We start from the raw sequence: 57157 nt of genomic DNA, 5'->3' as shown, positions 1-57157 counted from the left end.
GGCGGTCGGAGCCCGAGTACCACAGGTCTATCGTGTCCGGCGTGGTGTCGTTGGCCGGCACCGAGAACCGTACGACGTCGCTGCCGCCCTGCGTCACGCGTCCCGTCGCATGCACCCCGGCGTTCGCGGCGTTGCCCGCGGACTTCACCAGCGCCTGGCCCGCACCGCCGAGCAGGTTGTCGATGCCGACTTCCAGCAGGCTCGAACCGTCGTGCGGCCCCAGGTTGTCGCCCTGGCTGATGTTGATGACGGCCGGCCGCCCGAGGTCCTCGGCGACGTCGAAGACATAGCGCACGGCATCGAGGGTGCTGGCCGAGTCGCCCAGCGCCTCGGTCGTGACACGGTTGGCCACCACCACGAGCTCGGCCTCGGGGGCGACACCGATGAAGGTGAACTCCGGGCTGCCGTTGCCGGCTGACGAACCGTCGCCGGCGGCGATCCCCGCCACATGGGTGCCATGGCCGATGCGGTCGTCCATGTGCCGTACGCCGCCGGCCGGACCCGGCGCCGCGAGCGCGAGGTCGATGGCGGAACGCTGGTATTCGACTCCGTAGCCGAACGGTGCGGGTGAGGACTCCCCGGCGAGGGGAACGAGGCCCTGGTCCCAGATGCGCAGGATGCGGGTGTTCCCGGTCGGACCGCGGAAGCAGCCGTGGCGCCAGTCGATACCGCTGTCGATCACTCCCACGATCACCCCGGCGCCACGGAACGACGGCGGGCCCGCGTGCACCTTGTCGGCGTTGATCTCCGGTACGGACGCGTCCAGCTCGGGCAGCGTGGGGCGTGAGGCCTCGACGTAGTCGACGGCGTCCAGGTCGTCGAGCGCGGGGAGGGCGTCGACCCCGATCTCGCCGCTGACGACGTTCCCGGACCGGGTGAACACCGTCAGCCCGACGTCCGCGAGGCGCTCTCGCAGACCCTCCGGCTCGTCGCCGTGGCCCTCGGCGATGCGGGCGAGCACGCGCACCCGAGGCGTCCGCACTCCCTCGACGGTGAGCGCGAAACGGCCGGTGGACTCCAGATTGGCCAACTCCGCCTGACCCTCCTCGGCCTGCGTCATCAAGAACGTCAGCCGAGAGTCCAGGGTGAGGAATCTTCGCTCCGACATCGGAAACCTTCATCTCCTGCGAGAAATCGCTGCGAGGACGCCGGCCCGCACGGTGCGGGCCGGCGGTCACTTGTCCGGTGCCCCGGTGCCCTGCTCGGGGTGGAGCGGCTCGGCCAGCTCCACATACTCGACACAGTCGAGTTCCGTCAGGCGCCCGAGACCGGCAGGCGTGAGACTCGCGGTCAGCACGTTCCCTGCCGAGGTGTGGACCCGTGCGCCGGCCTCGGCGATATGTCGTCGCTGCTGGTCGTCGGGCTCGCGCTGCACCCGGATGAGCACCCTGACCGGAGCCGGGTCGACCGACTCGCCCGTCGCGTCGGCGGCGAACCACATCCGCCGCGCGGCGGAGCCGAGCTTCTCGGTGCGCATGTACTCCTCACCCTGCTCCGGTGAGTGACCCCGCCCATCCGGGTCCGCGCCTTCGCACCTCTTCTTCGTGCGTGGAGGGCTGTCTCAGATGGCTATATCAGTGGTATATGCCGTACTTCAACGGTAAGCAGTACCGGCCGCGCCCGCCACCCCGTCGACCCGCAGCGGCAGCGACTTCAGACCGTGGATGAAGTTCGAGACGAGCCGCCGCGGCGGAGCGGCGACCGCCAGGGCGGGCAGCAGACCGGCCGTCTCCTCGTACAGGACCCGCAGTTGCAGGCGGGCGAGGTGCGCGCCCAGGCAGACGTGCGGGCCGCCGCCGAAGGAGACATGGGGATTGGGGGTGCGGGCCAGGTCCAGCCGGTGCGGGCCGGTGTAGACCCGCTCGTCGTAGTTCGCCGACCCGTGGAAGACGACGACCTTGTCGCCGGCGCGGATCGGCCGGCCGGCCAGCTCGGTGTCCCGCGCCGCGGTCCGGCGGAACGTGAGCACCGGCGGGTGCCACCGCAGCAGCTCCTCCACGCATGTCGCCGCGTCCACCGCCCCGGTGCGCAGCGCACGGTAGGCGTCCGGTTGCCGGGCGAGTGCCAGCAGGCCGCCGGGGGCCGCGCTGCGTACCGTGTCGTTGCCCGCGATGGTCAGCAGGAAGAAGAACATCTCCAGTTCGGGCGTGGCCAGTTCGCGGTCCGAGGCCAGGACGGTCAGTACGTCGTCGCCCGGGTGCCGCCGCTTGTGCGCGGCCAGTTCCCGTGCGAAGGCGAACATGTCCTGCAGCATCGCCGGGGAGCGCGGATCGGCGGGCCGGCCGTCGGGACCGGACGCCGCGGGGCCCGCCTCGTCGGGGTCCTGGTAGCCGATGACGCGCCGGGTCCAGTCCAGGATCAGCCCGCGCTCACCGGGCGGCACACCGAGCAGATCGGCGAGGTTGAGCAGCGCGTAGTCGTCCGTGACGGAGGCGACCAGGTCGCAGACGCCGTCCCCCGCGCGCGCCGTGCCGACCGCCGCGGCCAGCAGCCGGCGGGCCCGGTCGCGTACCGCCGCCTCGAAGCGGTCGATCCGGCCGCGGGTGAAGGCCCGGCTGACCAGGCGGCGCAGCCGCCCGTGGTCCGGGGGATCCTGGTTGAGCATCATCCGGCGGATGAACGGCAGGTCGGCGGGGTCGGGGTCGCGGATCTGGGTGGCGCCCCGATGGGAGGAGAAGGTGCGCGCGTCCTTGAGGACCCGTACGACGTCCGCGTGCCGCGTCACCGCCCAGAAGCCGGGGCCGGCGGGCCAGCCCAGCACCTCGTGCTCCTCCTGCCAGGCCACCGGGTACCGGTCGCGCAGCAGCCGGTACGCGGCGTGCGGGAGGCCGTCCGCGTAGCCGCGGGGGTCGAAGACGTCCGGCACCGAGTCCGGCGCGTCCGGTGCGCAAGATATCGTCGGCGCGCCCTGAGGGGCGGCGGCGTCCGGATCCGCGGCCCCGGTCATCCCGCCGCCGTCCGCCCGCCGTTGCCGTCGCCGTCGGCCCGCAGGAAGTCCTCCACCGCCCGGATCAGCTCCAGCGGCGTCTCGTCCATGGCGTAGTGCCCGGCCGCCGGCAGCTCGACCAGCTCGGCGTCGGCGAACCACCGCAGCCAGGTCTGACGCATCAACTCGGCGCTCAGCGCGGGGTCCAGCGCCCCGGCCACCGCCAGCGCCGGCACCGCCGAGCCCTCGACCTCGTCGGCGAACCCCTCCCCGGCCCAGGAGTCCAGCCAGGTCCGGAACGCCTTCGCCTCGCTGCGTTCCAGCGACCGCCGCACCATCCGGTCCAGCCAGGCGGCCGGGCGCCGCCCGCCGGAGGTGAGGTCGATGATGGAGCGCCGGTTCTGCGGGGTGTGCGCCGCGGCGGAGAACAGCTCCCACTGCTCCGGCGGCATCGGGAATCCGGAGGCGGGGACCGGCGAGACGCCCACGATCCGGCGTACCCGGTGCGGTGCCGCGGCCAGCACCCGCTGGGCGACGCTGCCGCCCATCGAATGGCCGACGACCGAGAACCGGTCCCAGCCCAGCCGGTCGGCGAGCGCCAGCACATCGGCCGCGCCCTCCGCCGTGGTGTACGCGCCGTCCGCGCCCCGCGCCTCGCCGTAGCCGCGCAGATCGACCAGCGCGTACTGGAAGGCGTCCCGGTCGAGATCCGGCAGGACCGGGTCGAACGCGGACCGGTCGGCGAACCAGCCGTGCACGGCGAAGACCTTGTGCGAGCCCGAACCGTGCAGGGCATGGGGCAGTACGAAGGAAGCCACGCTCACTCCAGACGTGTGACGGAAACGCGTCGACGGCCCACCGCCACCACCGGGTGGCCACGGGCGATTCCGACCACATTGGCCGTAACCTCCCCGCCGTGCAAGACCCCGCCCCGGCGACACCGCGACGGGCTGATACGCCCCGCCCGGCACCGGGCAGGCATCCGGGGCATGACCGTCCTCGTCGGAACCTCTGGCTGGCAGTACAAGGACTGGCGCGAGGTCCTCTACCCACCGGACCGGCCGCAGCGGCTGTGGCTGGAGGAGTACGCGCGGCAGTTCGCCACCGTCGAGAGCAACGCCGCCTTCTACCGGCTGCCCGAGGAGAAGACCTTCGCCGACTGGCGGGAGCGGACCCCCAACGGCTTCGTGATGGCCGTCAAGGCCAGCCGCTATCTGACCCACATCAAGCGGCTGCGCGAGCCGGCGGAGCCGGTCGGGCGGCTGATGTCGCGAGCCGCGGCCCTCGGCCCGCGACTCGGCCCCGTCCTGCTCCAACTGCCGCCCACGCTGCACGCCGACGCCGCGCTGCTGGACGACTGCCTCGGCTGCTTCCCGGCCGGTACCCGGGTGGCCGTCGAGCCGCGTCACGACTCGTGGTGGACCGAGGAGATCCGCACCGTCCTGGAGCGCCGGGGTGCCGCGCTGTGCTGGGCGGACCGGGGCTCCCGGCCCGTGACACCGCTCTGGCGGACCGCCGGCTGGGGGTATCTGCGCTTCCACGAGGGCCGCGCACAGCCCTCTCCGCGCTACGGAGCGCAGGCGCTGGCCACCTGGGCGCGGCGGATCGCCGACACCTGGCCGGACCGGGCCGAGGTCTATGCGTACTTCAACAACGACGTCGGCGCGGCGGCCGTCCTGGACGCCGTCCGCTTCGCCCGCGCCGCCGAGGCCGCGGGCCGCTCGGTGAGCCGTACGCCGTCCGGGCGTGGCTCCGCCCGTTGAGCGCGGGCCGGGGATATATCTGCGCTCGTACCGCTGGGCGAGCTGACGAGGTGGCATACGGTGATCCGCAGACGGGTGGTGGTCTCCGGAGCAGTGCAGGGCGTGTTCTTCCGCGACACCTGCCGGCGCACGGCGGACGCGCACGAAGTGGCCGGCTGGGTGCGCAACCTCCCGGACGGAACGGTGGAGGCGGTGTTCGAGGGGGAGCCCGAGCGGGTCCGGGAACTGGTGGAGTGGGCGCACCAGGGCCCTCCCACGGCGCTGGTCGACGCGGTGTCCGTACATCAGGAAGCGCCGGAGGGCCTGCCCGGCTTCGAGATCCGGCCGACGCCCGGCGGCGGGTTCTAGGCTCTGGCCCCGGAGAGGCCCCGGGCGGCCCCTACACGGTGGCCTCGCGGGCGGTCGCGCCCGCGGCGACGAGGAGGGCCGCGGTCTCGGTGTGGGAGGCGTCGCTCGCCCAGTCCAGGGGGGTGCGGCCGGTGCCGTGGTCTTCGCGGAGGTTCGGATCGGCGCCGTGCGCCAGCAGCTCGCGCACGGTCGCGGTGTGCCCCCAGCACGCCGCCGCGCACAGGGGTGTGCCCTCCGAGCCGAGACCGCCGCTCTCGGTGTCAGGGGCCGCCCCGGCCACCAGGAGCAGGCGGGCGATCTGTGCCGACCCGTTCACGGAGGCCTGGTACAGCGGGGTGGTGCCTCCGTAGTCCCCTCGCTCCGGGTCGGCTCCGGCCCGCAGCAGTGCCGCCACGCGGGCGGTGTCACGCAGCCAGATCGCCCCGAAGAGACGCCGGGTGAGTTTCTTCCGCTTGCGCTGGTTCATGGGGGCCGAGGTTAGCGACCGGGTGCGCGGCGGGGCCAGCCGATATCCGCGCGCCGTAGGTGAGCCGGCCGGGGGCGTGCCGCGGAGTCTCAGAGGTACAGCCCCGCATCGGCTCCCGGGTCCTGGGCCGGGACCGACGCGGGCCCGGTGCCGCGCCGGAGCGCGTACAGCTCGGCCAGGGTGGCGCCGTCGCGGCCGATGCCGCGGTCCGCGCCGAGCCAGTTGACCGCTTCGGGGCGGGTCAGCGGGCCGACCTCGATACGGGCCAGACAGCGGCCGGGGCGCACCACCGCCGGGTGCATCCGCTCCAGGTCCTCGTTGGTGGTGACGCCGACCAGGACGTTGCGCCCCTGGCCCAGCAGCCCGTCCGTGAGGTTGAGCAGCCGCGACAGCGCCTGGCCGGCGGCGTGCTTGGCCTCGCCGCGGATCAGCTCGTCGCAGTCCTCCAGGAGCAGCAGCCGCCAGCGGCCCTTTCCGGCGGAGTCGTCCTCGCCGATCGCGATGTCCATCAGATAGCCGACGTCGTTGAACAGCCGCTCCGGGTCCAGGACGCAGTCCACCTGGCACCATTCGCGCCAGGAGCGGGCCAGGGTGCGCAGCGCGGAGGTCTTGCCGGTACCGGGCGGGCCGTGCAGCAGGAGCAGCCGGCCGGCGATCTCCGCGGGCACCACCTTCATCAGCCCGTCCATCGCCTCGGCCACCGGTGCGGTGTAGTTGGGCCGGATCTCCTGCCAGGTCCCGGCGGAGATCTGCCGGGAGGTGCGGTGCGGCCCGCGGCGCGGGGAGAAGTACCAAAAGCCCATCGGGACGTTCTCCGGCTGCGGCTCCGGTGCGTCCTCGGCGCCGTCCGCGGCCTGTCCCAGCACCTTCTCGGCCAGTTCGTCGGTGACGGCGGTGACCGTCACGTCGGCGCCGCGGTTCCAGCGGGAGACCAGCAGGGTGTAGCCGTCGCCCTCGGCGAGCGTGGCGCTGCGGTCCTCGTCCTTGGCCGAGCGCACGATCCGTGCGCCCGGCGGCAGCAGCGTCAGCCCGGACCTCACCCGGTCCACCGACCGGCTGCGGGAGTACGGCTGCTCGCCCGTGGCGAACCGGCCCAGGAGGAGCGCATCGATGACGTCGGACGGCGAATCGCTGTCGTCCAGGGTCAGACGGAGCGGAAGGGAGTCCTCCGCGGCGGACGGCTGGACGTGATCGGCACACATGACGCCATGATCCGCCACCGCCGCCCGCCGCGTACACGGATTATCGCCTCCGGTGTTTCTCGGTACGGAACGGGACCGGTAATCCGAAAACCGGGCTTACCGGGCGGTTGGCCCGCTAATCTCCCTTTATGCGACGTCATGGTGGGGAACGTCAGACAGCGGTCTTCGTCGTCGTGGCGGGGGTGGCCGCGCTGGCGATGGCGCTGGTCACGCTGGTCATGTGCACCGCTCCGGGGCAGCGGGACCGCGACGCCAAGGGGCGTTCGCCGGTGCGGGCCGCCGGGCCGGCCGTGGGCTGGGGGTTCACCCACACCCAGTTCAGCGCGGACCAGGGCGCCGGGCCGGCCCGGGACCGGGCCGCCCGGCTGCTGTCCGACCGCCCGATGCCGCAGAACCAGCACATCATGGGCTGGGGCGCACAGAACCCCGAACCGAGCCCGGGCCGCTACGACTTCGCCGACCTCGACCGCCGGATCGCGCTGATCCGGCGCACCGGCGGCACCCCCGTGGTGACCCTGTGCTGCGCGCCGGACTGGATGAAGGGCGGCGCGGCGGGCGGGACCGACTGGGACGCCCTGGAGAAGGCCCCCGACCCGGCGCACTACGCGGACTTCGCGGCCCTCGCCGGAAGGATCGCCCGGCGCTATCCGGACGTCCGCCACTTCGTCGTCTGGAACGAGTTCAAGGGCTTCTTCGACGATTCGAAGGGACGCTGGGACTACGAGGGATACACCCGCCTGTACAACCTCGTCCACAAGGAGCTGAAGGAGGCCGACGCCGGAAACCAGGTGGGCGGACCCTATCTGGTGATGGACAGCCATGTGCCGGGCGACGACACCTACGCGTCCCGCCTCAAGGGCCCGTGGGGCAGCATCGACCAGCGCACGCTCGACGCCTTCGACTACTGGAACCGGCACAAGGCCGGCGCGGACTTCGTGGTCGTCGACGGCTCCAGCTACAGCAAGGACGACCGCTACGCCCCGGGCCCGTTCACCGCCGCCCGGAAGTTCGCCGATGTGGGGCGGTGGCTGCGCGAGGAGACCGGGCTGCCGCTGTGGTGGGCCGAGTGGTACGTCGAGATCACCGACGACGGTGCGCGCGACGGCGGGGGAGAGCGGGCCGGGTGGAGCGAGCGGCGCCGCGTCGCCGCGCAGGCCACGGCGCTGGTCGAGATGGCGGCGGGCGGCGCCACCAGCGGCTTCTACTGGAACCCGGAGACCGAGGGCGCCCACTGCCCCGGCTGCCTGTGGACCAGCACCGAACAGGACGACGGGGGACGGGAGTTGCCGATGATGACGCTGCTGTCCCGCTTCTCCCGTGCCTTCCCGCCCACGGCCCGGCCGCGGGAGTTCGACGCCGGCGACACCAGGATCCTGGGGCTGGCCGACGACCGCACGGCGCTGCTGGTGAACACCGCCGACCGCCGCGGTACGGCGACGGTCGACGGGGAGGACCTCACGCTGGACGGGTACGAGGTGCGCTGGGTCGACCGCTCCTGAAAGCCGGGCGCGAGGAGAGCCGGCCACCCGCCCCGGCCCCGATTCCGGCCCCGGTCCCGGTCCTACGACAGCGTCATGAACCGCTGCACCAGCGACGCCAGGAACACCAGTAGCAACGGCATCGCGAACCAGAACATCCCCTGGACCCAGTGCCGTCGACGCGCACTCGGCGACATCGCGACCCGGAGCACCTCGCGGGCCGCCAGCACCACGACCAGTGCCGACAGCGCCAGCGCGCCGAACACCGTCCACGGCGTCCAGGTCACCTTCGGGCCGGCCGGGCCGGGACGGGGCGGTGCCACCTCGCCCGCCGGCCGCCGCGCCGGCTCGTACACCGCCGCATGCTCGTTGGACAGCACCCGCCGGAGGTCGTCCCGCCGGTCCAGCGCGGTGCGCAGCCGCCGCTCCCAGTCCGCCGGGTACCCCGAGTCCAGCCGCAGCGACTCCGACTGGCCGTGGTTGACGATCAGATACGACCGCGGTCCGGCGTCCCGCAGGGCGGTGACGAGGGGGCCGACCCGGGCCGGATCGCGCGGCGCCAGGACCGGTTCGTACTGCACCCGCTCCATGTCCCTGGCGCCCCAGGGCATCGCCGGGGTGACGCTGTCGACGGGGTCGTGGCTCGGCCACAGCAGCCGCACCGTCGGACGGTCGTGCGCGTAGACGTAGTCCATCGCCGCGACCTCGCCCGGCCGAATCCGCTCGAAGGGCTCGTTGCCCCAGCGCGCGACGAGGAAGCCGCCGGCCAGGAGCAGCCCCGTCAGCAGCGCGGCGAGCGGCCCGAGCCCCCCTCGGGCGTCCGTACCGCGCGGGAACAGCGCCAGCGCCGCCAGCACACAGGCACCGGGCAGCGCGAACAGAAAGACCCGCAGCGCCATTTCGCCGCCGTAGGACTGCATCGCGAACGCGAGGAAGGGCACGAACGCCAGGGTCAGCAGCGAGCGTTCGGTGAACCCCGCCGCCCGCCGCCGCAGCGCCCCGAGGCAGGCCAGCGCCAGCACCCCGCCCGCCAGCGCCACCCGGACGTACAGCACCAGCTTGTGGGTGGGCTCACCGCCCCCGATCCGGTCCGTCACCGACGAGGAGACATTGCCGCCGATGCCCCCGAGCCCGCCGAACAGCTCGTCGAAGTGGCCCGACCAGTAGGGCTCGGCCCAGAACCCCACCCACGCGGCGACCAGGACGCCCAGCAGCAGCGGCAGTCCGCGCAGGGTGGAGCGGCGGACGAGCACCAGCACGGTCAGCACGCCGAGCATCACGAACGGGGTGAGCTGGTGGGCCGCCACCGACGCCGCGAACAGCGCGATCAGCGTGCTGAGCAGCACCGCGAGCTGGGCGCGGGCCGCCGGCTGCGGCTCCGCCTCGCCCGGCCGCCGCCCGGACCCCGCCGCCGCGGCCGCCGGCCGGGTAAGGAACCACACCAGCAGGATCGCCACGAACGCCAGGTAGAGGAGGTAGGTGAACCCCTGCGGGGAGAAGTAGTCCTGGCCGACCCAGCCGCACAGCGCGAACAGCCAGGCCGCGCACCACTTCGCCCGCCAGCTCGCCCGTACCGCCTTCAGGAGCAGGAACAGCGGTGCCAGGTACAGCAGTTGGAGGGTCGGCGGCCACCAGCGCAGGACCTCGGTGAAGTCGGTGACGCCGCACGCCCCGGCGAGGAACTGCACGCCGGCGAAGAAGCCCGGCCAGCTCCAGCGGGCGTCCAGGTCCGGTACCGCGGTGCCGGTCCTGCCGAGGTGGTCGAGGAAACCCAGATGCTGCCAGGCGGTGGGGAAGCGCGGCTCGGTCTCCAGGACGGCCGGGAGCGCGTGCAGGGACACCACGGTCAGCACCAGTACGGCGGTGAGCAGGGCGCGGCGCGGGGTGGGCAGCCACAGCGCCCAGGCGTACGCCGCCACCAGCAGGACGACGCCGGCCAGTGTCGCCGCGGGCAGCACCGAGATCAGGCCCAGCCCCGTCATGCGGTCCAGGTCGGCGTCGCCCATGCCGCGCAGCGGCAGCCAGAACAGCGCCGGGGCGGCGGCGAGCAGCGCCCATCCGACCGCGGCGGGCCGCCGCCCCGAGCCGGGGGAGCGTGCGCCGCCGCCGGGAGCCTTGGCGACCGGGGCCGGGCCTGCGCCGGGGGCCGTCTCGAACGCCCCGGCGCCGTCGCCGAGATCCCCGTACACCGCCAGATCCGCCAGGTCGCCGTCCGGGGCCAGACCGTCCGCGGGGATCCGGGCCGGCGCTGCGGTCGCCACCCGCCCGCGCAGCACCCGGCGCAGCCGTCCGCTCGCGATCGCGACGATCACCGCCAGGCTGGCGATCTCGGCGACGCCGGCCCCGGTCAGCCCCATCCGCGGCAGCAGCACCAGCGTCAGCCCGAGCACCAGCACACACAGCAGGCCCTGCAGGGCGGCCAGTCCGGACGTCCGGCTCTGGGCGCGCAGCACCGCGAAGTGGACCTCCATCACCACGCGCAGCGCGGCGCCCACCGCGAAGCAGCGCAGCAGCGGCGTGGCCGCCTCCGCGTACCCCGGCCCGAACAAGCCGAGGAGGTGGGGCGCGCAGACGAACAGCGCGAGGCAGACCGGGACCATGATGCGGGCCATCCGCCGCAGCGCGGCCCGGGTGTGGGCGGCGAGCTGCGCCGGATCGTGCGCGCCCTCCACGGTCAGCGAGGCGCCCATGTTGAGGGCCAGCAGATTGACCGTGCCGCCGATGGTGGTGGCGATGTAGAAGTACGCGTTGTCCGCCGCACCGACCTGGGAGGCCACCAGGACCGGGACGAGGTAGACCACGGCGAGGGAGAACAGCGAGCCGGTGTAGTCGCCGGCCAGGAAGCGGCCCGTCTCCCGCAGCGACGGGGGGCGGGCGGTGCGCCGCGTGGTCCGTACGTGCCGGGGGATCAGCCGCCGGAACACCAGCCAGGCGAGCGGGACGACGGAGACCGCGATCGCCGCGACCCAGGAGACGAACACCCCGGCGGTGGGGATCGCGGCGGCGAAGACCACCAGCAGCCCCAGCTTCACCGCGGAGAAGGCGAGATTGCCCACCGGCACCCACAGCGCGCTGCGCAGCCCGGTCAGCACGCCGTCCTGGAGGGTGAGCAGCGACCAGGCGACCACGGCCAGGACGAACCCCAGGCCGTTGAGGGTGCCGTGCAGAAACCGGTAGGAGGGGCCCCACAGGTCGAGGGTGAGCAGGAAGCCGGTGGCGGCGATCGCCACCACGACCGAACTTCCCCCGTACGTCCGCAGCACCAGCCGCCGGGTGGTGCGGCCGGAGACCGGGATGAAGCGGGCCAGCGCACCGGTGAGGGTGACCGCGGTCAGCCCCGCCAGCAGCTTCATCGCGGCGATCGCCGCCGAGCCCTGACCGACCGCGGACTCCGTGTAGAAACGGGCCGCGACCAGCCAGAACCCCAGACCGAGCAGCCCGGAGACGCCGGTGTTGAGCATCAGCGCATAGGCGTTGCGGAACAGCGGACTGCCGCCGTCCCGCCCGCCCGGCCGCGGTGGCCCTTCCTCCGTGCGCTCCTCGGCCTTGGTGGTGGTGTCGGACACCGGCTCAACTGCCCCTTCTTCCGCCGCGGGGAGGCCGCGGCGGGCTCGGCGTCAGCGGCCCGGCGTGCACAGCCGGACCGCCTGTCGTGATCTGCGGACGACCGCGTACCCCTTGGTGAGCACCCGGTCCCGGGCGAAGGCGCGGACGAGCCCGCGGCCCTCGACGATCCGGGCGAACTCCTCGGTGCCGGTGTCCCGCCGCACCGTCAACCGCGCCAGCGCGTACGGCCCCTGACGGCGTGCCGCCGGTGCATTGCCCACCGCGAGCGCCTGCCGGAACCCCAGCCCGCGCACGATCCGCCGCACCCTGCGGCCGGAGTGGCCGTAGGGGTAGGCGAAGGACTCGGGCGCCGTTCCCACCTCGTCGGCGATGATCTCCTTGCAGCGCAGCACCTCGTGCCGCAGCCGCTCGTCGCCGAGGCCGTCCAGAGGGGGATGGCGGTGGCTGTGCCCGCCGATCTCCACCCCGGCTCCGGCCAGTTTCCGCACCTGGTCCCAGTCGAGCATGGTGTCCAACGCGCCCCCGGTGCCGTACGGGCCGCGCAGCCAGCCCGTGGTGACGAAGAGGGTGGCCGGGAAGCCGTGCCGGGCCAGGGCCGGCAGCGCGTGCCGGTACACGCCCTCGTAGCCGTCGTCGAAGGTGATCAGCACCGGTCGCTCCGGAAGCGGGCCGCCGCCCCGCCAGGCCGCCGCGAGCGCGGCGGCGGTCAGCGGGGTGAAGCCGCCGTCGGCCAGGACCGCCAGCTGCTCCTCGAACGCGGCGGGCGTCACCGACAGCTCCCGTACGGCCGGTGCCGGGGCCACGGTCACCGCGTGGTACATCAGGATCGGCACCGTGCCCGGTCTGCCGCTCATGCCGCCGCCCCTTCGTGCGCCGCGGCCGTCGCCGCGTCGCCGCCGGGCCCGCCGACTCGGGTGCCGGGAAGGGGAGTTCGCCTCCGGCGTGCCCGCAGCGTGCCCCAGGCGTAGCCGGCCGCGGCGGCCGCCGTGCCGGCCACGATCGCGCCCGCCCGGCCGGCCCCGCCGGGCCGGCCCAGCAGCGCGTCCCGTACCCCGCGCAGCACCCCGGCGGGCAGCACCCGGGCGGTGTGGCGGCGCTCGGCCGCCAGCCCGTCCCGCGTGCCGACACTCCGCGCCACCAGCGCCTTGGACAGCCCCTCGGCGTACGCCCGGCTGCGGAAGTAGCCGAACCGCTGCCGCGCGGCCGGCACCCGGTGGTGGATCACCGACCGGTCGTCGATCAGCAGCACCGCGTCCGGTATCAGCCGCGAGATCCGGATGCACAGCTCGGTCTCCTCGCCCCCGAGGGGCCGCCGGTCGCCGTCCCGCCCGATCCCGGTCGCGAAGCCGCCGGCGAGGTCGAACGCCACCCTGCGGAAGGAGGCGTTGCCGCCCAGCACGTTGCGCACCCGCACCTTCCCCGGCGGCAGACCGCGGTAGGTGCAGCCGACCACCCAGTCGAACTCCTCGGGGAACCACACCGGGCGGCGGCCCGACTCCCAGGCCGGTTCGGTACGCCCGCCGACCGCCATCACCGCCGGGTCGGCGTACGCCGCGGCGAAGTGGCGCAGCCAGTCCCGCTCGGCCACCGCGTCGTCGTCCAGGAAGGCGATGACCTCGCCGTCGGCGGCGGCGATACCGGTGTTGCGCCCCGCGGAGAGTCCGCGGGGTCCCGAATTGGCCATGATCAGCAGCGGAGTCGGCGGCGCGCCCGGCGCGTTCGCGCCCCTGCGGGCGCCGCCGAAATGCCCCCTGAGCCGGTCGAGCAGCCGCTGGTGGTGGTCCACCACCAGCAGCAGCTCATGGGCGGGATGGGACTGCGCGCGGACGGATTCCACCGCGGCCAGGATGTCGTCCCACCGGTCCTCGGTGTGGACGCAGATCACGACGGAGATCCGCAACGCAGGGCCGACCGCCGGTCTCCGGGGGTTCACAGCGCGTCCCCGGTGATCAGCGCCGGCCGGGCGACCCGCCTGCGCCGGGTGCCCCGCTCGCGCAGGATCACCCGCAGCACCCGCAGCCCGTCGCGCACCGCCCGCAGATTGCTCACGCCGTGGATGCGGTTGTACTCGTGGCTGGGGATCTCCTGCACCCGCAGCCCGGCCTTGACCACCCGGACGTTCATCAGCGTCTCGACCTCGAACCCCGCGCAGTCCAGGGCGATCTCGTCCAGGCAGTGCCGCCAGAAGGCGTTGTAGCCGTAGCAGAGATCGGTGTAGCGGGCGCCGAACTTGGCGTTGACGACGGCGGTCAGCACGCGGTTGCCGAGCTTGCGGACCGGGGTCATGTCGTCCGTGCCGCCGCCGTTGGCGAACCGCGAGCCCTTGGCGAAGTCGGCCCCGGAGACCAGCGCGGAGACATAGCTGACGATCTCGCCGCCGTCGGCCGAGCCGTCCGCGTCGACCATCACGATGATCTCGCCGGTGCAGGCCGCGAAGCCGCTGATCAGCGCGTCGCCCTTGCCCTTTCCGCGCTGCGGTACGACGGTGACGTCCGGCCGCAGCTCCCGGGCGACGCGGACCGTGTCGTCGGTGGAGTTCCCGTCGACCAGGATCACTTCATGAATCCAGTCCGGCAGGGTCTTGAAGACGTACGGGAGGTTCTCCGCCTCGTTCATCGCCGGAATGACGACGCTGACCGGCGGTGCGATGGCCAGATGCGAGGAAACGGGACGGTAGACGGCCTGGTCCGGCAGCAGCGTCAGCGGCGGCTCTTCCGCGTCGGCCGGGCGAAGGAACGAGCTCATGGGTTGATTTCCCTCTCGTCCGGTGGGCCGCCCACCCCCGGGGGGCCCGTGCTGGATATCCGGGTCGAAAGGGGGGTTCACACCCCGCTCCGCACGGCGGTGGCGCCGTGCGGACAGGGCGAGCTGGCATGCGTGTTTCCGGACGCGCGGCTCGTGCTCCGGACCTCGGCACGCCGTGATCGGCAAACCGGGACCGAGCGCACCAGACCCCCCCAACCGCGCACCGCACCGGGCGCTCCATCGTGTCGCCGAGCCCTCCCCTGGAGCCGCCTTGCGATGATCGTCCGATGCGGGTGGATGTGCGACGGTATTGATGAATGGGACTGTAAGGCAAGGAGTTCCACGCCAAATACTGTTTGGCGCAATTGGCCGGTACGCACTGATGTACGCCGATATTCATGCACCGGCGTACGCCTCTCCTGCGCCGTCTCGTATACGGCGGAATTTCCGGGCGCGGGGTCCGGGCGAATTCACCGCCCCGACCGGATCCGCCCCACCCGCTTGAGCAGGCGGTCCGCCGGCTCGAAGAGCTCCGGCCGGGCCAGCACCGCGTTGCGCAGCGCACGCACCGGCGCACGGCGGGCCCGGTGCCCCAGGGCGACCGGGTGGCGCCGCATCACCCATCCCTCGGACACCAGTAGTTCACGGGTCTTGAGGGAGTCCTTGTAGCCCTTCGCCCCGCGCCCCAGATCGAGATAGGCCAGCGAGTCCGCGGCCGCCGCCTGCGCCATCCGCATGTGCAGCACCAGGCCCGGCGAGTACTTCGCGAACCGCGGGTCGTAGGCCGGGAACCAGCAGGCGAGCACGGACGGCGAGCGCAGCCCGAAGTGCGCCGCGACCGGCCGCCCACCGGCGTACAGCACCGAAAGCAGACCCGCGAAGGAGTCCGTACGGCTGTGGAACAGCTGTTGCACGAGCCGGACGATCCAGGGGTGCGCGAAGCGGTCGCCGCGCCCCGTCCTGCGGTACTGGGCCGACTTCCAGCGCATCAGCGTGCGCAGCGCCGCCGGGTCGCGCTCGTCGTGGACGTAGCGCACCGCTCCGACGTCCCGGCCGAGCCGGCGCTCCTTGGCGAGGGTGGTGCGGGTGAACTTCGGCGACCGCGCCCGCAGCCCGGCCAGATACGCCTCGAAGCCCTGGTCCACGTCGATGACGGGCGAGGCGTGCCGCCCGAACGAGGGCGTCTCGAAGGTGCGCTGGCCCTCCACCAGGTGGTCGAACTCCAGCACCGACAGTCCGCAGGCCCGCAGCAGCTCCTGGGCGCCGCACCGGAATCCGGGCCGGTGCACCAGCCCCTGCGCGTCGGAGACGCCCAGCCCGATCGCCCGCCCGACACCGAGCGCCGAGCGCTGGAAGGGCAGGAACGCCGCCGGGGCGCCGTCCTGGTGGACCACGGCGATGCGTACACCACCCCGGGAGCGGCCCACGGCCAGCGCGAACTCGGGGGCCAGGAACGGGTTCGCCAGCTGCGGCGCCCCCAGGGACCGGGCCTCGGCCTGCAGGGCGGTCCAGGCGCTGCGCTCGGCCTCGGCCAGCCGGCCGGGGCGGTACACCGCGAGATCCACCTCAGTCCGCCCGCCGTCCGGACGTGCGGCCGGACCGGTGCCGCAGCGCGCTCCACAGCAGCACCGCGCCGCTGAACGCCGTCACCACGAGCACCCCGCCGCGTACCGACCACAGATGCAGCGCGAGCATGGCCTGCGCCACCAGCAGATCGACGGCCAGCGCACCGGCGCCGGCGGCCACCGCGCGGCCCAGGGGATCGGTTCGGCCCAGTGCCGCGGCGATCGCCGCGGCCGGCGCCATCAGCAGGAAGAAGAAGGTGAACGGCGCGCGGAGCGGCGAGCCGATGTCGGCGAGCGCGAGCACGGCCCCCACCCCGCCGATTCCGGCCGCCACTCCCGCGAGCAGCGAGACGGCGGTGCCCGCCGGCCGCTCGTCGGGTGGTGGCGGCTCGTACGAGTCCTTGCCGTCGATGGTGTCGGTGCGCATTGGCAGCTCTGCCCCCCGTACCGCCGGATGCCGGGCCTCAATGTCGCGCAACGCCCAGAGCACCGTCAAGACACGAAGAAGGCCGGAAACCTACGCAACCCGACGGGGGGTATGGGCACCCGCGGGCCGCCCACAGACGGCGCAATGGCGGGCCGGAGGACCGGCCGTCCGGAGACTGGGGGAGCAAGCGCTGGGGCCGATCCGACCCTGATCCAGCGGACACGCCCCCAGGTCAGGAGCCCGGTGGAAGGAGTCGCGTCGGTGGAGCCGCCGAGTGGGAGCGCGCTCACGGTGATCATGGTGGGGCTGACCGTGGCCACCGGTGTGCTCGACGCCGTCAGCTTTCTGACGCTCGGTCAGGTCTTCACCGCCACCCAGACCGGCAATCTGCTCTTCCTCGGCTTCGGCATCGCCGGGCAGGGCGGGCTGCCGGTGGCCGCCACGGCGGTCTCGATCGGCGCCTTCCTGCTGGGTGCGGCGCTCGGGGCCCGGCTGGAGTCGACGCTGGCCGCGGGGCAGCGCCCGTGGTTCCCGGCCGCGCTCGTCGCGGAGGCGGCGCTGCTGTTCGCGGCGGCGGTGGCGGCCTGGGAGGACGGCCCCGGGCCGGTGCTCGGCCGGCGCCATGTCGTCGTCGGACTGATGGCGGTGGCGATGGGCATGCGCAACGTCACCAGCATGCGGGCCGCGGCCCCGGACCTGACCACCACCGTGGAGACCCGGGCGATGGCGGCCCTGGTCAGCGGGTCGCTGCTGGGGCACGACAGGAAGCTGGGGTACGGCTCCCATGCCGGGGCCCGCCGGCTGGCCTCCGTGACCGCGATGTTCGCCGGCGGTCTCCTGGGCGCCGGTCTGCTCGGCCTGGGCACGCGGCCGACGCTGGTGATCCTGCTGGTGGCGGTGTTCGTCGCGGCCACCGCCTTCCTGATGTACGGCCTCACCCACGGCCCTCGCCCCAATGGGGGCTGACGCCGCGCACCCGCGCCGGCCGCCGAAGCCGTGCCGGGCCCCGGACGGCGCACCGCCGCCCGGGGCCCTTGTGAGCACGAGGGGTCACACCGCCCCTACGGGACGATCTTCAGCAGCTTGTTGGGCGAGCCGCTGCCCGGGTTGGTCACCACCCCCGAGGTGGCGCCGTTCGTCAGGGCCGTGGCGACCTGCGCCGGGGTGGCGGTCGGGTGGCCGGCCAGGTAGACCGCGGCCGCACCGGTCACATGCGGGGTGGCCATCGAGGTGCCGGAGATGGTGTTGGTGGCCGAGTCGCCGGTGTTCCAGGCGCTGGTGATGGAGCTGCCGGGCGCGAAGATGTCCACCCTCGAGCCGTAGTTGGAGAAGGACGAGCGGACGTCGGTGGAGGTGGTCGAACCGACCGTGATGGCCTCCGGGACCCGGGCGGGGGAGTAGTTCTGGGCGTTGGCCCCCGAATTGCCGGCGGCGACGGCGTACGTCACCCCGCTCTTGATGGAGTTCTGCACGGCGGCGTCCAGGGCCGCGTCCGGGCCGCCGCCCAGCGACACGTTCGCCACCGACGGGCCGCTGTGGTTCCTGGTGACCCAGTCGATGCCCGCGACGACCTGGGCGGTGGTGCCGGAGCCGGAGTCGTTCAGCACCCGCACCGCCACGACCTTCGCCTTCTTGGCGACGCCGTACGCCGTGCCGGCCGCGTTCGCCGCGACATGGGTGCCGTGGCCGTTGCCGTCCTGCGCCACGTTGTCGTTGTCGATCGCGTCGTAGCCGTTCACCGCCCGGCCGCCGAAGTCCTGGTGTGTCACGCGTACGCCGGTGTCGATGACGTAGACGGTGGCACCGGCGCCGGCGCTGTCGGGGTAGCTGTACTTCTTGTCGAGCGGCAGCTTGGCCTGGTCGATCCGGTCCAGGCCCCAGGACGGCGGGTTGGTCTGGGTGCCCAGGGCGTGCACGGTGCGGTCCTGGAAGACCTTGTCGACCGCCGGGTCGGCGGCCAGCGCTCTGGCCGCCCGCGCGGAGAGGCTGGCGGAGTAGCCGTTGAGTGCGGCGGTGTAGGTCCGCCGCACCGTTCCGCCGTACTCGGATATCAGGCCTCTGCCGCCGGCCGAGGCGGCCTTGAGGCCGGCCGAGTGCTTCAGCGTGACGATATAGCTGCCGGGCACCGCGTCCGGGGCGCCGGCTCCCACGACGGTGCCCTCGGCGGGCGCCGCGTGGGCGGGGAAGGCGAGGGTGCCCAGGGCGGCGGCCGCGGTGGTCGCGGCCAGCGCCGTGGCGATCCGCAGCGTGGTCGAACGCCGCGGGGTGGTGCGGGATGTGGTGGAACGCATCACTGCCATCGCGAGGGAGTCCTCCTCATCGGTGGCGCGCCGTGGTGCGCGCGCAGGGGGTTGCGTACGGGTTCGTACGCACCTTGGGGCGGTGGGGGAGTCCGTTGAACCGTTGACCGCCCGTCAAAAAGATTCGCGGGCTTCGAACACGGGCGGCAAGGGTTCTGTCGGGATGTCATATGCACGTCACGGCAAAGCAATGACATGGCAGTGAACATCCGCCCCAATCCGGAGATTTGCCGTGAACTGCGAAATGACTTTTGACATGAACACTTCCGACAGTCCGTGAATCTTGCTACGACGGATATGGCAGAGATCCTGCTAAGGGAGGTTCCATGAGACTGTCCCGATTCGCGGCCCTGACGTCCGCCTTCTTCGTCACCACGGCGCTCGCGCTCACCGGCGCGAGCGCCGCCGCGTCCGCCCAACTCCCCACCGCAACCGGCTATGTGGCCCTCGGCGACTCGTACTCCTCGGGCGTCGGGGCCGGCAGCTATGACGGCACCAGTGGCTCCTGCAAGCGCAGCACCAAGGCCTATCCGGCCCTCTGGAGCGCCGCGCACTCCCCCTCCTCGTTCGCCTTCACCGCCTGTTCCGGAGCCCGAACGGGTGATGTGGTGAACGGTCAGCTCGGCCCGCTCAACGCCTCCACCGGTCTGGTCAGCATCACCATCGGCGGCAACGACGCCGGTTTCGCCGACACCATGACGACCTGCGCGCTCCAGGGCGAGAGCGCCTGCCTGGCCCGTGTCGCACAGGCCAGGACCTATATCGACAACACCCTGCCCGGCAAGCTCGACACCGTGTACGACGCGATCGACCAGAAGGCCCCGAACGCCCGCGTGGTGGTCCTGGGCTATCCGCGCTTCTACAAACTCGGCGGAAGCTGCGTGGGCGGCCTCTCCGAGAAGTCCCGGTCCGCGATCAACGCCGCCGCCGACGCCATCAACGGCGTCACCGCCAAGCGCGCCGCCGACCACGGTTTCGCCTTCGGCGACGTCAACACCACCTTCGCCGGCCATGAGCTGTGCTCGGGCAGCGCCTGGCTGCGCAGCGTGACCTTTCCCGTCGACGAGTCCTACCACCCCACCGCCGCCGGTCAGTCCGGCGGGTATCAGCCGGTGTTCGCCGCCACCGCGTGACGACCCGCACACCGGGCGCCGGGGAGGGGTCGTGAGATCCCGGTCTCTCCCCGGGCGTTCCGGTGCCCCGTCGGCGGCTCCCGAAGGTCCCCGCCGAAGCCCGACGGTCCCTCAACTCGCCCTGGTACGCGCCTTGTACGTGACATTCCGTATGGTGTTCGTCAACGTCAAGGCGAGGCAGGTGAATCCGTTGACCGGTCTGCACGCGTGTCCGCCAAGAGAGATAGGGTTACCCTGCCCGGGCCGGGTGCCCTCGTAAGGGTGGGGAGATTCATGGAACAGATAACAGTGCGTAGCAGGGCGAGAGTCCCTGCCGTCAATTGCGGGAGCAGTGCGTCCAGCGCACGTCTCGACCGCCATCTCGCGGTGCTGGGTGGACCCGCCATCCCGCAGCGTGAGGCGGAGGGCGCGACCTCGCTGATGCAGGAGCTCACCGCGCGCGATCACGCGCGTTCGAGGAACGGCCGCGGCGCCAGGGTGTCGCTGTTCGCGCCGCTGCGCAGGCTGCGGCGTTCGCTGTTCGGGGGGCACGGCTGACCCGCTTCACCAGCGGCTTACCGGGCGGCCGGCCCGCCCCCGCCCGACCGGTCCGCCCATCACCACCCGTCACGTCGTGACGGGTGGTTTTTTCATGGCCCGACATCTCTCTACATACGCCGTACGTAACTAGGATGGTGGCGAGGTGATCGATCCATGGCAGCAAGCGGCCGAGCGGCCGGACCCGAGGTGATCTGGGCACGACCCGAGCGGGCGGGCCGCGGCCCCCGGCCCGCCTTCACCCGGGACGAGATCGCCGAGGCGGCGGTGCGGATCGCCGACGAGTCCGGGCTCGCGGCGGTCTCCATGCGCCGGGTGGCGACCGCGGTCGGCTGCGCCACGATGTCGCTCTACAACTACGTACCGAGCAAGGGCGATCTGGTCGACCTGATGGTCGATCGGGTCGGCGGCGAGTACCGCCTGCCCGACCGGCCCTCCGGGGACTGGCGCGCCGATCTGCTGGAAATCGCCCATCAGGAGCGGGAGATGATACGGCGCCACCCCTGGATGCCGGCCGCCGTGCTGTCGCACAGCTTCCTGGGGCCCAACGCCCTGCGCTACATGGAGTACTGCCTCGCCGCGCTGGAGGGATCGGGGCTCGACGACGGGCTCAGACTGGAGCTGGTCTCGATGGTCAACGGCACGGTGCTGTCCATGGCGTCGGCCGAGCAGGCGGCCGCCGAACGGGCCAAGGAGTCCGGCCACAGCGCCGAGGCGCGGCGCGCGGCACAGACCGGCTATCTGCGCACGGTGGTCGGCACCGGGCGGTATCCGCTGGTGGCCCGCGCCCTGGCGAAGGGCGCACCGGCCGGCGATCCGGACGAGATCTTCGCGCGGATGATCGGGCGGGTGCTCGACGCGTACGAGGCGTCCGCGGCTTCCGGCACCGGCTGACCGGCCGGCGGCGTCGCACCCTGGGGGAGAGGTCCCGTGCGGCGCACCCACCGGCTCACAGCAGCGCGAACTGGCCCTCCGGGCCCTCCTCGTGGTGGTCGAGGACGGACGCCGGGCGGTACGCGGAGACCGGCGCGGGCAGCACGCCCTCCGCCCGCAGCCCGTCCGCCGTCAGCCGCGGCCCGTCCGCCGTACGCCGGTCCAGCTCCTCGCGCCGCGGCTGGAGCTCGGCCAGCAGCGCCAGTACGGTGATGAGCTCCAGCAGCTCCGAGGTCCACTCCTGGCGCCAGTCGGCGGGGCGCAGCGCGGCCAGCGAGCCGGCCTCGGGCGGTGGTGTCCCGTCCGCCGCCGCGCCGGTGCGCTGGGCGAACCACGCCTCCAGGACGCGTACCCCGCCCGCGTGGAACTCCCACGCCCCCTTCGGCACCGGCGAGATACGGCCGCTGCCGAGCAGGAGCGCCTCCCCCTCCCCGTCGTAGCCGAGGGACTCGGGCAGCCCGCGGGCGGGGAGCGCCGAGCGCACGTACGGGCGGCGGCCGCCCGGCATCCGCGGCCGCTCACCGGAGCCGGCCGGCCCGCCCCCGGGCGCGTGGCCGCCCCGGGTGAACAGCCACAACAGCCGTGTGCCGAGCGCGACTCCGTGGTCCCAGACCTCCGGGTCCGCGGTCAGCGGCACCACCGTGCCGTCGGGGGAGTGGCGGGCGGCGGCGAGGATCCAGGCGAGCAGGTCCACCGGGCCCGCCGGGCGGTCCAGGCGGCGGCCGAGCAGGGTGAGCAGGCCCGGTGGCAGGTTCGGCTCCCGCCCGCCGGGGCGGCGGTAGAGCGGATGGATCCGGCCGGGGCGGCCGGCCGGCGCGCACCCGTCGGGCAGCAGCGCCGAGCACACCACCGCGGGGCCGGCCGGCTCCGGCGCCGCCCCCGATCCGACCGCGTACAGCTGCCGTTCGTCCGCCACCCGCCACAGCTCCGGCCGGGCCGCGTCGATCAGCCGGTGGTCGGGCAGCAGCCACTGCTGGTCGAACGGGCCGTGCAGGATCCGCACCGGCTCGGGGCACGGTCCGCTCGCCCGGTACAGCCGCCCGGTCCCGGTGGCCTGGCCCGGCAGCTGGCCGACGGCGGAGTGCAGGGTGCGGGCGCGGGAGGGCTCGAAGAGCCGCTCGCGGGCCGCCGCGTCCTCGGCGTCGACCAGCGCCGCCCAACGGGCGCGCAGGGTGGCCGGATCCGGCGACCTCACCCAGGACCGGCCGAGCCGCAGCGGCGGCACGGACCACGGCATGAGATCCGACAGCCGTGGCGCGTCCTGCTTCGCCGTCACGCGGAGCCCCTCCCGGACCGTTCGGTTGACCCCGGCATGGTATCCACGGGCCGGGCGGCCCCGCCCGCCGTCCGGGGCGCCGCCGATGCGGTCTTCCGCTTGCTGATCTTGGAGGAGTACGGTCCTGAGCCGTACGCCCGGGATGCTCAGGGAGGGCCGTTGTGACGGACACCGCCTCACCCACGCCCGAACGGCGCGGGGGACCCCCCGTCGGCCACCGGGTCGCCGCCCGACTGGACCGGCTGCCGCCGTCCCGCTGGCACCGCCGGATCACCCTCGTCGTCGGCATCGGCGCCTTCTTCGACCTCTACGAGATCTTCCTCGGCGGGGTGCTGGCCGCGGTCCTCGCCGAGCAGTGGGACCTGGGGCACACCGCGAAGTCCGCGGTGATCGCCGCCGGGTTCCTCGGCATGTTCGTCGGCGCGAACGTGCTCTCGGTGCTCGCCGACCGGTGGGGGCGGCGCCGGATGTTCCTGGTCGACCTGGGGCTCTACGCGGCGTTCTCGCTCGGGTGCGCCTTCGCCCCGGATCTGCGGTGGCTGCTGGTCTGGCGGTTCCTGGCCGGCCTGGGGCTGGGCGCGGAGCTGGTGCTGGTGGACACCTATCTCGCGGAGCTGCTGCCGCGGGCGGTGCGCGGCCGCTACCTCGCCTGGGCGTACACCCTGGGCTTCGTCGGCGTCCCGGTCGCCGCGCTGCTCGGTGCCCGGCTGGTGGCCGCCCACCAGGTGCTGGGGATCGAGGGCTGGCGCTGGCTGCTGGCCGCCGGTGCGCTGGGGGCCGCGTTCGTCCCGCTGATGCGGCGCCGGCTCCCGGAATCGCCGCGGTGGCTGGCGGTCCACGGGCGCGGCGCGGAGGCCGAGCGGATCGTGGCGGGCATCGAGGAGCGGGTGGCGCGGGAGACCGGCGCCAGCCTGCCGTCGGTACCGGAGGCGGAGACCGTGCCCGAGCGGCGGGTGCCGCTGGGCGAGATGTTCCGGGGCGACCAGCGGCGGCGGACGGTGATGTGGTGGATCTTCCAGGTGCTGCAGACCGTCGGCTACTACGGCTTCGGATCGCTGGCGCCGGTGGTGCTCACCGCCAAGGGCCACACCGTCACCGAGTCGCTGCTGTACGCGGCCCTGAGCTTCTGCGGCTATCCGATCGGCTCCGCGCTGGCCATCCCGCTCATCGACCGGATCGAGCGCCGTTCCCTGATCATCGCCTCGGCACTCGGTATCGCCGGCTGTGGTCTGGCGTTCGGCTTCGCCTCCGCCACCTGGGCCGTCGTCGCCTTCGGCTTCGGCCTGACGGTGTGCAGCAATGTCTTCTCCAACGCCTTCCACGTCTACCAGACCGAGCTCTTCCCGACCGGACTGCGCAGCAGCGCGATCGGGATCGCCTACTCGCTGTCCCGGCTCACCTCGGTCGTGCTGCCGTTCGTCGCGCTCGGCGTGCTGAGCGCCCTCGGCCCGGCCGCTGTGTTCACCGGCTCGGCCGGGCTGATGCTGCTGCTGTGCCTGGACGTGGCGCTGCTCGGCCCGCGCAGTACGGGGCGGAGCCTGGAGCGGATCTGAGCGGGGGCCGGGTCAGTGCGCGTCCAGCGTGACCGTGAAGGAGAAGCGGTCGCCGCGGTAGTGGATCAGGGCGACGTCGACCACGCGGCCGGCCTCGTCGTAGGTGACGCCCGTGTAGTGCAGGATCGGGCTGAGCAGCGGGACCTGCAGCAGGCGGGCGGTCTCCGGGTCCGCCAGCCGCGCCTCGACGGTGTCGGTGATACGGCTGATGCGCACCCCGACCACGTCCCGCAGCACCTTCGTCATCGGCCAGCGCACCAGGTCCGCCGGGTCGATCCGGGCGGCGATGTCGGGCCGTACGTAGTTGCGCGCGTGGTTGGTCGGCTCGCCGGTCTCCTCGTCGCCGCGCAGCCGGCCGAAGCCGGTCACCTCGGTCGACTCCGGGAAGTACTCGGTCAGTTCGGAGGGGACCGCGACCGGCCCGTGCTCGGTCAGTTCGGTGCTCATCCCGGACTGCTGGGCCACGATCGTGTCCACCGAGCCGAGCAGCCGCACCGGCGCCCCGCGCCGTGCGCTCGGCTCGATGAAGGTGCCGCGGCGCCGGTGCCGGCTGATCAGGCCCTCCGCCTCCAGCTCCTTGAGGGCCTGGCGCATGGTCAGCACGCTCACGCCGTAGTGCGCGGCGAGCGCGTCCTCGGTGGGCAGCCGCAGCGGGGCCTCGGGGGAGCGGCCCAGTATGGAGGCGCGCAGCGACTGCGAGACCTGGTACCACAGCGGCAGCTTGCGGTTCAGGTCCAGCGAGTCGGGAGCGAAGGTGGTCACGAGGGTTCCCCGGGTGTCACGGGCGGAAGTGGCGCTGGAGACCCTGCCACACGTCGTCGTAGCCGCGCTGCAGATGGCCGGCGTCCCGGGCCTGGGCGGTGAGCGTGAGCGGCCAGCGGGTCTCGAACATGAACGCCAGCCCGTCGTCGATCTTCTGCGGCGCCAGCTCGGCGGCGCTCGCCCGGTCGAAGGTCTCCCGGTCGGGCCCGTGCGCCGACATCATGTTGTGCAGCGACCCGCCACCGGGTACAAAGCCCTCCGCTTTCGCGTCGTAGGCGCCCTCGACCAGACCCATGTACTCGGTCATCACATTGCGGTGGAAGTACGGCGGCCGGAAGGTGTCCTCGCCGACCAGCCAGCGCGGCGCGAACACCACGAAGTCCACGCCCGCCAGGCCCGGGGTGTCGGACGGGGAGGTGAGCACGGTGAAGATCGACGGGTCGGGGTGGTCGTAGCTGATCGAGCCGATGACGTTGAAGCGGTGCAGGTCGTAGACGTACGGGACGTGGTTGCCGTGCCAGGCGACGACGTCCAGCGGCGAGTGGTCGTAGGTCGCCGTCCAGAGGTTGCCGCAGAACTTGTTGACGACCTCGACGGGGCCCTCGACGTCCTCGTAGGCGGCGACCGGGGCACGAAAGTCCCGGGCGTTGGCCAGGCCGTTGGCGCCGATCGGGCCGAGGTCGGGGAGCTGGAAGGGCCGGCCGTAGTTCTCGCAGACATAGCCCCGGGCGGTGGCGTCCAGCAGCTCGACACGGAAGCGCACACCGCGCGGGATCAGCGCCACCTCGCCCGGTTCGGCCCGCAGCAGGCCGAGTTCGGTGCGCAGCAGCAGCCCGCCCCGCTCGGGCACGATCAGCAGCTCGCCGTCCGCGTCGCTGAACACCCGGCGGTCCATCGCGGTGTTGGCGTGGTACAGGTGGACGGCCATGCCGGTGCGCTGGGTCGCGTCGCCGTTGCCGCCCAGCGTCCACAGGCCGTCGAGGAAGTCCGTCGGGCCCTCGGGCGCGGGCTGCGGGTTCCAGCGCAGCCGGTTGGGGTCGGGGGCGCAGTCGGTGAACGGTGCCGAGCGCAGGGCGCGCTGCTCGGCGCGGACGAACGGCGGGTGCGCGGCCGAGGGGCGGATGCGGTAGAGCCAGGAGCGGTGGTTGTGGTCGCGCGGTTCGGTGAACGCCGACCCGCTGAGCTGCTCGGCGTAGAGGCCGAGCGGTGCCCGCTGGGGGGAGTTGCGGCCCACCGGCAGTGCGCCGGGGACGGCCTCCGAGCTGTGCTCGTTGCCGAAGCCGGTGGCGTACGCCAGCCCCTCGGCCGTCTTCCTCGCCTGCTCGTTGCCCGTGCCTGCCATCGCGTGCTCCCGCCGCTCAAGGAATCCTATGCAAGACCTTAGGATTGCCGAAGGGGGTCGTCAACGGAGACTCTCGGCCGCGATGGCGGGCAGGATGGTCGGGTGCAGCAGCCGACGCCCCGCCCCGCCCCGCCGCCCGCCCCGCTGCGCCGCGCCCCCGTCCAGCGGCGCAGCGCCCAGCGCCTGGCCAGAATCCTCGACGCCTGCGCCGAGGTGCTGGAGGAGACCGGATACGAGGAGCTGAGCACCCGGGCCGTGGCCGGCCGCGCCGGTGTCCCGATCGGCTCGGTCTACCGCTTCTTCCCCAACAAGCGCGCCATGGCCGAGGCGCTCGCCCGGCGCAACCTCGACGCCTACGCGGACCGCATCACCGCCCGGCTGACCGCGCCGGCCGGCGTTCCGCTGGAGTGGCGGCGCGCGATGGACGTGGTGGTCGACGAGTACCTCGCCATGAAGCGGACGGTGCCGGGCTTCGCCCTGGTGGAGTTCACCGTCCCCGCCCCGACCGAGTCCCGGCAGGCCAACTACCTGGTCGCCGACCGGCTGATGGTGCTCTTCGCCGGCCCGCTCGGCCTGGACGCCGCCGACGAGCGGCTGCGGACCGCGTTCCTGGTCGGCGTCGAGACGGCCGATGCGCTGCTGCAGCTCGCCTTCCGCACGGACCCGGCCGGCGACCCCGCCATCGTCACCGAGGCCAAGCTGCTGCTGCGGTCGTATCTGGCGCGGTATCTCGACGTGCGGGAGTGAGGCGGGCGGCCTCCCCGGTGCCGGGGGAGCGGGTGGTCGTCCGACGGATTTCGGCCGGGGGGCTGCCCTCATGCCTACCGGTCGGTATGGTCGGACGGTACGCAGCCCGCCGGCACCGTCCCCGGGAGGGACCGATGACCCGTACCGCCCTGCGCATCTGCCCGCTCTGCGAGGCCACTTGCGGGCTCACCGTCACCGTCGACGGCGACCGGATCACCGCCGTCCGCGGGGACCGCGAGGATGTCTTCAGCAAGGGCTTCCTCTGCCCCAAGGGAGCCTCCTTCGGGGAGCTGGACGCCGATCCCGACCGGCTGGTCCGCCCACTGGTCCGGCGCGACGGCCGGCTGACCGAGGCCACCTGGGACGAGGCGTTCGCCGCCGTCCAGGCGGGACTGCGCCCGGTCCTCGACGCGCACGGCCCCGACGCCGTCGCCGTCGTGCTCGGCAACCCCAACGTGCACACCGTCGCCGGCGCCCTCTACCCGCCCGTGCTGCTCGCCGGCCTGCGCTCGCGCAGCGTCTTCACCGCCTCCACCGTCGACCAGATGCCCAAGCACGTCTCCAGCGGACTGCTCTACGGCGACCCGCTGGCCATCCCCGTACCGGACCTGGACCGCACCGACCACCTCCTGGTCATCGGCGCCAACCCGATGGACTCCAACGGCAGCCTGTGCACCGCGCCCGACTTCCCCGGCCGGATCAGGGCGCTCGGCCGCCGCGGCGGCCGGCTGACCGTGATCGACCCCCGGCGCACCCGTACCGCCAAACTGGCCGACGAGCACCTCGCGATCCGGCCCGGCACCGATGCGCTGCTGCTCTTCGCGATGGTGCGGGTCCTGTTCGAGGAGGGCCTGGTCGACCTCGGGGAGCGCGCGGGGCACGTCGTCCAGGTCGACGAGGTCGAGCGGCTGGCGGCGGACTTCACGCCCGAGGCGGTGGCCCCGCTGTGCGAGGTGCCCGCCGAGCGGATCCGGGGGCTGGCCCGCGAGCTGGCCGCCGCCGGGAGCGCCGCGGTGTACGGCCGGATCGGCTCGACCACCGTCGAGTTCGGCACCCTGACCAGCTGGCTCGTCGACGTGCTCGCCGTCCTCACCGGGAACCTCGACCGCCCCGGCGGCCTCATGTTCCCGCTGTCCGCCACCGCCGCCGCGCCCCGCCCGCCGAAGCCCGGCCGCGGCTTCGCGCTGGGCCGCTGGCGCAGCCGGGTCTCCGGCCACCCCGAGGCCAAGTCCGAGCTGCCGATCGCGGCGCTCGCCGAGGAGATCGACACACCGGGCGAGGGCCGGGTCCGGGCCGCCGTCGTCATCGCCGCCAACCCGGTGCTGTCCGTCCCCGACGGCGACCGGCTCGACGCCGCGCTGGCCGGCCTGGACTTCATGGTGAGCGTCGACCCGTATCTGAACGAGACCTCGCGGCACGCCGATGTGGTGCTGCCGCCGCCCCCGCCCTCCCGCGGCGCCCACTTCGACTACGCCTTCAACGCGCTGGCCGTACGCAACCAGGCGCGCTACACCCGCCCGGTCCTCCCGCTCGCCGAAGGGCGGCCCGACGAGTGCGAGATCCAGGCCCGGCTGATCCTGTGCACGGGCGGGCAGGACGGCGCGGACCCCGCACTGGTGGACGCCATGGTGATCGACGCGGCCCTCGCCAAGGCCGTCGCCGATCCGCACTCCCCGGTGCACGGGCGCCAACCGGCCGAACTTGCCGCGGAGTTGACCGGAGAGACCGGCGCCGAGCGGCGGCTGGACATGATGCTGCGGCTCGGCCCGTACGGCGAGGGCTTCGGCGCGGACCCCGAGGGGCTCTCACTGGCACGGCTGCTGGAGAACCCGCACGGCATCGACCTCGGCCCGCTCACCCCGCGCCTGCCGGCCGTGCTGAGGACCCCCAGCGGCGCCGTCGAACTGTGCCCCGAGCCGATCGCCGCCGAGGCCGCCCGGCTCCGCGGCCGGCTCGGCGAGGCGCCCGGCGGGGTGCTGCTCATCGGCCGGCGCCATCTGCGCTCCAGCAACAGCTGGCTGCACAACGTCCCGGCCCTCGTGGGCGGCAGCAACCGCTGCACGGTCCATGTGCACCCCGAGGACGCGGCGCGCCTGGGGCTGACCGACGGCCGTCCGGCGCGCCTGAAGGGGGACGGGGGCGAGGTGGAGGTGCCGGTGGAGATCACCGACTCGGTCCGGCCGGGTGTGGTGAGCCTGCCGCACGGCTGGGGCCACGACCGGCCCGGCACCCGGCTCGCCGTCGCCGCCGCCGACCCCGGCGTGAACGTCAACCAGCTCAACGCGGGCCGGCTGCTGGACCCGCTCTCGGGGACCGCGGTACTCAACGGACTGCCCGTTGTGCTCACGCCCGTCCACTGAGATCCCTATTGACCTGGGGTTTTGCTCTTATTGCTCGCGCGTCAAGGCCTTGTTAACAAAACTTTGCGGCACCTAACGTCACCTCGACCGCCACCCCCGGCCGAAGTTCAAGGGCGAACGTGAGGTACCCCTAATGCTGACAATCCTCGGATTCGTCATGATCGCCACCTTCCTGGTGCTGATCATGATGAAGAAGATGTCACCGATGGCAGCGCTCGTGCTCATTCCCGCGCTGTTCTGCGTCCTGGTCGGACAGGGCGCGAGCCTGGGCGACTACGTCGTCAAGGGCATCGGTGACCTGGCCCCCACGGCCGCCATGCTGATGTTCGCCATCATCTACTTCGGGGTGATGATCGACGTCGGCCTCTTCGACCCGATCGTCCGCGGCATCCTGAAGTTCTGCAAGGCGGACCCGGTGCGGGTGGTGGTCGGCACCGCGCTGCTCGCCGCGATCGTCTCGCTCGACGGCGACGGCTCCACCACCTTCATGATCACCGTCTCGGCGCTCTACCCGCTCTACAAGCGGCTGAAGATGAGCCTGGTCGTCATGACCGGTGTCGCCGCCACCGCCAACGGCGTGATGAACACCCTCCCGTGGGGCGGCCCGACCGCCCGCGCCGCCACCGCGCTCAAGCTCGACGCCGGCGACATCTTCATCCCGATGATCCCCGCCCTGGCCGTCGGCCTGGTCGCCGTCTTCGCCCTCGCGTACGTCCTGGGCCGGCGCGAGCGCAAGCGGCTGGGCGTACTGACCCTGGGCGAGACCCGGATCGTCTCCGAGACCGCGGACGAGAAGGAGACCGAGCAGGTGCTGGTCGGGGCGGGCACCGGCGCCAAGGGCGGCGCACCCGCCACCGGGGGGCACCCCACGGGCGGCGCCGCGCCGGCCGGCGGCGACGGCGACCCGGGCGACCTGGACCTCCAGGGCCTGGACCCGCGGCGCGCCACCCTGCGCCCCAAGCTCTACTGGTTCAACGCCGCGCTCACCGTCGCGCTGCTCACCCTGCTCATCCTGCAGACGCTGCCCATCCCGGTCCTCTTCCTGCTCGGCGCGGCCCTCGCCCTCACCGTCAACTTCCCGCAGATGAAGGACCAGAAGGCCCGCATCGCCGCACACGCCGAGAACGTCCTCAACGTCTCCGGCATGGTCTTCGCCGCGGCCGTCTTCACCGGCGTGCTCACCGGAACCGGCATGGTCGAGCACATGGCCCGCTGGCTGGTCTCCGGCATCCCGGACGCGCTCGGCCCGCACATGGGCATCGTCACCGGCGTCCTCAGCATCCCGCTGACGTACTTCATGTCCAACGACGGCTTCTACTTCGGCATCGTGCCGATCCTCGCCGAGGCCGGCGCCGCCCACGGTGTGGCCCCCATCGAGATCGCCCGCGCCTCCCTCGTCGGACAGGCCCTGCACATGTCCAGCCCGCTGGTGCCCGCCGTGTACGTACTCGTCGGCATGGCCAAGGTCGAGTTCGGCGACCACACGAAGTTCACCGTCAAATGGGCCGCCCTCACCTCCCTCGTGGTCCTGGGAGCCGGTCTGCTCTTCGGCATCATCTAGATGACCGCGGCCGACACCCCAGGGCCCGGCAGGAGCCGGCTGCTGCGGCTGGTCATCACCTTCTCCCTCGCGCAGGGAGCGGTGAGCATGGCCAGGCCGGCCGTCTCCTACCGGGCCCTGGCCCTGGGCGATTGGGGGTCTCCCCCGCTCGAACGTAGTTGAGAGCTTGGGGAAGAACGGGCCATCGGCGTGATCACCGCCTGCTACGCGCTGCTGCCGCCGCTGGCCGCCGTCCCGCTCGGCCGCCGTACCGACCAGGGCCGCTGCGCACCGCTGCCGGTCGTCGGGGTGGGGCTGATCGGCGGCTGTGCGCTCGCGGGCCTGGCGGGCGGGACGGCGGGAGCGTCCCGGTGGCCGGCGGCTCGCCCGAAGAGACCGTAAGCAGACCCGAAGGGAACCGTAAGCGCAGGTCGGCAGGGTGGTGTGCACGGCGGGACCGGCAGTGGGCCGGGCCCCGACGCGAACGACGCGGAGCATCTCGATGAGCACCTCGCAGCAGCACACCCCCACCCCCGTGACCGTCCTCGGGCTCGGCGCCATGGGCCGCGCGCTGGCCGACGCCTTCCTCCGGGCCGGGCACCCCACGACGGTCTGGAACCGCACGCCGGGCAAGGCCGACGAGCTGGTCGAGCGGGGCGCGGCCCGCGCGGACACGGTGGCCGCGGCGGTGGCGGCCGCCCCGCTGGTGATCGTGTGCGTGGTCGACTACGGCGCGTCCCGGGAGATCCTGGAGCCGGTCGGCGCGCAGCTGTCCGGCCGGGTGCTGGTCAACCTCACCTCCGACACCCCGGAGCGCTCGCGGGCCGCGGCCGCATGGGCCGCCGGGCACGGCATCGACTACCTCGACGGTTCGATCATGGTGCCGACGCCGGTGATCGGGCAGGCCGGGGCGACCATCCTCTACAGCGGTGCGCGCGACGCCTTCACGACGCACCGGGCGGCCCTGGAGGCGCTCGGCGGGCGGGCCGTGTACCTGGGGGAGGACGCCGGTACGGCGGCGGTCTACGACCTCTCCCTGCTCGGCTTCTTCTACTCGGCGATGGCCGGGCTGGTGCACTCCTTCGCGCTGTCCGGGACCGAGGGCATACCGGCCAGGGAGTTCGCGCCGTTCACCGAGGCGATCGTGGGCATCCTGCCGGCGATCGCGGCGGGCATGGCCGAGGACCTGGACCGCGGGGTGTTCTCCGGCGACCAGGACAACATCGTCATGGAGGCTGCGGGCCTGGCCCACATCATCGAGGCGGCCGAGCACCGCGGCGTCGACACCGAGGTGCTCACCGCCGTCAAGGGCCTCGCCGACCGGACCATCGCCGCGGGCCACGGCGGTGGGGGATTCGTCAGCGTGATGGCGGAGATGCACAAGCGAACTCCCCAGGCGTGAGGGGATCCGGCCTGGCGGCCCAAAACTACCGGCGCTAGTTTGGAGGCGATGACCACCAGCCGGCTCGGGAGGACGACGAAGTGAAGCACCACGACGCGATGTTCATCGACGGCACCTGGCGGCCCGCCGCGGGGGCCGGGACGATCGAGGTGGTCAACCCGGCCGACGAACAGGTCATCGCGACCGTCCCGGCCGGTACGGCCGAGGACGTGGACGCCGCCGTGCGCGCCGCCCGCGCCGCGCTGCCCGGGTGGGCCGCCACCGCCCCGGCCGAGCGCGCCGCCCGGCTGTCCGCGCTGCGCGACCAGCTCGCCGCCCGTACGGAGGAGATCGCCCGGACCATCACCGCCGAGCTGGGCGCCACGCTCGGCTTCAGCCGGCGGGTGCAGGCCGCGCTGCCGGTCGTGATCACCGGCTCGTACGCCGAACTGGCCGCCTCCTACTCCTTCGAGGAGCGCATCGGCAACTCCACCGTCTACCACGAGCCGGTCGGCGTGGTCGCCGCGATCACGCCCTGGAACTACCCGCTGCACCAGGTCGTCAACAAGGTCGCTCCGGCGCTCGCCGCGGGCTGCACCGTCGTCCTCAAGCCCGCCGAGGACACCCCGCTCACCGCCCAGCTCTTCGCCGAGTGCGTGGACGCGGCGGGCGTGCCGGCCGGTGTCTTCAACCTCGTCACCGGGCTCGGCCACGTCGCGGGCCAGGCGCTGGCCGAGCACCCGGACGTGGACCTGGTGTCCTTCACCGGTTCGACCGCGGTCGGCAGGAAGATCGGCGCGATCGCCGGCGGCGGCGTCAAGCGGGTCGCCCTCGAACTGGGAGGCAAGTCCGCCAACGTCATCCTTCCGGGCGCCGATCTGGCCAAGGCGGTGCAGGTCAACGTCGCCGATGTGATGCGCAACTCCGGCCAGTCCTGCAACGCCCTGACCCGGATGCTGGTGCACCGCGACCAGTACGAGGAAGCGGTGGCGCTGGCTGCGGAGGCGGTGGGCGGCTACCTCGCGGGCGACCCGCAGGACGACGGGAGCCGGCTGGGCCCGGTCGTCAACGCCAAGCAGCGCGACCGGGTGCGCGGCTACATCGAGCGCGGTGTGCGGGAGGGCGCGCGCCTGGTGGCCGGCGGACCGGAGACCCCCGAGGGCCGGGAGCGGGGCTACTACGTGCGCCCCACCGTCTTCGCCGACGTCACGACGGACATGACGATCGCGCAGGAGGAGATCTTCGGCCCGGTCGTGTCGATCCTGAAGTACGAGAGCGAGGAGGAGGCGCTGCGCATCGCCAACGACTCCGCCTACGGGCTGGGCGGGGCGGTGTGGGCGGGCGACCGGGAGACGGCGGTCGCCTTCGCCCGGCGCCTGGAGACCGGGCAGGTCGACATCAACGGCGGTCGTTTCAACCCGCTCGCCCCGTTCGGCGGCTACAAGCAGTCCGGCGTCGGCCGGGAACTGGGCCCGCACGGCCTGGCCGAGTACCTCCAGACCAAGTCGCTCCAGTTCTGACCGGGCCGCGCGGCGGGGGGCGGATGCCGCCTCCCGGCCGTGCGGCACTACTCTGTCCCGCCGTCCCGCGCACGAGGAGAACCAGTGGTCCGCGCCGCCGTACTGCCCGCCGTCAACGCCCCGCTGCAGGTCACCGAGATCGATCTGCCCGAGCCCGGCCCCGGGCAGGTCCGTATCCGACTCGCCGCCGCCGGCGTCTGCCACTCCGACCTCTCACTGTCCAACGGCACCCTGCGCCAGCCCGCCCCGGCCGTCCTCGGGCACGAGGGAGCGGGCACCGTCACCGCGGTCGGCCCCGGTGTGACGACGGTGGCACCCAACGACCCGGTCGTCCTCAACTGGGCGCCGTCCTGTGGGGACTGCCACTTCTGCGGGCTCGCCGAGCCCTGGCTGTGCGCCCACTCCGGCCTCGCCGCGAACGCCCCGTACGCCCGGCTCGCCGCCGACGCCACCGAGCTCTACCCGGGCCTGGGCACCGCCGCCTTCGCCGAGGAGACCGTGGTGCCCGCGCACGCCGCGCTGCCGCTGCCGGCCGGGGTGCCGCTCGCCGACGCCGCGCTGCTCGGCTGCGCGGTGCTCACCGGCTGGGGCGCGGTGCACCACAGCGCGCGGGTGCGCGCGGGGGAGTCGGTGGTGGTCTTCGGCGTCGGCGGGGTGGGGCTGGCCACGCTGCAGGCGGCACGGATCGCCGGGGCGGGCCCGATCGTGGCCGTGGACGTCTCCCCGGACAAGGAGGAGCTGGCCCGCTCGGCCGGCGCCACCGAGTTCGTGGTGGCCGACGGCGCCGCGTTCTTCGAGAAGGAGGGGGCCAAGCGGATCCGCGGGCTCACCGGGGGCGTGGGCGCCGATGTCGCCATCGAGTGCGTGGGCCGCGCCGACACCATCCGGACGGCCTGGACGTCCACCCGGCGCGGCGGCCGGACGACGGTCGTCGGCATCGGCGGCCAGGACCAGCAGGTGACCTTCTCCGCCCTGGAGATCTTCTACTTCGGCCGGACCCTCTCCGGATGCGTCTACGGCAACAGCGACCCCGCCCGCGACCTCCCCGTCATCGCCGAGCACGTCCGCTCCGGTGCCCTGGACCTCTCCGGCCTGGTCACCGACCGGATCGGCCTCGACGGCATCCCGGCCGCCTTCGAGGCGATGCTGGCCGGCAAGGGCGGACGGGCGCTGGTGGTCTTCTAGTCAAGACGCCCCTGGGACAGGGGCGGCACGCCTGGGCGGGGCCGGGAGCGCGGAAGGCGCCCCGGCCCCGTGCGCGCGGATCGCCGGAACTCGTGCTGCGCGTTCCGTTGACGCCGTACCGGCTGGTCGGTACGTTCACGGCGCCGCCCCCTCCCCCCGTCCCCAGGAGCGTGCAGCATGGACTCGGCCCCCTCCACGCCACACGGCAGCACCACCGCGCCCCCCTCCGCCCGCAGCCGCCGCAGGGTCGCCACCGCCGCGGCCCTCGCCTCCGCCGTCGAGTGGTACGACTACTTCGTCTTCGGCATCGCCGCCGCGCTCGTCCTCGGCGACGCCTACTTCCCCTCCGGCAGCCGCGCCGCCGGCGTGCTCGCCGCGTTCGCGACCTTCGCGGTGGGCTTCCTGGCCCGCCCCGTCGGCGGGGTGATCGCCGGTCACCTCGGCGACCGGCGCGGACGCAAACCCATGCTGGTGCTCGCGCTGACGGTGATGGGACTGGCCACCACCGCGATCGGCCTGCTGCCCTCCTACGACACGATCGGGCTGGCCGCGCCGGTCCTGCTGGTCGTCCTGCGGCTGCTGCAGGGCCTCGCGGTCGGCGCCCAGTGGGGCGGTGCGATGCTGATGGCCACCGAGTACGCCCCCGAGGGCAAGCGCGGGCTGTACGGCTCGCTGGTGCAACTCGGCGTGCCCATCGGGGTGATGACCGCCAACTCCGTCTTCCTGCTGGCCGGGGCCCTCACCGGTGAGCGGGCGTTCGGGACCTGGGGGTGGCGGATCCCGTTCGTCGTCGGTGTGCTGGTGCTGGTCCTCGCCCGCCACATCCACGTCCACGTCGAGGAGACGCCCGAGTTCCGGGCCGCGGAGGCGGAGCTGGCGGCCGCGGAGAAGGCGGACGAGGCGCGGCGCTCACCGCTGCGGACCATCCTGCGGCACCACCTCGGTACGGTCCTGCTGGCCGGCGGCTCGTTCGCGGTGAACACCGCCACCTTCTACATCCTGATCACCGGTGTGCTGGACTACGCCACCCGCGAGCTGGAGATGCGGCGCACCTCGGTACTGGCCGTCTCGCTGCTGGTCAGCCTCACCCAGCTCGCCCTGATCCCGGCCGCCGCGGCGCTCTCCGACCGCATCGGCCGGCTGCGGGTCTACGCCGCGGGCGCGGTCGGCCTGCTGCTCTGGGCGGTGCCGATGTTCCTGCTCATCGACACGGCGTCGCTGGTGTGGCTGGGCGTCGGCACCTTCGTCGGCAGCTGCTTCCTGAGCGTCATGTACGGCCCGCAGGCCGCGCTGTTCGCCGAGCTGTTCACGCCCGCGATGCGCTATACGGGTGCCTCGCTCGGTTACCAGATCAGCGCGATCCTCGGCGGCGGGCTCGCGCCGTTCCTGATGGTGCTGCTGCTGGAGGTGAGCGGCACCTCGATGGCGGTGTCCGCCTACATCATGGCGCTCTCCGCGATCGCGCTGGTCTCCATCTGGCTGCTGGTCCGCCGGGCGAGAGGAGCCGCCGCCCCGCGCCCTTGAGCGGCACCCGTCGGACCGGCCCTACACCCTGCGCAGTCGGGGGAAGGCCGGCGCCGCCGTCAGGAAGGCCAGCGAGACCAGGACGAACGGCCAGGTGAAGGCGTGGCCGCCGGACGGTGCGAAGACGGCGGCCAGGGCCGGGGTGAGCACCGTCGCGGCGGCGGCGCCGGCCACCGCGTAGGCCAGGCTCCAGCCGTCCGCGGCGAGGAAGACCCCGCACAGCGCCATCGCGACCAGCACGGCGTTGTAGCCCAGCGCCCCCTCGGCCACCTGCTCGGCGGGGGCGCCCAGGGCCCATGCGGTGCCGATGCCGACGACGCTGCCGACGCAGGCCAGTGCGCCCGCCCGCCGGCAGGCGACGAAGATGCCGGCCAGGAAGATCAGGCCGACGTGCCACTGCGGCATGAAGAAGATCTGACCGACGTTGGCGAAGAAGGCGTGCCAGAGGTCGGAGAAGGTGAGGGCGGCGGGCCCGACGGCCGGGCGGGGGAGCGCGGCCGGGCCCGCGTCCTGGTGCCAGACCCGCTGGAATCCCGGCGCGGCGATGGTCAGCGCGCTGGCCGTCAGGCAGAACGGCAGGGTGAAGGCGGGCAGGTCCCAGGTGGCCAGTATCCGCGCGGCGGCTCCGGTCAGTACGGTGACCACCGCGCTGCCGGCCAGGGCGAGCAGGGCGGTGGAGAGCCGGTCGGCGCCGAGGAACACCGCGCAGCCGACCGCCACCAGACAGGCGTTGAACCCTTCGAGCCCCGCGGTGATCCGGTCCCGGTCCACGCCCAGGAAGCGGGCGGTGGCGGTGCCGACGGCCGTGCCTATCAGGCCGTAGAGCCCGTATCCCCAGCCCGCCGCGAACAGGCCGATCGAGAACACCGCACCGGTCAGCGCGTTCGGCAGGAAGTCGACCTGCGCCTGGCCGCGCAGCACCTCGATGACGAACCGTCCGCCACGCGTCCGGAAGGGGCCGTTGACGGCCGTGCCCCACTCGCCCACGCCGCCTCCTGTTTCCCGCACCCGCCCCTGCCCGCCAGAGGCGGGTGCACTTTACAGCCGGCGGGCGGCGCTCATCAGCGGGCGGGGTCGGGCGGCGGTGCGAGCTCGGGGTGCTGCAGAGCCAGGCCGTCCACCAGGGCGCGCAGGCCGGTCTCGAACGCGCCCTCGTCCACCTGCCGCTGATGCTCCGCGAGGAGGTGCGCCTGGCCCAGGTGCGGGTAGTCGGCGGGGTCGTAGGCGCTCGGGTCGTCGACGAAGCCGCGGGCGAACGAGCCCAGTGCGGAGCCGGCCACGAAGTAGCGGACCATCGCGCAGACCCGGGTGGCCTGTGCGGGCGGCCAGCCCGCCTCGACCATGCCGCCGAACGCCGCGTCGGCCATCTTCAGCCCGGCCGGGCGCCGCCCCGGCCCCTGGGCGAGGAACGGCACGATGTGCGGATGGGCGGCGAGCGCCGCGCGGTAGGAGCGGGCCCAGTCCAGCAGCCCGGCGCGCCAGTCCGCGCCCTTCTCGAAGGTCGACACGTCGACCTTGGCGATGACCGTGTCGGCGACCGCGTCGAGGATCTCGTCCTTGGTCGTGAAGTGGTTGTACAGGGACGGCCCGCTCACGCCCAGCTCCGCCGCCAGCCGCCGGGTCGACAGCGCCGGCAGCCCTTCGGAGTCGATCAGCTGCAGCGCCGTGGAGACGATGCGCTCGCGGCTCAGCAGGGGCTTGCGGGGTCGGGCCATGGCGCACATAGTAGAGGCGCCCAGCAAAAACTAGCAGTGCTAATTAATGGTGCGACAAGGGCGCGCGGCACTGCTCTTGGCCAGGAGGGGGCCGGATGGATCTGGAGCTCAGCGCGGAGCAGGCCGCGGCGCGGCAGCTCGCCAGGGACTTCGTCGACCGCGAGGTCGTCCCGTACGCCGCCGCCTGGGACCGCGCGGAGGAGGTCGACCGCGGCATCGTCCGAAAGATCGGCGACCTCGGCTTCCTCGGTCTCACCGTTCCGGAGGAGTACGGCGGTTCCGGCGGCGACCACCTCTCCTACGTCCTGGTGACCGAGGAGCTGGGCCGCGGCGACTCCGCGGTGCGCGGCATCGTCTCCGTCTCGCTCGGTCTGGTGGCCAAGACCATCGCCTCCTGGGGCGAGGAGCGGCACAAACGGGAGTGGCTGCCGCGGCTGACCTCGGGCGAGGCGGTCGGCTGCTTCGGCCTGACCGAGCCCGGCACCGGTTCCGACGCGGCGCAACTGGCCACCCGGGCGGTCCGCGACGGGGACGACTACATCGTCGACGGCGCCAAGATGTTCATCACCAACGGCACCTGGGCCGATGTGGTGCTGCTCTTCGCCCGCACCGGCGACGCCCCGGGCCATCAGGGCATCAGCGCCTTCCTCGTGCCGACCGACAGCCCCGGCCTGACGCGCCGCGAGATCCACGGCAAGCTGGGGCTGCGCGGCCAGGCCACCGCGGAACTGGTGCTGGACGGCGTACGGGTACCGGCCGCCGCGATGCTGGGCCCCGAGGGCAAGGGCTTCTCGGTGGCGATGTCCGCGCTGGCCAAGGGGCGGATGTCGGTCGCCGCCGGCTGTGTGGGCATCGCCCAGGCCGCGCTGGACGCCGCGATCGGCTACGCGGGCCAGCGTGAGCAGTTCGGCAAGCCGATCGCCCGGCATCAGCTGGTGCAGGAGCTGATCAGCGACATCGCGGTGGACGTGGACGCGGCGCGGCTGCTGACCTGGCGGGTGGCCGATCTCATCGAGCGCGGTGAGCCGTTCGTCACCGCCGCTTCCCAGGCCAAGCTGTTCGCCTCCGAAGCGGCGGTGCGCGCCGCCAACAACGCGCTCCAGGTCTTCGGGGGCTATGGCTATATCGACGAGTACCCCGTCGGCAAGCTGCTGCGCGACGCCCGGGTGATGACGCTCTACGAGGGCACCAGCCAGATACAGAAGCTGGTCATCGGCCGTGCGCTGACGGGGGTCTCCGCGTTCTGACCCCGGTGTGCGGGCGCCTTGCCGCCCGCCGCCCTCCCCGGGCCTGTCCGGTCCTGCCGCCGGACAGGCCCTAAGCGCTTGCTCAGTGGCGCGGTATGGTGTTCGATCCGTCCAAGGAACGTCCCTGGCGGATCGAGGAGCGGGGTGCGGCGATGGGTGCGGCGGCGGAGCAGGCTGCGGAGGAGAACCAGGAGTGGGCCGGGGTGACCCCGGACGCCGCGCGGCGGCTGGTCGGCGCCGCCGTCGAGGCGTTCGCCGAGCGCGGCTACCACGCCACCACCACCCGTGACATCGCCGGCCGGGCCGGTATGAGCCCGGCGGCCCTCTACATCCACTACAAGACCAAGGAAGAGCTGCTCTACCGCATCAGCGGCATCGGCCACGAAAAGGCCTTGCGCATCATGGGCGCCGCCGCCGAGGCCCAAGGCAGCGCCACCGAGCGGCTGCGCGACGCCGTGCGGACCTTCGCCCGCTGGCACGCCGAGCACCACACCACCGCCCGGGTCATCCAGTACGAACTCCAGGCGCTGAGCCCCGAGCACTACACCGAGATCGCCGGTCTGCGCCGCCGGACGGACCGCCTGCTGCGGCAGATCATCCAGGACGGCGCGGACAGCGGGGAGTTCCGGGCCGACGACGTGCCGGGCACCACCCTGGCGGTGCTGTCGCTGTGCGTGGACGTCGCCCGCTGGTTCTCGGCGGACGGCTCGCGCACCCCCGACGAGGTCGGCGCGCTCTACGCCGACCTCGTGCTGCGGATGGTGGGCGCCGACCCGGCGGGCCCCGCTACAGGTAGAAACGGCTGACCGACTCCGCGACGCAGACCGGCTTGTCGCCGCCCTCGCGTTCGATCGTCACGACCGTGGTGAGCTGCACGCCGCCCTTGACCTCGGCGACGTCGGCGATCTTCGCCGTGGCGCGCAGCCGCGAGCCGACCGGCACGGTGGCCGGGAAGCGCACCTTGTTCGTGCCGTAGTTGATCCCCATCTTCACGTTGTCGACCCGCATCAGCTGCGGCACGAAGGCGGGCAGCAGCGACAGCGTCAGATAGCCGTGCGCGATGGTGGTGCCGAACGGGCCGGTCGCGGCCCGCTCCTGGTCCACGTGGATCCACTGGTGGTCGCCGGTGGCGTCCGCGAACAGATCGATCCGCTTCTGGTCGATCTCCAGCCAGTCGCTGGTGCCCAGCTCCTCGCCGACCGCGGCCCGCAGCTCGTCGAGCGATCCAAACACTCGGGGCTCTGCCATCTCCGTCTGCCTCCTTGGGATCCACCTACGCCGTCGTGCACCGGGTGCCGCCGTCGCACGCCGGGCCGACGCTTACTAAGCGCTTGCTCAGCATGCGGAGTGCGGGTACCCGCTGTCAACGCTTGCGCGGCTAGGGTGGAAACGTGCCCCAGCTTCCGTTCAAGGTTCATGAGCTCTCCGTCGGCCAGCTGTCCGCGCGCAGCGGCGCCGCGGTGTCCGCGCTGCACTTCTACGAGTCCAAGGGGCTGATCAGCAGCACCCGGACGGCGGGCAACCAGCGCCGCTACTCCCGGGACGCGCTGCGCCGGGTCGCCTTCGTCCGGGCGGCGCAGCGGGTCGGGATCCCGCTCGCGGTGATCCGGGACGCGCTGGCGGAGCTGCCGGACGAGCGCACCCCCAACCGCGACGACTGGGCCCGGCTCTCCCAGGTGTGGCGCTCCGAGCTGGACGAGCGGATCAGCCAACTGGTCGAGCTGCGCGACCGGCTGACCGACTGCATCGGCTGCGGTTGCCTGTCGCTGGAGAGGTGCGCGCTGTCCAACCCCTACGACAACCTCGGCGAGCAGGGACCCGGCGCCCGGCGGCTGCGGGTCGACCGGGGCGCCAAGGACCCGGAGTCCGCACCGCCCCCGCCGGAGGCGGCGTCGCCGCGCCGGGAGGCCGTGCCGTCCTCGTGCCGGGAGGGCACGCAGGGATGAGCGCGGCCGCGCCCGCCCCACGCACGGGACGGGTGCGGACGGGTCAGCCCGCGCTCACCACAGGGCCGGCTTGCGGGCCGCCCACGGGCGGGCCTGCTCCAGCTGGGCGGAGAGCGCGATCAGCGTCGCCTCGTCGCCGTACCGGCCGGCCAGCATCACACCGATCGGCAGTCCCTCGGCGTTCCAGTGCAGCGGGACGTTGACCGCGGGCTGGCCGGTGGCGTTGCAGAGCGCGGTGAACGGGGTGAAGGACCCGAGGGCGGCGAACTCCGCCTGCGGGTCGGCGTCGTTGCGCAGCTCGCCGACGGCCACCGGGGGCGTCGCCAGGGTCGGTGAGAGGATCACGTCGTAGCCGGTGCCCGGCGGCATCAGGCCGTCGGCGAGGGACTGGGCGAGCATGCGGAAGGCGTACATCGAGCGCGCGAAGTCCGTGCCGGAGACCTGGCCGCCGCGCTCGCGCAGATAGCGGGTGAGCGGCATCAGCAGCTCCTCGCCCTCCGGCGGGACCGGTTGGCTCGCGGCCATCACGGACCAGACACGGGTGAAGGCCTCGCGGATCGAGTCGTCCGACGGCAGTGACAGCCGCTCGACCTCGTGGCCGAGCCCGGTCAGCAGCGCGGCGGTGTCGTCGGCGGCCGTGCGGCAGTCGGGGTGGACCTCGACGCCCGGAATGGGCGCCCCGGTCAGGCAGGCGATCCGCAGCCGGCCGGGGTCGCGCAGGGCGTACGAGGCGAAGGTCTCGCCGGGCGGCAGCATCGGCGCCGCGTACGGGTCGCCGGGCATCGTGCCCGCCATGACGTCCAGCAGGGTGGCCGCGTCGGCGACGGTACGGGCCAGCGGGCCGGAGGTCGCCAGTCCGGTGATGTCGTGCATCAGCGGGCCGCCGCTGATCCGTCCGCGGCTGGGCTTGATGCCGTACAGCCCGCAGGCCGACGCCGGGATGCGGATCGAGCCGCCGCCGTCGCTGCCGTGCGCGACGGGGGCCAGGCCGCCGGCGACCGCCGCGGCCGCGCCGCCGCTGGAGCCGCCCGCCGAGCGCGCCAGGTCCCAGGGGGTGCGGGCGGGCGGGGCGAAGCCGTTCTCGGTGTAGCAGGGCAGCCCGAATTCGGGGGTGTTGGTCTTGCCGAGCAGGACGGTGCCGCCCGCCCGCAGCTTGCCCGCGACATGGTGGTCGACCTCCGGCACATGCTCGGCGAGCGCCCGCGAGCCCATCGTGCAGCGCACCCCGGCGACATGATGGAGGTCCTTCACGGGGACCGGGACGCCGTGCAGCGGCGGCAGTTCGCGGCCCTCGCGGCGGGCCGCGGCGGCCTCGCTCTCGGCCTCCGCGGCCTGCTTGCGGGCGATCTCCGGGGTGCGGGTGATGAAGGCGCCCAGTGTGTCGTCGAGCCGATCGATCCGCGCCAGGTAGTGCTCGGTCAGCTCCACGGGGGAGAGCTCACCGGACCGGATCCCCTCGGCCTGTTCGAGCGCGGACAGATCGTGTAGCTCGGCCATGGACGTCTCCCTCCTACGGGTGCCCGCGCGGCCCTGGTGCCGTACGGGCGCAAGGGCCGGTGCCTGCGCCGGGTGCGCTGTCGGTGCGGGTGGTCAGCCCGTGAACAGTTGTTTCAGCTTGAGGGTGAGTTCGTAAAGGCCGTACAGGAAGGGGACGGTCACCCACAGCCAGACGAGGACGAGGAGGGGGGTGCGGCGGGCGGTCACTGCTCGGCTCCCTTCGTGTCGGCGGGCGCGGGCCCGGACGCGGCGCGCCCGTCGGCGGCCAACTGGGCGCCGGGCGCGGGGGGTTGATGGTGGCGGGGGTGCACGGGACGGATGAGTTCGTTGGCGGCGAAGCCCACGGCCAGCAGGCCGATCATGACGAAGAAGGAGGTGGAGTAGAGGTCGGGGCCGCTGCGGCCGGCCGACTTCCCGCTGTCGGCGACGGCGTTGACGATCAACGGGCCCAGCACGCCCGCGGTGGACCAGGCCGTCAGCAGCCGGCCGTGGATCGCACCCACCTGAAACGTGCCGAACAGGTCCTTCACATACGCCGGGAGGGTGGCGAATCCGCCGCCGTAGAAGGACAGGATCACCGCCGCGCAGACGATGAACAACGGCTTGGAAGCATCGCCGGCCAGCGCGAGCAGCAGATACATCAGGGCGCCGGCGCCCAGGTAGAGGCGGTAGGCGTTCTTGCGGCCGGCCAGGTCGGAGGCCGAGGACCAGACGATCCGGCCGAGCATGTTGGCCAGCGAGAGCAGGCCCACGAAGCCGGCCGCGGCCGATGCGCTCACCGGCGCCGCGGTGCGGGCGAAGAAGTCGGAGACCATCGGGGCGGCCTTCTCCAGGATGCCGATGCCTGCCGTGACGTTCATGCACAGGATGACCCACAGGCACCAGAACTGCGGGGTGCGCAGCGCGCCGCGGGCCGACACCTGGGCCGTGGTGACCAGCGGCCGGGCCGCCGAGGCGGCCGCGGCCGGGCGGCCCGGCGGCCGCCAGTCGTCGGCGGGGACCCGCACCAGCACCACGCCCAGGGACATGAACACGGCGTAGGCCAGGCCCATGACCAGGAAGGTCCGCGCGATTCCGGACGCATCGGAACCCAGGGCGGCGAGCAGCCGGACGGACCAGGGCGAGGCGATCAGCGCGCCGCCGCCGAAGCCCATGATGGCGATGCCGGTGGCCATTCCGGGGCGGTCGGGGAACCACTTGATGAGGGTGGAGACGGGGGAGATGTAGCCGATGCCCAGTCCGATGCCGCCGATGAAGCCGTAACCGAGGACGATCAGCCAGTACCGGCCGGTGGCCGCGCCGAGGGCGGCGACGAGTAAGCCGCCGCAGAAGCAGAGGGCCGACACGCACATCGCCCAGCGCGGGCCGTTGCGTTCGACGAGCGTGCCCCCGAACGCCGCGGACAGCCCGAGCATCACGATGGCCAGCTGGAAGGGGAGCGCGGAGGCCGTCCCGGACAGCTTCAGGGCGGACTCCAGGGGCGGTTTGAACACGCTCCAGGCGTAGGCCTGTCCGATGGCGAGATGGATGGACAGGGCGGCGGGCGGGACGAGCCACCGGCTCCACCCCGAAGGCGCGACGATGCGGGAACGGGCGGGCGCGATCATGTGGCGGAACGTACCTCGCCGGTCACCCTCCGGGAAGGCCGCACGCCGAAGTCGCCGCGGCGCGCACCAATGCGGCGTTGCCGTCGGCCGGGGTGCCGTCGGGCATCAGGAGGGTGTCCTCGATGCCGATGCGTGTGTGCAGGCCCAGTTCGGCGGCGAGCCGCAGCACCGGCCAGGCGCCGCCGTCCGCGCCGTGCAGCAGCACCGGGCGGCCGTGCGGGACTCCGGCCAGCGCGGCGAGCAGCCGGCGCGCGGTGCCCCGCGCGGACCGGGCGTCGGGGTCGGTCACTTCGGCCAGCACCCGCAGCACCCGTGGCGCGAGCGGTGAGCGGGCGAAGCGCCGCACCCCGTCGGTGCCCGACCAGAGGCCGGCCTCGACACCGACACCGCGCTCCAGCAGGGCCGTGGCGACCGCCTCGGAGCCCTCCTCGTGCCAGTTCACCGAGGCGTGATCGGGCAGCACCGTCCAGGACCTGATCCTCTCCACCCGGCGGTGGGGGAGATCCGGCTCGGTCCAGGCTCCGGTCGTCACGCCCACCGGGACGTCCACCACCGCCCGGACGGCCTCCAGGGCGGGGCCGACCACGCGCGGCGAGAGGGAGTCCCGGCCGCACGGGGTCTTGGGGTGGACATGGACGTCCTCGGCGCCGGCCGCCACCGCCTGCCGCGCCGCCTCGGCGAGCGCCGCCGGTGACATCGGCACCGCGCCCGAATCGGCCGCGGTCCGCGGTCCGTTGAGACATACCTGCAACATGCCTTCGATGATGGCACCGGGGTCCGACAACGACTCCGGCCGTGGTGTTCGGACCGGGGCGCTCCTGCGCCGGCAAGCGGTGACGGCCGCCGGGCTCAGGCCGCGGCGAAGGCCCCCGCACCCTGGGCGCGTACCGCCGAGGTCAGCGCCTCACGGGTGAGCACCGAGGCCGGGGCCAGCACCCCGCACTGGCGGCAGGCCGGCCCGGGCGCCGGGACGTCGGCGGTCTCCGGGAGCCAGGCGAAGCGCGTGCCGCCGCACACCGGGCAGTCCCGGCGCGGCCGTCCCGCCTCCATCGCCACGATCATGCGGCGCAGCACCTCCGCGAGCCGGGCCGCCGGGTGCCGTTGCGGTGACTCGCACGGCACGATGTCGCAGCCGCCCCACGTCCGCCGGTGCCAGTCGTCGATCGCGCTGGGCTGACGGATGCCGTCGTGCTTCTCCTTGCGGCGCCGGGCGGCGAACTCCTCCTCGTACGCGAGCCAGAGGGTGCGGGCCTCTTCCAGCTCGGTCAGCGCGGCGACCAGCCGCTCCGGGTCCGGATCGCGGTCCTGGGTCGCGATACCGGCCCGGGTGCACAGATGGTGCCAGGTCGCCCGGTGTCCGTAAGGGGCGAAGCGTTCAAGGCACTTGCGCAGGGCGGTACGTCGCTGAGCTGCGACGAGTCGTGGATTGCGGACCTGTTCTGCGAGGGCTCTGAAACCGGCCATTTCATCCCACCTCCGGGGGGAGGATCCGACTGGACGGGGATGGGACGTAGTCGGCCGACGTCTGGATCCATCGAACTTTTGTGCGTTTCGCCGGTGTCACGGCGAGATGTCACCACAGTGGCGGCCGTTGCGTCTGTGGGGAATTGGAAAAAGTGACTGTTGTTCACCTTCCGGCCGGGGATAACCGCCGGTAACGTCCCGCCCACCCTCCCCCGAGTTCGTGAGGAGCAGGGGGGACCCCATCGAGGAGCAGGGATGCGACGACGTACCGGAAGGCTCAGGACCGCCGCGGCGGCGGCCCTGTTCGCCTTGGGTGCCACGGTCTTGGCACCACCCCCCACCGCGGCCGCCGCGCCGCACCCCGACCACGATTACTGCGAAAGCCAGTGCGCCGACATCCTGCCGCCCGGCGCCACCGGCAACGCCACCCTGGTGGAGATCCTCGGCAACAAGCTGTTCGGCACCCACCCCGCGCACTCCACCGACCAACTCGCCCCGTACGGCGCGCTGGCCAGTGGCTACCAGTCGCTCACCGACGACACCCTCACCCAGTTCTTCAACGACGCCTCCTTCGGCGTCCCCGACGGCCAGGTCGGCAAGGTCACCGCGCCCCGCGACGACGTGACCATCACCCGCGACAAGAAGACCGGCGTCCCGCACATCAAGGGCACCACCCGCTACGGCACCGAATTCGGCGCCGGATACGCCGCGGGCCAGGACCGGCTCTGGCTGATGGACCTCTTCCGCCACATCGGCCGCGGCGAGCTGACCTCCTTCGCCGGCGGCGCCCTCGCCAACCAGGGCCTGGAGCAGCAGTTCTGGCCGCAGGCGCCGTACACCGAGCAGGACCTCCAGCGGCAGGTCGACTACATCAGGGACCACAACGGCGAGCGCGGCAAGCAGGCCATGGCCGACGCGCAGGCCTACGTCGACGGCATCAACGCCTACCGCGAGCAGTCCAAGAACGGCCGCTACTTCCCCGGCGAGTACGTCCTCACCGGACATATCGACGCGATCACCAACGCCGGTGAGATCGCGCCGTTCAAGCTCACCGACCTGATAGCGCTGGCCTCCGTGGTCGGCGGCCTCTTCGGCAACGGCGGCGGCGGGGAGGTCACCAACGCCCTGTCCCTGCTCGCCGCCCAGCAGAAGTACGGCGTCGAGAAGGGCACCGAGGTCTGGGAGTCCTTCCGGGAGCGCAACGATCCCGAGGCGGCCAAGACCCTGCACGACGGCAGCAGCTTCCCGTACGCCGTCAAGCCGGCCAGGGCCAAGGGCACGGCGCTGCCGGACCGCGGCTCGGTCACCCCCGAGCCGCTGGTCTTCGACCGCACCGGCGCGGCGACCACCAAGAGCGGTACACCGCCCCGGGACCCGGTCGCGGCCCCGAGGAAGTTCCGCAAGCTGGAGGGCCTGTTCAAGGACGGGGTGCTGCCCAAGGGTAGCTTCAACCCCAACCAGCGCCGCGGGATGTCCAACGCCCTGCTGGTCTCCGGCAAGCACACCGCGAGCGGGCACCCGGTCGCCGTATTCGGCCCGCAGACCGGCTACTTCGCGCCCCAGCTGCTGATGCTCCAGGAGATCCAGGGGCCCGGCATCAGCGCCCGCGGCGCCTCCTTCGCGGGCGTCGGGATGTACGTCCAGCTCGGCCGCGGTCAGGACTACGCCTGGAGCGCCACCTCCGCCGGCCAGGACATCACCGACACCTACGCGGTCGAACTGTGCAACGCCGACGGCTCGCCGGCCACCAAGGACTCCACCTCCTACCGCTACCGCGGCGCTTGCGTCCCCATGGAGAAGCTGGAGCGCACCAACTCCTGGAAGCCCACCATCGCCGACCCGACGGCGGCCGGCTCGTACCGGATGCAGGTCTTCCGGACGAAGTACGGGACCGTCACCCACCGCGCCACCGTCCGCGGCAAGCCCGTCGCCTACACCGCCCAGCGCTCCACCTACCGCCACGAGGCCGACTCGATCATCGGCTTCCAGATGCTCAACGACCCCTCCGCCGTACGCGACGCCAGGTCCTTCCAGAAGGCCGCCCAGCACATCGGCTACGCCTTCAACTGGTTCTACGCCGACTCCCGCGACACCGCGTACTACAACAGCGGCCTCAACCCGGTGCGCAACCCCGCCGTCGACCCGTCGCTGCCCATCACGGCGGACGACGCCTACGAGTGGCAGGGCTACGACCCCGCGACCAACACCACCGACTACACCCCGCCCGCCCAGCACCCGCAGTCCGTCAACCAGGACTACTACATCTCCTGGAACAACAAGCAGGCCGAGGACTACGACTCGGCCGGCTTCGGCAACGGTTCGGTGCACCGCGGCAATCTGCTGGACGACCGGGTGCGCGCACTGACCGAGGAGGGCGGGGTGACCCGGGCCTCGCTGACCCGGGCGATGTCCGAGGCCGCCGTCACCGACCTGCGCGGCGAGGACGTGCTGCCCGAACTCCTGCGCGTGCTGGGCAGCAAGCCGGTCACCGACCCCCGGCTGAGGACCGCGGTCCAGCAGCTGCAGGCCTGGCACAAGGACGGCGCCCAGCGTCGCGAGACCGCCGCCGGCTCGCACACCTACACCCACCCCGACGCGGTCCGGCTGATGGACGCCTGGTGGCCGCTGATGATCGAGGCCGTCTTCAAGCCGGGCCTGGGCGGCGACCTGTACGACGCGCTGGGCGCCAACCTCGCCGTCGACGAGTCGCCGTCGGCCGGCCACGGCCCGACCGGGGGCCACGCCGGATCGGCCTTCCAGTACGGCTGGTGGAGCTACGCGGACAAGGACCTGCGCTCGGCGCTCGGTGACAAGGTCCGGGGCCCGCTCGCCAAGCGCTACTGCGGCGGCGGCGACCTCTCCGCCTGCCGCGACACCCTCCTGGCCACGCTCGCGCAGGCGAGCGGCAAGACGGCCGAGCAGGTCTACCCGGGCGACGCGAGCTGCAAGCCCGGCGACCAGTGGTGCGCCGACGCCATCATCCACCGCGCGGTGGGCGGGCTGACCCACGACACCATCAGCTGGCAGAACCGGCCGACGTACCAGCAGGTCGTGGAGTTCCCGGCACACCGATAGTCGGGTACCGGACACCGGTAGGCGGCTACCGGACACCGGTCGCCGGCAGGCGAAGGCCCCGGGGTGGGACCCCGGGGCCTTCGCACGGGCGCGCGGGCTATGCTGCACAGTCCTGATTTCCGGGGAGGGAAAGCGAGTTGGGCGCGCATGGCCTCGTCAGGTCCGCAGCAGTACCCACCGGAGCTGCTGGACACCACCATGGACCAGCTGCGCACACTGATCGTCGTCCATGAGACGGGCACCGCGCTGGGCGCCGCGCGCCGGCTGGGCCGCGAACAGTCCAGCGTGCAAAAGCAGCTGGACAGGATGAACCGCACCTTCGCCGCACTGTGCGGCGAGGAGCTGGTGCTCAAACAGGGCCGGGGGAGGGACGCCCTGTTCACCGCGACCGGCGAGGCGCTGGTCGACCTGGCGCGGCGCACGCTCGGCGCGTGGTCGGACGGCGTGCAGGGCGCCCGCCGCCGGCTCGGCAGGACGCTCTCCGTCGGCACCACCCGCTACACCCTCGGCTTCCTGCTGGACGCGGTGGAACGCGTCCGCGAGGACTACGAACGCGACGGTGTCGACCTCAAGGTCACCCACGTCCGCACCGGCGACCTCTTCACCAAACTGCGGTCCAAGGAACTCGACCTGGTCTGCGGCAGCGTCGTGGTCACGGAAGGCGAGGAGGCCGAACTGCTGGCCCCGTACGAGGTCATGGAGTGGCGCCGCAGCGGTCTGTCGCTGCTGACGAACCTGCCGCCGGAGCAGCTGCCCGGCACCTCCCTCGGCGCGTGCGAGCTGCCCCGGCTGCCCCTGGTGATCTCGGCGCGCGGCCTCATCGGCCGGTTCCTGACCGCGTGGTACGGCCCCGACTACCGCCAGCGGCTGACCATCGCGGCCGAGATCGAGGCCGCGCACTACGGCTTCGAGCTGCTGCGCTCCGGGGTCGTCAGCGGGGCGATGCTGGTCACCCGGGGCATCGGGGAGGCGGCCGCGGACGGCCGCCTCCCGGAGGCCGGCGGACTGCGCACCCTGGAGATCGTCGGGGAGGCGGAGCCCCGGACCGAGGTGCTGGTCGGCGTCTTCACCCGGCGCGGGGAGCGGGCGTCGTATCCGCCCGGACACCCCCTCAACCTCCTGTGGGACGCGCTGTCGAGGGAGAGCGGCCGGTGGTGGCTCAGCTCGTGAGCCCGCGGGGGCTTCGGCGCCGGGCCCTCAGGACAGCTCCCGCTCCCGGGTCTCCGGCAGCGCCAGGACGCACACCAGGGAGACGACCGCCATGGCGCTCACGTACCAGCCCACCGACGCGGAGCCGAACTCCGACTGGAGCCGGGTGGCGACCAGGGGCGCCACCGCGCCGCCCAGCACCCCGCCCAGGTTGTAGGCCAGGGAGGCGCCCGAGTACCGCACCGCCGTACCGAACAGCTCCGGCAGGTACGCGCCCATCGGGCCGTACACCACGCCCATGCAGAACAGCGCGCCGCCGAGGCCGAGCGCGATCAGCGCCGGCTGCCGGGTGTCCAGCAGCGGGAAGAGAACCAGTCCCCAGAGCACCGACAGGCCGCTGCCCGCCAGGACCAGCCTGCGGCGGCCGGCGCTGTCGGAGCGGGTGGCGGCGAGCCAGGTGCCGGCGGCCAGGAAGAGGCAGGCGATCAGGGACAGCCCCAGCATGGTGTTGCGGGAGACGCCCAGCTCGCCGGTCGCGTAGGACAGGCAGTAGGTCGTCGCGGTGTAGAAGAGCCCGTACGCCACGACCATGCCGCCCGCGCCCAGCAGCAGTTCGCGCGGATGCCGGCGCAGCACGTCGACCACGGGGACCCGGCTGGCCTCCTGAGCGTCCATCACCTTCGCGAACACCGGCGTCTCGCTGATCTTCAGCCGCACGAACAGCCCGACGCCGACCAGCAGGAACGACAGCAGGAACGGCACCCGCCAGCCCCACGAGCGGAACGCCGCGTCGTCCAGCACGGACGACAGCAGCCAGAACACCCCGGTCGCCGCGAGGAATCCGACGGACGGGCCGAGCTGCGGGAAGGCGGCGTACAGCCCGCGGCGCCTGCGCGGCGCGTGCTCGACCGCGAGCAGCGCGGCCCCGCCCCACTCGCCGCCCAGGCCGATGCCCTGCAGGAAGCGCAGCGCGATCAGCAGCAGCGGCGCCCAGACGCCCCAGGTGGCGTAGCCCGGCAGCAGTCCGACCAGCGCCGTGGACAGCCCCATCAGCAGCAGCGAGGCGACCAGCACGGACTTGCGGCCCACCCGGTCACCGAAGTGGCCGAAGACCACCGACCCGAGCGGCCGGGCGGCGAACGCCACCGCGTAGGTGGAGAAGGCCGCCAGGGTGGCGTTGACCGGCGAGAGGGTCGGAAAGAACGCCTGGTTGAGGACGAGCGCGGCGGCCGTCCCGTAGATGTAGAAGTCGTAGAACTCGATGGCCGTCCCGATGAACGAGGCCACGGCCACCCGCCGCAGGCTCTCGCCCCCGGCGTCCGCACCGTCCGCCGCCGGCGTACCGGCCGCCGTCTTCTGCACTGCTGTCGCGTCATTGCTCACCAGCGCACTTTCCTGGTCGGTGTACTGGACAGTCAATAGTCGAAACGCGTCGTCCCGGACCCTGAGACGGACCGCGCGCGGCGGCGCTCGCCGGCGAGCGCGGTCCGTTGTCAGTGCCGTGTGGAACACTCGCCGACGTGTTCGAGAAGAGGTTCGAACACGCCGTACATCAAGGGGGATTGGCGCCATGGGCGTGACCATCGGGTTCATCAGCGCGACCACGGAGGAGCTGGACAGGGCGGAGAAGGACCCGGGTTGGGCCGACGAGTACACCTTCGAGCTGTACGACGACGAGGACTTCCCGACGCGTCCCCACGGCGGGCCGGACAAGGCGTGGGGCGGCCTCCAGTTCCTGCTCGACGAGACGGACGTGTATCTGGACTTCCTGATGGACGGCTCCCCGATTCTGGAGGACGGCACCCTGTTCGGGTGGTCCGCCGAGCAGATCGAGAGCCTGGCACGGCAGCTGCGGGCGACCCCGTGGGAGGAACTGGCGGCCCATTACGACCCGGAGCGGATGACGAAGGAGGGCGTGTACCCCAACGTGTGGAGCTTCGACCCCGAGGGCGAGCTGGAGTGGCTGAAGAGCGCCTACGAGGAACTCGTCACCTTCTTCTCCGAGGCGGCCGAGGGTGGCTACGGGGCGTTCATGAGCTTCAGCTTCTAGCGCGAGGGATAGCGAAGATAGCGGGCGCGTACGGCGCGGAACTCGACGAGATCCGCCTGCCAGGCGGCGACGATCTCGTCCGGCTCCGCGCCCGCGTCGATCATCCTGCGCACGGTCGACGACCCGGTCAGCCGGTCGATGCCGTGGTCCGGGCGCCAGGCGAAGCCGTCCCAGACCCGCTGCGCGGTCACCAGCAGCGCGATGCCGGTGCGCACCGGGTCGAACGCCTCCCGGTCGTGCACATGGAGCTGGACGCCGCCGATCGTCTTCCCCTGGAACTTGGAGAAGGTGGGGGCGAAGTAGGCCTCCCTGAAGTGCACTCCGGGCAGGGCGAGTTCGTTCGCGGCCGCGGCCCAGCGGCGGTCGATGCCGTCGGCGCCCAGCAGCTCGAAGGGGCGGGTGGTGCCGCGCCCCTCGGAGAGGTTGGTGCCCTCGAACAGGCAGGTGCCCGCGTAGACGAGGGCGGTGTCCGGTGTGGGCATGTTGGGGCTCGGGGGTACCCACGGCAGGCCCGTGGCGTCGTAGAAGTCGCCGCGCCGCCAGCCGGTCATCCGCACGGTCTGAAGCTCCACCGGCCGTCCGGCGGCCGCGGGGACGAACTCGCCGTTGAACAGCAGCGCCAGTTCGACCACCGTCATGCCGTGCGCCTGGGAGATCGGCTCGCGGCCGACGAAGGAGGCGTAGGCCTTGTCCAGTACCGGGCCGGCGGCGAAGCGGCCGGTGACCGGGTTCGGGCGGTCGAGGACGACGAAGCGCTTACCGGCGAGGACGGCCGCGACCATGCAGTCGTAGAGCGTCCAGATGTAGGTGTAGAAGCGCGCGCCGACGTCCTGGATGTCGAAGACGACGGTGTCCACGCCGGAGGCGGTGAAGACGGCGGCGAGTTCCTTGCCGCTCTTGTTGTAGGTGTCGTAGACCGGCAGCCCGGTGGCCGGATCGTCGTAGCGGCCCTCGGAGCCGCCCGCCTGCGCGGTGCCGCGGAAGCCGTGCTCGGGGCCGAAGACGGCGGTCAGCCGCACCCGTTCGTCGGCGTGCAGGACGTCCACGATGTGCTCGGCCGTCCGGGTGATGCCGGTGGGGTTGGTGACGATGCCGACCCGCCGGCCGTCCAGGAGGCGGTAGCCGTCGGCGGCCAGGCGCTCGAAGCCGGTGTGCACCCGCCGCCCGCCGCCGGGCGCCGGCTCGGCGGCCCGTGCGGGGGGCGCGGCCGCGGCCAGGGCCGTGCCGGCCGCGCCGGTCGCCGCCAGATGCCCGAGCAGAACGCGTCTCGACAGAGCCATCCGCACACCTCCGTGTCCAGCAGTGCAGGGGAGCAGGGAACAAGCGATGCGTGCCGGGTGCACGCTAGCCCGCCGGGCGCCGTTGGGGAACGGACCGGGCCGCGGCGAGGGGGGCTTCCCGCTCATGGGGGTCCCCCCGGTCGAGCGAAGTCGAGAGCGGGGGAGGAGCCGAGAGCCGGGGACGGCCTCTTCCGCCAGGACATACCGACTGGTTAGTCTGCCTGTCAGTCGAACCGATGCGACCGAGGGAGACCCAGCAGTGGAAGCCGTACGGGACAAGGCCGTCGTCGTGACCGGGGCGGGCGGGGGGATCGGCGCCGCCCTGGCCCGCCGGTTCGCCGCCGAGGGGGCCCGGGTCGTGGTCAACGACCTGGACGAGGCCAAGGCGAAGCAGACCGCCGAGGAGATCGGCGCCCTCGTGGTCCCCGGTGACGCCTCCACCGTCGTCCCCGCCGCCCGCGAGGCGCTCGGCGGCGCGATCGACGTCTTCTGCGCCAACGCCGGGGTCGGCACCGGCGGCGGACCCGACGCGCCCGAGGAGGACTGGGCGCTGGCCTGGGACGTCAATGTCATGGCCCATGTACGGGCGGCGAAGGAGCTGCTGCCGGAGTGGCTGGAGCGCGGTCACGGGCGCTTCGTCTCCACCGTCTCCGCGGCCGGCCTGCTGACCATGGTCGAGGCGGCCCCGTACAGCGTCACCAAGCACGGCGCGTACGCCTTCGCCGAGTGGCTCTCGCTGACCTACCGGCACCGCGGCATCGACGTGCACGCCATCTGCCCCCAGGGCGTGCGCACCGACATGCTCGCCGCCACCGGAGCCGCCGGGGAGCTGGTGCTGACCCCCACGGCCGTCGAGCCCGCGGACGTCGCCGACGCGCTCTTCGCGGCGATGGAGCAGCACCGCTTCCTGGTGCTGCCGCACCCGGAGGTCGCGGACTACTACGCCGCCCGGGCCGCCGACCCCGACCGCTGGCTGGGCGGTATGAACCACCTCCAGCGGAAACTGGAACAGGCGGAGGGCCGCGCCTGAGCCGTTCTCCGGCAGGAACGGGTGGCGGGCCGGCCGGGCCCGGGCCGCCACCCCGCGTCACCCCAGGTGTTCCCCCGCAGGGATGATCAGGCGATCAGGAAGAAAGGGCCGCACCCCGATGACCTCCTACCAGGACAAGCCGTGGCTGGCACAGCTCACCGAAGCCCAGCGCGCCCCCGCCCGGCCGCACCCCTCGATGCTGCACGCCTTCCGGGCCGCGGTCGGCCGCGCCCCCGACCGCACCGCGCTCGCCTACTTCGACGGCCGGCTGTCCTACGCCGAGACCGACGCGCTCTCCGACGGCATCGCCGCCCACCTCGCCGGGCGCGGTTTCCGGCGCGGCGACCGGGCCGCGGTCATGCTCCAGAACACCCCGCACTTCGTGCTCGCGGTGCTCGGCGTGTGGAAGGCCGGCGGGGTGGTCGTGCCCCTCAACCCCATGTACAAGTCCGCCGAGGCGCGGCACATCCTGGACGACTCCGAGGCCACCGCCGTCATCTGTGCCGACCGCACCTGGGACGGCTATCTGCGCGCCACCGCCGCCGAGGCCCCGTCCGTACGGATCGCGCTGACCGCCTGCGAGCGGGAGCTGCAGACCCGGGACGACGCCCGGGTGCTGCGCGGCGAGCCGCTCGGGCCGCAGGAAGGGGCCGACGACCTGCTGACCGCCGCCCGCACCGCCGGGAGGCTGCGCGCGGCCCTGGCCGACCCGGAACTCACCGCCGACGACCTCGCGCTGATCAGCTACACCTCCGGCACCAGCGGTACCCCCAAGGGCGCCACCAACACCCACGGCAACATCACCTACAACGCCGAACGCCAGCGCACCGGCCTGAGCCTGCCCGAGGGCGCCACCTACTTCGCGCTCGCCCCGCTCTTCCACATCACCGGCATGGTCTGCGAACTGGCCGCCTGCATCGCCAACACCGGCACCCTCGCGCTGGCCTACCGCTTCGAGGCGGGCGTCGTCCTGGACGCCTTCCTGGAGCACCGCCCCGCCTACACGGTCGGCCCCTCCACCGCCTACATGGCGCTGATGGCCCACCCCGGCGTCACCCGCGACCACTTCGCGTCCTTCACCACGATGTCCTCCGGCGGCGCGCCGCTGCCGCCCGCCCTCGTCGAGAAGTTCCGGACCGGCTTCGGCCCGTACCTCCACAACGGCTACGGCCTGACCGAGTGCACCGCGCCCTGCGCCAGCGTCCCGCCGGGCAGGCAGGCGCCGGTCGACGAGGTCTCCGGCACGCTCGCCGTCGGGGTGCCCGGCCCCGACACGGTCGTCCGGATCGTCGGCGAGGACGGCCGGGACCTGCCGTTCGGCGAGCAGGGCGAGATCGCGGTGCGCGGCCCCCAGGTCGTCCCCGGCTACTGGCGCCGCCCCGACGCCACCGCCGAGGCCCTCCCGGACGGCGAACTGCGCACCGGCGACATCGGCTTCATGGACACCGACGGCTGGCTGTACGTCGTCGACCGCAAGAAGGACATGATCAACGCGGCCGGCTTCAAGGTGTGGCCGCGGGAGGTCGAGGACGTGCTCTACGGCCACCCCGCGGTGCGCGAGGCGGCGGTCGTCGGTGTGCCCGACCCCTACCGGGGCGAGACGGTCAAGGCGTATGTCAGCCTGCGTCCGGGGCAGGATCTGGACCCCGCCGAGCTGTCCGCCTACTGCAAGGAGCGGCTCGCGGCGTACAAATATCCCCGTGAGGTGGAGATCCTGGCAGAGCTTCCCAAGACCACGAGTGGCAAGATCCTCCGACGGGAGCTGCGCCACCGCGCATGACGTACGCACGAAGGACAGGTGAGGGCGATGGCCGGCACGAAGGACGGCAACGGCAACGGCGGCGCGAAGCCGGTGGCCCAGAGGCTGCTGGCCACCGCCACCAAGCTCTTCGCGGAGCAGGGCTATGACCGCACCTCCGTCCAGGAGATCGTCGACGCGGCGGGCGTCACCAAGGGCGCCCTGTACCACTACTTCGGCTCCAAGGACGATCTGCTGCACGAGGTCTACGGCCGGGTCCTGCGGCTCCAGCAGGAGCGTCTGGACCACTTCGCGGACGCCGACGCGCCCGTCGAGCGGCGGCTGCGCGACGCCGCCGCCGACGTCGTCGTCACCACCATCGAGAACCTCGACGACACCAAGATCTTCTTTCGCTCGATGCACCACCTCAGCCCGGAGAAGGACAAGCAGGTGCGCGCCGAGCGGCGGCGCTACCACGAGCGCTTCCGGGCCCTGATCGAGGAGGGCCAGCGCGCCGGGGTGTTCGCCGCCGGGATCCCCGCCGACCTCGTCGTGGACTACCACTTCGGCTCGGTGCACCACCTCGGCACGTGGTACCGCGAGGACGGCCCGCTCAGCCCCCAGCAGGTCGCCGACCACCTGGCGGACCTCCTGCTGCGCGCCCTGCGGCCCTGAGAAACGACGGACGGCGGGGGGGGGGGGGGGGGGGGGGGGGGGGGGGGGGGGGGGGGGGGGGGGGGGGGGGGGGGGGGGGGGGGGGGGGGGGGGGGGGGGGGGGG

The 57157-nt window shown here is 73.1% G+C and carries 50 protein-coding genes and 1 pseudogene (1 of these 51 cut by a window edge); 25 read left to right on the top strand and 26 right to left on the bottom strand.

Features of this window, described 5'->3' with window-relative positions:
* The 4 genes from AC0680_RS25375 to AC0680_RS25360 all read right to left on the bottom strand — a co-directional run.
* Positions 1-1108, bottom strand: partial view of a S8 family peptidase gene (locus AC0680_RS25375; protein ID WP_478632760.1) — the 5' portion only. Its footprint begins 719 nt before the window's first position; 1108 of the gene's 1827 nt are visible here — the first part of the coding sequence; it begins with the start codon at positions 1106-1108; its stop codon lies beyond the left edge, outside the window.
* 66 nt (positions 1109-1174) lie between these two features.
* Entirely contained in the window at positions 1175-1477 is a 303-nt protein-coding gene (locus tag AC0680_RS25370; RefSeq protein WP_478632757.1) for a hypothetical protein, read from the bottom strand.
* Positions 1478-1594: 117 nt separating this feature from the next.
* Positions 1595-2947: a cytochrome P450 gene (locus AC0680_RS25365; protein WP_478632754.1), complete on the bottom strand. Its 1353-nt coding sequence runs from the start codon at positions 2945-2947 to the stop codon at positions 1595-1597.
* Positions 2944-3744 carry an alpha/beta fold hydrolase gene (locus AC0680_RS25360; protein ID WP_478632752.1) on the bottom strand — a complete coding sequence of 267 codons (801 nt, stop codon included), beginning with the start codon at positions 3742-3744 and terminating at the stop codon, positions 2944-2946. Before AC0680_RS25360 ends, AC0680_RS25365 begins: the two co-directional genes overlap by 4 nt.
* 171 nt (positions 3745-3915) lie before the next feature.
* Here AC0680_RS25360 and AC0680_RS25355 point away from each other — a divergent pair, with 171 nt between their 5' ends.
* Together AC0680_RS25355 and AC0680_RS25350 are read left to right on the top strand one after the other, a co-directional pair.
* On the top strand, positions 3916-4689 hold the full coding sequence (locus AC0680_RS25355; protein ID WP_478632749.1) for a DUF72 domain-containing protein: 774 nt from the start codon (positions 3916-3918) through the stop codon (positions 4687-4689).
* Between the two features lie 60 nt (positions 4690-4749).
* A complete protein-coding gene (locus tag AC0680_RS25350) occupies positions 4750-5037 on the top strand; it encodes an acylphosphatase (protein ID WP_478632748.1) in 288 nt (95 codons plus the stop codon).
* Between the two features lie 31 nt (positions 5038-5068).
* Here AC0680_RS25350 and AC0680_RS25345 read toward each other — a convergent pair whose 3' ends face one another.
* Both AC0680_RS25345 and AC0680_RS25340 read right to left on the bottom strand, forming a co-directional pair.
* Positions 5069-5503: an ankyrin repeat domain-containing protein gene (locus AC0680_RS25345; protein WP_478632745.1), complete on the bottom strand. Its 435-nt coding sequence runs from the start codon at positions 5501-5503 to the stop codon at positions 5069-5071.
* A gap of 89 nt (positions 5504-5592) precedes the next feature.
* On the bottom strand, positions 5593-6705 hold the full coding sequence (locus AC0680_RS25340; RefSeq protein ID WP_478632744.1) for a DUF5925 domain-containing protein: 1113 nt from the start codon (positions 6703-6705) through the stop codon (positions 5593-5595).
* Positions 6706-6833: 128 nt separating this feature from the next.
* On the opposite strand from AC0680_RS25340, the gene AC0680_RS25335 reads away from it, so the two are divergent.
* Positions 6834-8204, top strand: a complete 1371-nt coding sequence (locus AC0680_RS25335) for a xylan 1,4-beta-xylosidase (protein WP_478632741.1) — start codon at positions 6834-6836, stop codon at positions 8202-8204.
* 62 nt (positions 8205-8266) lie between these two features.
* Here the strand turns inward: AC0680_RS25335 and AC0680_RS25330 are convergent, their stop codons facing one another.
* The 6 genes from AC0680_RS25330 to AC0680_RS25305 form a co-directional block, all read right to left on the bottom strand.
* A complete protein-coding gene (locus AC0680_RS25330; RefSeq protein WP_478632738.1) occupies positions 8267-11749 on the bottom strand; it encodes a lipopolysaccharide biosynthesis protein in 3483 nt (1160 codons plus the stop codon).
* Between the two features lie 51 nt (positions 11750-11800).
* A complete protein-coding gene (locus AC0680_RS25325) occupies positions 11801-12604 on the bottom strand; it encodes a polysaccharide deacetylase family protein (RefSeq protein ID WP_478632736.1) in 804 nt (267 codons plus the stop codon).
* Entirely contained in the window at positions 12601-13683 is a 1083-nt protein-coding gene (locus AC0680_RS25320) for a glycosyltransferase family 2 protein (protein ID WP_478632734.1), read from the bottom strand. Before AC0680_RS25320 ends, AC0680_RS25325 begins: the two co-directional genes overlap by 4 nt.
* The gene (locus AC0680_RS25315; protein ID WP_478632731.1) at positions 13680-14495 is read right to left on the bottom strand and encodes a glycosyltransferase family 2 protein; all 816 of its coding nucleotides are present in this window, start codon (positions 14493-14495) and stop codon (positions 13680-13682) included. Before AC0680_RS25315 ends, AC0680_RS25320 begins: the two co-directional genes overlap by 4 nt.
* Before the next feature lie 470 nt (positions 14496-14965).
* Complete coding sequence (locus AC0680_RS25310) at positions 14966-16060, bottom strand: GNAT family N-acetyltransferase (RefSeq protein ID WP_478632730.1); 1095 nt, start codon at positions 16058-16060, stop codon at positions 14966-14968.
* A gap of 1 nt (position 16061) precedes the next feature.
* The gene (locus AC0680_RS25305) at positions 16062-16487 is read right to left on the bottom strand and encodes a hypothetical protein (protein ID WP_478632726.1); all 426 of its coding nucleotides are present in this window, start codon (positions 16485-16487) and stop codon (positions 16062-16064) included.
* Between the two features lie 261 nt (positions 16488-16748).
* Here AC0680_RS25305 and AC0680_RS25300 point away from each other — a divergent pair, with 261 nt between their 5' ends.
* Positions 16749-17453, top strand: coding sequence for a YoaK family protein (locus AC0680_RS25300; protein WP_478632723.1), 705 nt, complete (start codon positions 16749-16751; stop codon positions 17451-17453).
* A gap of 95 nt (positions 17454-17548) precedes the next feature.
* Here AC0680_RS25300 and AC0680_RS25295 read toward each other — a convergent pair whose 3' ends face one another.
* Positions 17549-18787 carry a S8 family peptidase gene (locus AC0680_RS25295; protein ID WP_478632721.1) on the bottom strand — a complete coding sequence of 413 codons (1239 nt, stop codon included), beginning with the start codon at positions 18785-18787 and terminating at the stop codon, positions 17549-17551.
* A 326-nt stretch (positions 18788-19113) separates the two neighbouring features.
* Between AC0680_RS25295 and AC0680_RS25290 the strand changes: the two genes are divergently transcribed.
* The 3 genes from AC0680_RS25290 to AC0680_RS25280 all read left to right on the top strand — a co-directional run bounded on the left by AC0680_RS25290 (position 19114) and on the right by AC0680_RS25280 (position 21351).
* Positions 19114-19920 carry an SGNH/GDSL hydrolase family protein gene (locus tag AC0680_RS25290; RefSeq protein ID WP_478632718.1) on the top strand — a complete coding sequence of 269 codons (807 nt, stop codon included), beginning with the start codon at positions 19114-19116 and terminating at the stop codon, positions 19918-19920.
* A gap of 273 nt (positions 19921-20193) precedes the next feature.
* Positions 20194-20457 carry a hypothetical protein gene (locus tag AC0680_RS25285; RefSeq protein ID WP_468980012.1) on the top strand — a complete coding sequence of 88 codons (264 nt, stop codon included), beginning with the start codon at positions 20194-20196 and terminating at the stop codon, positions 20455-20457.
* Between the two features lie 156 nt (positions 20458-20613).
* Complete coding sequence (locus AC0680_RS25280) at positions 20614-21351, top strand: TetR/AcrR family transcriptional regulator (RefSeq protein ID WP_478632714.1); 738 nt, start codon at positions 20614-20616, stop codon at positions 21349-21351.
* A gap of 55 nt (positions 21352-21406) precedes the next feature.
* Here the strand turns inward: AC0680_RS25280 and AC0680_RS25275 are convergent, their stop codons facing one another.
* The gene (locus AC0680_RS25275; protein ID WP_478632711.1) at positions 21407-22666 is read right to left on the bottom strand and encodes a type ISP restriction/modification enzyme; all 1260 of its coding nucleotides are present in this window, start codon (positions 22664-22666) and stop codon (positions 21407-21409) included.
* A gap of 161 nt (positions 22667-22827) precedes the next feature.
* Between AC0680_RS25275 and AC0680_RS25270 the strand changes: the two genes are divergently transcribed.
* Positions 22828-24219 (top strand): MFS transporter, encoded by a 1392-nt coding sequence (locus tag AC0680_RS25270; RefSeq protein WP_478632708.1) that lies wholly within the window; start codon positions 22828-22830, stop codon positions 24217-24219.
* 12 nt (positions 24220-24231) lie between these two features.
* On the opposite strand, the gene AC0680_RS25265 is transcribed toward AC0680_RS25270, so the two are convergent.
* Entirely contained in the window at positions 24232-24981 is a 750-nt protein-coding gene (locus AC0680_RS25265) for a GntR family transcriptional regulator (protein WP_478632706.1), read from the bottom strand.
* 16 nt (positions 24982-24997) lie between these two features.
* Entirely contained in the window at positions 24998-26323 is a 1326-nt protein-coding gene (gene hmgA / locus AC0680_RS25260) for a homogentisate 1,2-dioxygenase (RefSeq protein ID WP_478632703.1), read from the bottom strand.
* 102 nt (positions 26324-26425) lie between these two features.
* Here hmgA and AC0680_RS25255 point away from each other — a divergent pair, with 102 nt between their 5' ends.
* The 8 genes and pseudogenes from AC0680_RS25255 to AC0680_RS25220 all read left to right on the top strand — a co-directional run bounded on the left by AC0680_RS25255 (position 26426) and on the right by AC0680_RS25220 (position 36580).
* Entirely contained in the window at positions 26426-27070 is a 645-nt protein-coding gene (locus AC0680_RS25255; RefSeq protein ID WP_478632700.1) for a TetR/AcrR family transcriptional regulator, read from the top strand.
* Positions 27071-27204: 134 nt separating this feature from the next.
* Positions 27205-29430 (top strand): molybdopterin oxidoreductase family protein, encoded by a 2226-nt coding sequence (locus AC0680_RS25250; protein WP_478632697.1) that lies wholly within the window; start codon positions 27205-27207, stop codon positions 29428-29430.
* Positions 29431-29563: 133 nt separating this feature from the next.
* Complete coding sequence (locus AC0680_RS25245; RefSeq protein WP_478632695.1) at positions 29564-30991, top strand: CitMHS family transporter; 1428 nt, start codon at positions 29564-29566, stop codon at positions 30989-30991.
* A pseudogene (locus AC0680_RS25240) lies at positions 30992-31345 on the top strand (hypothetical protein); the annotation flags it as partial.
* Positions 31346-31472: 127 nt separating this feature from the next.
* Positions 31473-32372, top strand: coding sequence for an NAD(P)-dependent oxidoreductase (locus tag AC0680_RS25235; RefSeq protein ID WP_478632692.1), 900 nt, complete (start codon positions 31473-31475; stop codon positions 32370-32372).
* An 80-nt stretch (positions 32373-32452) separates the two neighbouring features.
* Positions 32453-33871 carry an aldehyde dehydrogenase family protein gene (locus AC0680_RS25230; RefSeq protein WP_478632689.1) on the top strand — a complete coding sequence of 473 codons (1419 nt, stop codon included), beginning with the start codon at positions 32453-32455 and terminating at the stop codon, positions 33869-33871.
* An 84-nt stretch (positions 33872-33955) separates the two neighbouring features.
* Entirely contained in the window at positions 33956-35056 is a 1101-nt protein-coding gene (locus AC0680_RS25225; RefSeq protein WP_478632686.1) for a zinc-binding dehydrogenase, read from the top strand.
* Positions 35057-35233: 177 nt separating this feature from the next.
* Entirely contained in the window at positions 35234-36580 is a 1347-nt protein-coding gene (locus AC0680_RS25220) for an MFS transporter (protein ID WP_478632683.1), read from the top strand.
* A 21-nt stretch (positions 36581-36601) separates the two neighbouring features.
* Here AC0680_RS25220 and AC0680_RS25215 read toward each other — a convergent pair whose 3' ends face one another.
* Together AC0680_RS25215 and AC0680_RS25210 are read right to left on the bottom strand one after the other, a co-directional pair.
* On the bottom strand, positions 36602-37567 hold the full coding sequence (locus AC0680_RS25215) for an urea transporter (protein WP_478632680.1): 966 nt from the start codon (positions 37565-37567) through the stop codon (positions 36602-36604).
* 74 nt (positions 37568-37641) lie between these two features.
* Positions 37642-38295, bottom strand: coding sequence for a TetR/AcrR family transcriptional regulator (locus AC0680_RS25210; RefSeq protein WP_478632677.1), 654 nt, complete (start codon positions 38293-38295; stop codon positions 37642-37644).
* Between the two features lie 95 nt (positions 38296-38390).
* On the opposite strand from AC0680_RS25210, the gene AC0680_RS25205 reads away from it, so the two are divergent.
* Together AC0680_RS25205 and AC0680_RS25200 are read left to right on the top strand one after the other, a co-directional pair.
* Positions 38391-39542 carry an acyl-CoA dehydrogenase family protein gene (locus AC0680_RS25205; protein WP_478632674.1) on the top strand — a complete coding sequence of 384 codons (1152 nt, stop codon included), beginning with the start codon at positions 38391-38393 and terminating at the stop codon, positions 39540-39542.
* A 152-nt stretch (positions 39543-39694) separates the two neighbouring features.
* Entirely contained in the window at positions 39695-40348 is a 654-nt protein-coding gene (locus tag AC0680_RS25200) for a TetR/AcrR family transcriptional regulator (protein ID WP_478632942.1), read from the top strand.
* Here AC0680_RS25200 and AC0680_RS25195 read toward each other — a convergent pair.
* Complete coding sequence (locus AC0680_RS25195) at positions 40329-40790, bottom strand: MaoC family dehydratase (protein WP_478632671.1); 462 nt, start codon at positions 40788-40790, stop codon at positions 40329-40331. The genes AC0680_RS25200 and AC0680_RS25195 overlap by 20 nt on opposite strands.
* Positions 40791-40933: 143 nt before the next feature.
* On the opposite strand from AC0680_RS25195, the gene soxR reads away from it, so the two are divergent.
* The gene (gene soxR / locus AC0680_RS25190; RefSeq protein WP_478632668.1) at positions 40934-41488 is read left to right on the top strand and encodes a redox-sensitive transcriptional activator SoxR; all 555 of its coding nucleotides are present in this window, start codon (positions 40934-40936) and stop codon (positions 41486-41488) included.
* Between the two features lie 54 nt (positions 41489-41542).
* Here soxR and AC0680_RS25185 read toward each other — a convergent pair whose 3' ends face one another.
* From AC0680_RS25185 to AC0680_RS25165, 5 genes are all read right to left on the bottom strand, one after another.
* The gene (locus AC0680_RS25185; RefSeq protein ID WP_478632665.1) at positions 41543-42985 is read right to left on the bottom strand and encodes an amidase; all 1443 of its coding nucleotides are present in this window, start codon (positions 42983-42985) and stop codon (positions 41543-41545) included.
* 93 nt (positions 42986-43078) lie between these two features.
* Positions 43079-43192: an MFS transporter small subunit gene (locus tag AC0680_RS25180; RefSeq protein ID WP_478632662.1), complete on the bottom strand. Its 114-nt coding sequence runs from the start codon at positions 43190-43192 to the stop codon at positions 43079-43081.
* The gene (locus tag AC0680_RS25175) at positions 43189-44592 is read right to left on the bottom strand and encodes an OFA family MFS transporter (protein WP_478632659.1); all 1404 of its coding nucleotides are present in this window, start codon (positions 44590-44592) and stop codon (positions 43189-43191) included. Before AC0680_RS25175 ends, AC0680_RS25180 begins: the two co-directional genes overlap by 4 nt.
* 22 nt (positions 44593-44614) lie before the next feature.
* Positions 44615-45346 (bottom strand): 3-keto-5-aminohexanoate cleavage protein, encoded by a 732-nt coding sequence (locus tag AC0680_RS25170; RefSeq protein ID WP_478632656.1) that lies wholly within the window; start codon positions 45344-45346, stop codon positions 44615-44617.
* A 95-nt stretch (positions 45347-45441) separates the two neighbouring features.
* Positions 45442-46056, bottom strand: coding sequence for a hypothetical protein (locus tag AC0680_RS25165; protein WP_478632653.1), 615 nt, complete (start codon positions 46054-46056; stop codon positions 45442-45444).
* Between the two features lie 255 nt (positions 46057-46311).
* On the opposite strand from AC0680_RS25165, the gene AC0680_RS25160 reads away from it, so the two are divergent.
* Both AC0680_RS25160 and AC0680_RS25155 read left to right on the top strand, forming a co-directional pair.
* Positions 46312-49131: a penicillin acylase family protein gene (locus AC0680_RS25160; protein WP_478632650.1), complete on the top strand. Its 2820-nt coding sequence runs from the start codon at positions 46312-46314 to the stop codon at positions 49129-49131.
* 147 nt (positions 49132-49278) lie between these two features.
* Complete coding sequence (locus AC0680_RS25155; RefSeq protein ID WP_478632647.1) at positions 49279-50301, top strand: LysR family transcriptional regulator; 1023 nt, start codon at positions 49279-49281, stop codon at positions 50299-50301.
* A gap of 27 nt (positions 50302-50328) precedes the next feature.
* Here the strand turns inward: AC0680_RS25155 and AC0680_RS25150 are convergent, their stop codons facing one another.
* Entirely contained in the window at positions 50329-51642 is a 1314-nt protein-coding gene (locus AC0680_RS25150) for an MFS transporter (RefSeq protein WP_478632940.1), read from the bottom strand.
* 208 nt (positions 51643-51850) lie between these two features.
* Between AC0680_RS25150 and AC0680_RS25145 the strand changes: the two genes are divergently transcribed.
* On the top strand, positions 51851-52330 hold the full coding sequence (locus AC0680_RS25145) for a YfbM family protein (RefSeq protein WP_478632645.1): 480 nt from the start codon (positions 51851-51853) through the stop codon (positions 52328-52330).
* Here AC0680_RS25145 and AC0680_RS25140 read toward each other — a convergent pair.
* Positions 52327-53610 carry an exo-beta-N-acetylmuramidase NamZ family protein gene (locus AC0680_RS25140; RefSeq protein ID WP_478632642.1) on the bottom strand — a complete coding sequence of 428 codons (1284 nt, stop codon included), beginning with the start codon at positions 53608-53610 and terminating at the stop codon, positions 52327-52329. The two genes, AC0680_RS25145 and AC0680_RS25140, sit on opposite strands and share 4 nt — an antisense overlap.
* Before the next feature lie 259 nt (positions 53611-53869).
* Here AC0680_RS25140 and AC0680_RS25135 point away from each other — a divergent pair, with 259 nt between their 5' ends.
* The 3 genes from AC0680_RS25135 (at position 53870) to AC0680_RS25125 (ending at position 57053) form a co-directional block, all read left to right on the top strand.
* Entirely contained in the window at positions 53870-54640 is a 771-nt protein-coding gene (locus AC0680_RS25135) for an SDR family oxidoreductase (RefSeq protein ID WP_478632639.1), read from the top strand.
* Positions 54641-54758: 118 nt separating this feature from the next.
* Entirely contained in the window at positions 54759-56420 is a 1662-nt protein-coding gene (locus tag AC0680_RS25130) for an AMP-binding protein (RefSeq protein WP_478632637.1), read from the top strand.
* A gap of 27 nt (positions 56421-56447) precedes the next feature.
* Positions 56448-57053 carry a TetR/AcrR family transcriptional regulator gene (locus tag AC0680_RS25125; protein WP_478632636.1) on the top strand — a complete coding sequence of 202 codons (606 nt, stop codon included), beginning with the start codon at positions 56448-56450 and terminating at the stop codon, positions 57051-57053.
* The last annotated feature ends 104 nt before the right edge of the window (positions 57054-57157 follow it).

The sequence above is a fragment of the Streptomyces sp. NPDC043738 genome (assembly GCF_056436545.1).
Note: the sequence above shows the minus strand (reverse complement) of the source record. Positions and strands in the feature narration are given on the sequence as shown.

Bases quoted from the DNA above. Each gene is read 5' to 3' on its own strand.
- AC0680_RS25370 (WP_478632757.1), bottom strand. From the start codon at position 1,477: ATGCGCACCGAGAAGCTCGGCTCCGCCGCGCGGCGGATGTGGTTCGCC.
- AC0680_RS25365 (WP_478632754.1), bottom strand. From the start codon at position 2,947: ATGACCGGGGCCGCGGATCCGGACGCCGCCGCCCCTCAGGGCGCGCCG.
- AC0680_RS25355 (WP_478632749.1), top strand. From the start codon at position 3,916: ATGACCGTCCTCGTCGGAACCTCTGGCTGGCAGTACAAGGACTGGCGC.
- AC0680_RS25345 (WP_478632745.1), bottom strand. From the start codon at position 5,503: ATGAACCAGCGCAAGCGGAAGAAACTCACCCGGCGTCTCTTCGGGGCG.
- AC0680_RS25340 (WP_478632744.1), bottom strand. From the start codon at position 6,705: ATGTGTGCCGATCACGTCCAGCCGTCCGCCGCGGAGGACTCCCTTCCG.
- AC0680_RS25335 (WP_478632741.1), top strand. From the start codon at position 6,834: ATGCGACGTCATGGTGGGGAACGTCAGACAGCGGTCTTCGTCGTCGTG.
- AC0680_RS25325 (WP_478632736.1), bottom strand. From the start codon at position 12,604: ATGAGCGGCAGACCGGGCACGGTGCCGATCCTGATGTACCACGCGGTG.
- AC0680_RS25315 (WP_478632731.1), bottom strand. From the start codon at position 14,495: ATGAGCTCGTTCCTTCGCCCGGCCGACGCGGAAGAGCCGCCGCTGACG.
- AC0680_RS25305 (WP_478632726.1), bottom strand. From the start codon at position 16,487: ATGCGCACCGACACCATCGACGGCAAGGACTCGTACGAGCCGCCACCA.
- AC0680_RS25295 (WP_478632721.1), bottom strand. From the start codon at position 18,787: ATGGCAGTGATGCGTTCCACCACATCCCGCACCACCCCGCGGCGTTCG.
- AC0680_RS25290 (WP_478632718.1), top strand. From the start codon at position 19,114: ATGAGACTGTCCCGATTCGCGGCCCTGACGTCCGCCTTCTTCGTCACC.
- AC0680_RS25285 (WP_468980012.1), top strand. From the start codon at position 20,194: ATGGAACAGATAACAGTGCGTAGCAGGGCGAGAGTCCCTGCCGTCAAT.
- AC0680_RS25280 (WP_478632714.1), top strand. From the start codon at position 20,614: ATGGCAGCAAGCGGCCGAGCGGCCGGACCCGAGGTGATCTGGGCACGA.
- hmgA (WP_478632703.1), bottom strand. From the start codon at position 26,323: ATGGCAGGCACGGGCAACGAGCAGGCGAGGAAGACGGCCGAGGGGCTG.
- AC0680_RS25250 (WP_478632697.1), top strand. From the start codon at position 27,205: ATGACCCGTACCGCCCTGCGCATCTGCCCGCTCTGCGAGGCCACTTGC.
- AC0680_RS25245 (WP_478632695.1), top strand. From the start codon at position 29,564: ATGCTGACAATCCTCGGATTCGTCATGATCGCCACCTTCCTGGTGCTG.
- AC0680_RS25235 (WP_478632692.1), top strand. From the start codon at position 31,473: ATGAGCACCTCGCAGCAGCACACCCCCACCCCCGTGACCGTCCTCGGG.
- AC0680_RS25220 (WP_478632683.1), top strand. From the start codon at position 35,234: ATGGACTCGGCCCCCTCCACGCCACACGGCAGCACCACCGCGCCCCCC.
- AC0680_RS25210 (WP_478632677.1), bottom strand. From the start codon at position 38,295: ATGGCCCGACCCCGCAAGCCCCTGCTGAGCCGCGAGCGCATCGTCTCC.
- AC0680_RS25205 (WP_478632674.1), top strand. From the start codon at position 38,391: ATGGATCTGGAGCTCAGCGCGGAGCAGGCCGCGGCGCGGCAGCTCGCC.
- AC0680_RS25200 (WP_478632942.1), top strand. From the start codon at position 39,695: ATGGGTGCGGCGGCGGAGCAGGCTGCGGAGGAGAACCAGGAGTGGGCC.
- AC0680_RS25195 (WP_478632671.1), bottom strand. From the start codon at position 40,790: ATGGCAGAGCCCCGAGTGTTTGGATCGCTCGACGAGCTGCGGGCCGCG.
- AC0680_RS25185 (WP_478632665.1), bottom strand. From the start codon at position 42,985: ATGGCCGAGCTACACGATCTGTCCGCGCTCGAACAGGCCGAGGGGATC.
- AC0680_RS25175 (WP_478632659.1), bottom strand. From the start codon at position 44,592: ATGATCGCGCCCGCCCGTTCCCGCATCGTCGCGCCTTCGGGGTGGAGC.
- AC0680_RS25170 (WP_478632656.1), bottom strand. From the start codon at position 45,346: ATGTTGCAGGTATGTCTCAACGGACCGCGGACCGCGGCCGATTCGGGC.
- AC0680_RS25165 (WP_478632653.1), bottom strand. From the start codon at position 46,056: ATGGCCGGTTTCAGAGCCCTCGCAGAACAGGTCCGCAATCCACGACTC.
- AC0680_RS25160 (WP_478632650.1), top strand. From the start codon at position 46,312: ATGCGACGACGTACCGGAAGGCTCAGGACCGCCGCGGCGGCGGCCCTG.
- AC0680_RS25155 (WP_478632647.1), top strand. From the start codon at position 49,279: ATGGCCTCGTCAGGTCCGCAGCAGTACCCACCGGAGCTGCTGGACACC.
- AC0680_RS25145 (WP_478632645.1), top strand. From the start codon at position 51,851: ATGGGCGTGACCATCGGGTTCATCAGCGCGACCACGGAGGAGCTGGAC.
- AC0680_RS25140 (WP_478632642.1), bottom strand. From the start codon at position 53,610: ATGGCTCTGTCGAGACGCGTTCTGCTCGGGCATCTGGCGGCGACCGGC.
- AC0680_RS25130 (WP_478632637.1), top strand. From the start codon at position 54,759: ATGACCTCCTACCAGGACAAGCCGTGGCTGGCACAGCTCACCGAAGCC.
- AC0680_RS25125 (WP_478632636.1), top strand. From the start codon at position 56,448: ATGGCCGGCACGAAGGACGGCAACGGCAACGGCGGCGCGAAGCCGGTG.